Raw genomic sequence first — 57,671 nt, 5'->3', positions numbered from 1 at the left:
GCCTGCGGGGGAAATTAAAAAACTAACGCTAACCCCTGAAATCAAACGCTTAGTTTGGTGCTATGGACTCGCAGGGTTTGGGTATATTTTACCCGCCACTTTTTTATCACAAATGGCGGCGCAGCGTTTCCCTGACAGCCTGTTCGCTCAGTTTGTCTGGCCTGTTTTTGGGGCATCTGCGGTGGTCGGCATTTTATTAGCGATGCTACTGCGGAATTTATCGACAACACGTAATCGACTAGCGATTAGCTTATGGCTACAAGGTATGGGGATATTGTTAGCGGAGGTTATTCCCTCAATTTCAGGGCTGGTTATCTCGGCGGTATTAGTTGGAACTGGGTTTATGTGTACAGTGCAATTAGCGTTGCAGCTTGGGCGTGAATTGGCACCTGATCATAACCGTTTTATGGCAGGATTATTGACCACCTTTTATGCTATCGGTCAGTTAGTCGGGCCAACGCTGTCATTTATTTCTACGTCTTTAACGGGAAAATTAGAGCCCGCATTGTACATCGCACTTATCGCGTTGGTGATAGGCGGGTTATTGGTTTATCGTCGTTCTAATAAATAGCTTTGTTAATAAATATTTAATTAATTATATTTTATAAATAATGGCGATTTGCAGCAATGGGTTTACCATAGTGAATAAAGTTGTTTATGGGAATGCAAATATTTCACACCCGTTGTTGCGGTTGTACTGGATTATCTGCACCTGCTGTTTTAGAGTACGGCGCACACCTGCATTTTTATAAAAATAGTCACACCATTTGTGGAGGATCACATGTCATCTCTCAGTAAAGAGGCCGAATTAGTTCACGCTGCGTTGGAAGCCAGAGGGTTAGAAACCCCTTTGCGTATTCAGCCAAAATCAGGCGATGAGCGCAAGCAACTGATTGAAGGGCACATGACAGAGATCATGAAGCTGCTCAACCTTGATTTAACCGATGACAGCCTCGCGGATACACCTCGTCGTATTGCAAAAATGTACGTTGATGAGATCTTTTCAGGGCTGGATTATGCCAATTTCCCTAAGATCACATTAATTGAAAATAAAATGAAAGTGGATGAAATGGTGACGGTGCGTGATATCACGCTAACCAGCACTTGCGAACACCACTTTGTCACTATTGATGGTAAAGCGATAGTGGCTTATATCCCAAAAGACAAAGTCATTGGGCTATCGAAAATCAACCGCATTGTGCAATTTTTCTCTCAGCGCCCGCAAGTTCAGGAACGTTTGACACAGCAAATTTTAGTTGCACTGCAAACCTTACTTGGAACTACGAATGTCGCTGTTTCCATTGATGCGGTGCATTATTGCGTTAAAGCACGTGGTATTCGTGATGCAACCAGTGCGACCACCACAACATCATTAGGTGGGTTATTTAAGTCGAGTCAAAATACACGACAAGAGTTTTTACGTGCGGTTCGTCACTTGTAATTTATGACAACCATCACTCCATCAAGCCGCATCGAGCAGCTTGATACCGTTCGTGGCATGGCAATTCTTGGTATTTTTTTGTTGAATATCTTTGGTTTTGCTTTGCCACTTGCGGCCTATTTAAATCCTTATTACACCGCTAGCACGCCCCCTTCCGAAGCCTTTATTTGGGTTATTTTCAATCTGTTTTTTCAAGGGAAAGTCCTCGCTATTTTTTCGATTTTATTCGGTGCAACACTAGCGCTATTGCAGTCGCGAACCTTGAAATGGAACCATCGACGTTTATTTATTTTAGCTTTATTTGGGGTGATCCATGGAATTGGTCTCTGGGATGGTGACATTCTACTGGCTTATGCATTAACGGGGTTGGTGACTACGTATTTATTGAACCAATATGATGACGGCGCGTTATTGAAAATAGCGGCATCCATTTATTTAATTGGCTTATTTATTCTGCTTATTTTAGGTTGGGGGGTTGATCCTCAAGGCTTTTGGCAGACATCAGATGAACAAATTTATTTTGAATACAGCGCAAAAACGGTGGGTGGCATCGAGGGTGTTATTTATCGCATAAAAGAAATTCAAGCGATGCTGCAAATGTTATTTATTCAGTATGGTTGGCAGTTAATTGCACTGATGATTATTGGTGCGTTATTAATACGAAATGGTTGGTTACGCGGGCAATTTAGTGCCCTGCATTATCGTCGTATGGCACTGGTTTTTATTGTGCCTTCGCTGCTTGTTCAAGTGGTTGCGTTATATGGACAGAGCCAGTTTGGTTGGAGTTATTTTTCAACTTCAATTGTTGGTTATATCATTAATGAGCTAGTCATTCCTTTCCAATCACTGGGTTATATTGCTTTGGTATATGGTTTTTGGGGCTATATTCAGCATGCTGTGGTTGTTTCATGGTTACAAAATATTGGTCGGATGGCGCTGAGCAACTACATTTTACAAACATTGATTTGTACCACTATTTTTTACCATATGGGGTATTTTGCACAATTTACCCGTTTTGAGTTATTGGCTTTTATTCCACCTGTTTGGCTAGCGAATATGCTATTTTCGTATTATTGGTTACGGTTTTTCAACCAAGGCCCACTGGAATGGGCGTGGCGAAAGCTAACAGAAAAGTTAAATCAAACGAATGAGTATCATTAATTTAATTTACTGACTTCATCAGGGGATACCGCAGGGTAGCCTTTGATGCCATCGGGCATTTTTATTGGGGCAGGAATGGATTCTTGCTCACCTAAAAACTTTGGCTCACGTTTTAAAATATACACATCAGCAAGTGCACCTAAGCGTGCAAAAACTTCACGAACACGAACTTTGAACATCCCAGCTGGCGCTGGAACCGCATAACACTGCGCATCAATGCCTTTATGCTTAGCGATAAAAACGGCACGCTCACAATGGAAACGTTGTGTGATAATCGTGAAGTTATCGGTATCAAACACTTTTTTGGTGCGTACCACTGAGTCTAAAGTGCGAAACCCTGCAAAATCCATCACAATTTTGGAGGCTGGGACTCCTGCTTTAATTAAATCCTTACGCATATTAATGGGCTCATTGTAATTGTGCGCGCCATTATCACCACTGAGTAGCAAATATTTTACTTTTCCACTGTGGTAGGCCTCCGCGGCACCTTTGATACGGTTGGTATAATAAAGGTTGGTGGCACCAGAGGTGTAGTATTTGGATGTGCCAAGTACCATGCCAACATCACGGGCAGGCAACTGCGCTACATCTTCATAGATATAGGGCGCGGTATCCCAGCTAATCCAGCGATCAAGTAGAATAATGGTCGTAACTGCTATCCCTGCAAGAATAAGAAGACCAATAAGCAGACGTTTCCTCATGTCCTAGCCTTGAAAATAAAAATCATAATAGAAAAGTGTTAGCCTCAGTAGAGCAGCTTCTAGGCTACTTGACTTAAATTAGTGACGCAAGTCGCCTAACGTAAAGTCATGTCAATGTTGATAGCGGATCCAAAGTTGACTGCTATTAAGTCTGAAAATCGATTTAAAATTAATCAGATATTGGATGAAAAGTGGGTGAATGAAGATTATTCAAAAAGTGAGTTGCTTCACAGAGCGAAATTTTTTGCCGCGATTGACTGTTTGTTTTGAAATTTTAATTCTATATTTAATTCAATTGATGAAATTTCATTTCTTTTGTGTGAAGTCATCAGTCCGTAAAACAAATATGAAAATCTGCTACGTGAGGGAAATATGAAACTGACCACATTACTTGCCGCTAGCGCGATGATAGTGACAGCCAGTGTTGCGGCGAAAGAGTACCAAATTAATCATACTGACCAATTAAAATCATTAAATGATGCACAAAACGAAGCGGTATGGCAGCAAGCTGAAGTATTAACCGACTTTATTTATCCATGGGAAAAAGAAACACCACCAAAAACCGATTTTCGTGCACTTTGGAGTGATGATACCCTTTATTTTCGCTTTATCGCCGATGATAAAGACATTCAGCTAGGTGATAACGCCGATAAAGACCAAGCGGTGTTAGATTCCGACCGTGTTGAGCTGTTTTTTGCTACCAGCCCTGAGCTCAAACCTTATTATACCGCCGAAATGGACCCAAAAGGCCGCACGTTCGATGCAAAAGCCAACTACTACCGTGAAGTTGACCCAAGTTGGAACTGGGAAACGTTACAAACAGTGGGAGAAATGACACCAAATGGCTATGTATTAACGGGGAAAATCGATTTGGATGAATTCACACGTTTAAATCTATGGCAAGACAAAGACAAGCAAACGTTAATGTGTGCCATTTTGCGTGGCGAATTCAGTAAGGGTGAAGAAAAACAAGTGCGTAAATGGATCAGCTGGATTAAACCTGATTCCGTGAAACCGGATTTCCATATTCCATCCGCCTTTGGCACCTGCAAATTTGTGAAGTAATCAAAGTGCCGGTCTTTTATGGCCGGCAAGTACCTGTTTTTTCGTTGAATGGACTGTGAGAGCGATCATATTCGCTGACGAAATTATTCATTTGTTGTGATTTGATTTGAAATTAAAATTCACATATAGTAGCTTTTAATGAAATATAATTTCAATGTGAGGGCGTTTTAATGTCTCTAGCGGAAAATACACTGAGTGACTGCCTAAAAAATGAATTCAACCAAGAGACGCTACAGTTTTCACGGTTGGATACGTTAGCGATGGCCACTGCGATTAACCAAGCGGATGCAACGGTTGCAGGGGCGATTCAACACGTTTTGCCGAATATTGCGGTGGCGGTTGATGCAATCGCAGCGTGCATGAAACAAGGTGGACGGTTATTTTATATTGGTGCAGGGACCTCTGGTCGTCTGGCGGTATTAGACAGTGCAGAGTGCCCCCCGACATTTGGTACCTCCCCTGAATTAGTTCAATCCATTATTGCGGGTGGTCATGATGCCATGCTAAAAGCGGTTGAAAATATTGAAGACTCAACGGATGCAGCAATTGATGAACTCAAAAAACGCCAACTCACTGCAAAGGATGTTGTTGTCGGCATCGCAGCAAGCGGGCGAACACCTTTCACCCTTGCAGGCATTGAATATGCCAATGAAATTGGGGCATTGACCGTTGCGATCACCACGCGGGGTCATGGGCTAATTAGTGATGTAGCGAAATTAGCCATCGCTCCTGATGTTGGGCCGGAAGTGTTATCGGGCTCGACACGCATGAAAAGCGGCACCGCACAAAAAATGATTTTGGGCATGTTAAGCACGTGTGTGATGGGGCGTTTAGGGCGTATTCATACCAATTTAATGGTTGATGTTGTCGCAAGTAATTATAAGTTATTACGCCGAGCAGAGCGCATCGTCAGTGAAGTTTGCGGTATTGATACCGAAACCGCAGCACGGTTATTAGAGCAAGTGGATTACCATCCACGACGCGCAATTTTGATGTTTGAGTTACAAATTAATGCACAGCAAGCAACGGAACTCGTTCAACAGCATCCAAATACTACATTGGATAGCCTGTTAGAAACACGCCGTTAATAAATGGGAAAGAAATGCGGGTAAGTTATGAAAATAGCTGCGCCAACATTAGGGGAACGATATGGCTAATAAAATAGAACATCTGGAAGTACTCGCCAGAGAAATAGAAAAATATGCGGGCGGCTTTGAGAACGTGGCAACATTGACCCACTGTATGACTCGTATCCGTTTAGTCTTAAAAGATAATGAAAAATTTGATGCCGACGCCTTAAAGCAAATCGAAGGGGTGAAGGGCGTGATTTTTAATGGTGAACAACAACAAGTGATTGTTGGCATGGGAACCGCGGCAAAAGTGTTTTCGGTGATGAATAAGCGCATGCAGGGCAGCGGCGCAGCGAGCACAGAAAATACAGAACCTGAAAAGAAAAAAGGTTTCTCAATTCGCCGTACGCTGAATACACTCGCCGCGATTTTCGTACCAACCATTCCCGCGCTAATTGGTTGTGGTCTGATTATGGGGCTGATTAATATTGTTCGATTAGTCGCACCTGAAGTGGTCGATCAGTTCCCTGAATTGTTCAAATTATTAAAATTAATCGGTAGTGCGGTGTTTGCTTACTTGTCGATTATGATTGGGGTTAATACCGCAAAAGAGTTAGGGGCATCAACGTCGATTGGTGCTGTGATGGCGGGCTTATTATCAATGCCAGGGTTAGCGGATATCACCTTATTTGGTTCAAAATTAGTACCAAATAGCGGCGGTATTTTTGCGGTCTTAATGGTGGTGGTGTTCTCCTCTAAATTTGAAGTATGGTTTAGAAGCATCATCAAAGAGAGCTTAGACCTGATTGTGACGCCATTTGTGACTATTTTAGTTTCGGCGATGGTGGCAATCGCAGTCTTCCAACCTGCGGGCCATTATTTAAATCAAATTCTGGCGCAAGGTGTCTCCGTTGCGTTATTAAATAGTGGTGGCGGTGCGGTCGCAACGGGCGGGATCTTAGGCGGCAGCTTCCTGTTCTTATTGTTAACAGGGTTACACCAAGGCTTAATTCCAATTCACGCAGAAATCTTACAAACCTTTGGTTTAAATTACTTATTCCCTATCTTAGCCATGGGCGGTATGGGACAAGTGGGTTCTTGTTTCTGGGTATTCTTAAAAACCAAAAACCAACGACTGAAAAAAACCTTAGTCGGTGCATTACCGGTGGGGATCTTTGGTGTGGGCGAGCCACTGTTATTCGGTGTGTCATTGCCACTGGGTAAACCTTTCATTGCGGGTTGTATTGGCGGCGCAGCGGGCGGGGCATTAATGGCGTTCTTCCATGTGGGGATCATCATCCCATTTGGTACTGCAGGGTTATCTTTAATTCCATTAGTGGGTGATGGCCAAATCCTTGATTTCCTCATTGCCGTTGCAGGTGCATGGATTGTCGGATTCATTGCCAGTATGATAATAGGCTTCACCGATCCTGAAAAATAATTAAATAAGGAATAGCCATGTCGACACTGACGGTAAAACTGGAAAGCTTGCAGACAAGAGGTAAAGGCACTGAACAGCGGATCGCGAAATTTTTACTTGATAATCGCGAAAGCTTAATTGCCATGAATGCCGCTGAATTAGCCCAAGCGGCAGGGGTTAGTAGCGCATCTGTCATTCGCTTTTCACGCCAAATGGGTTACCGTGGCTATCCTGAATTTAAGGTGGATTACCTCTCTGATGAGAAACAACATAAAGCGGAAAGCCTGTATGGTAATTTGAGTCGCAGCGATGATACTTCTCAAATTATTGCAAAAACGGGGCAAATGTTTATTTCAGCGATTGAAAAATCCCTTGAGCTATTAGAGCCATCAATGGTTGATGAGGTCGCTAAGCGTATGGTCAATGCCAAACGTATTGTGTTGTTTGGGATTGGCTCCTCAGCGATTGTGGCGAGTGATATTTTCCATAAACTGATCCGGGTAAATAAGCACACATTATTTAGCTATGACCTGCATGTTCAACTGAGCTACTCTGCAAACTTGAGCGCCGATGATTTTGCTATCGCGGTGACTGCACGTGGAAACACGCAAGAAATCAATAATATGTTGCGCTCCGCTAAAGACGCTGGTTGTTCTACTGTGGCTTTATGCCGTTTTGGTCAAGATGATGCGACAAAACTGGCCGATTTCACTTTACCGTACTTTTATGATGAACAGCACACGCAGCTTGGTGTCATTACCCCACAAGTTTTGCAGATGGTGACGTTCGATACACTGTTTTTTAAATACCTCACACTCGCAGACAGTGATGCAGATGCAGCACTGCAAAAAGGGCGACGAGCCCTGATACAAGGCAATAATTAATGATTTTAACGGAGTTAGCCATCGGTGCGGTGATCGGGCTGATCATTAGCACCACGGGTGTTGGCGGCGGGGTGATTGTCTTGCCAATACTCACCTACTTTTTCGGCTTAAATGCATTGGCGGCGGTGGCAACGGCGAACTTTTTATCGATGTTGATGAAAATTTCCTCCTCATATATGCATTTTCGCCTCGGCAATATCCCATTCAAAGGGGCCATGATTGTTTTAGCAATTATGTTGCCAAGTACGTTTTTAGCCAGTTTGTTGGTGACATGGCTGGGTAGCCTTGAGGGGTATGAAAAACAAGTTGAATGGGGGATTAACCTTCTCGTTGCAGCTGCAATTATTTTTTCCCTTTATTTATTTGTACAGAGAATGTTTTTCGCCGCGCCAGCAAAAATTACCGTGGTGCAAACTTCCCAATTGAAGTCGATGGCTTTCCCAGCAGTGTTAGCGGGAATTGTTCTCGGGGCAACGGGGGTTGGTGGTGGTGTGGTGGTCTTGCCTATGTTGTTGCGTTATATGCAATTGAATATTAAGCAGGCTATAGGGACATCGATTTTTGTCACAACGGTCTTGTCGGGGTCATCTGCCTTAGCTTATGCGCAGGAAGGGTATACTGACTTAAAACTGGCACTTATTTTGTGTGCAGGGGCATTGATTGTGATGCCAGTGGCAAAATACTTACTGATCCACCTTTCTGAACGCACATTCCAATACATTACCCTGTTACTGATCACCTGTAGTGCAGTTATGATGACACTGAATTTATTCTCTTTTTAAATAGGTAGCCCTATTATTGATATGACAAATAATAGGGCAAGTTAGCTAATCTAAATCCCATTTTTTTAAATGATTCAGTTCTTTTTCCATCTCTTGGTAAATAAAAACACGCTCATCATTTAAGTCTTCATCTTGTGAGGAGGAATAGTGCTGCAAAGTGAAAATAAGTAGTCCCGCTGCAATCACAGAAATTAATAAACTGGAAAGGTGTTTCGCGAGCGGTGTGGATTGTGGTGCAAGAACAAAAGCACTACTAATAACGGCACCTAAAATAGCGCCGCCGATATGTGCCGCATTATCAATGCCAGACTGTAAACCATTCACTAAAGTTAAAGCAATCATCCCAATGATATTATACAGCGGGCGTTTTAATTGGCTTTTTTCTTCACCAGATAAATTGGGGTTATTCAGTGCTTTTAACAGGTAAATAACCGAGGCGGCAGCCAGCCCCATAATGGCACCTGATGCACCAATACTGACAGTAATATAAACTGTATTATCAGGTAAATATAAGCTATTCCATGAGTTCATTGATGCGCGACTGGTGGCTTCTCGAATACTTTCGCTATATTGCCAATAAGCACTAAAAAATGCTGCGCCAATACCTGAAAAGAGGTAAATAGCGAGGTATCTGAATTTACCGTACGTTCGTTCACATTCTATCCCTATCACAAACAGTGCCAAGGTATTTAAGGCAAGGTGAAAGCCCCCTGAATGCAACACCATACTCATTGGATAGCGCCACCAATCACCCGTTAAGGAGAGCTGGTAAACATTCGCACCAAATATTAATAAGTTATTTTCTTGGGAATCAAGGGGGGCTGCATAGGTAAGCTGATAAAAATAAACGGTGATATTTACGGCGACTATCAATAAAGTGAGTGCCATGGCCCAAATGGAAAACTTCGGTTTATGGGGAGAGTGAGTCTCTAAAGGGTCAGCCATTTCAATATCCTATCTCTGCGTTGTATTGATATATTAAATAAGCTAAGTCATTAGCGCAATTTACCATTATCTGAACTCGTGTAATTTTTATGTTTTTTCAGACAAATAACAAAAATAAAAAAGGCGCATAAATATGCGCCTTTCAATTTGATAAACAATAAATTAGAACGAAGTACGTTTATAAGTGCGGTATTCTGGTTTCCAGAAATTGCGCTCAATAGCTTCATCCAATGCGCTATCAGAGGTGACAGTTGCCACACCTTGAACCTGCGCTTCTTTAGCGACTTGTTTCGCAATAATCCGTGAAACATCTTGGATATCAGATAACAAAGGTAATAAAGCCCCTTCGCCATTTTTTGCCAGTGGTGAACAGCTTGCTAATGCGCGGCTAGCGGCCATCAACATGCCATCTGTGACACGTTTTGCGCCTGACGCGATAACCCCCAAACCAATTCCTGGGAAAATATAGGAGTTATTGCACTGGGCAATTGGGAAAACTTGGTCTTTATAAGAGACTGGGCTGAACGGGCTGCCTGTCGCAACTAACGCTTTTCCATCGGTCCAATTAATGATGTCTTCAGGGCGAGCTTCAACGCGTGAGGTTGGGTTCGACAATGGCATCACAATCGGGCGTTCACAGTGCTTGTGCATCTCTTTGATGATTTCTTCGGTGAATAAGCCTGCTTGACCAGAAACCCCAATCAAAACGGTTGGTTTAGCATTGCGAACAACATCCAGCAGTGAAATTGAATCGCTGTCTACATCCCAACTGGCTAAGTTAGCACTGTTTTGCGTTAATTTGGCTTGGAAATCGAGTAGGTTAGGGAGCTTATCCGTTAATAAACCAAAACGGTCAACCATGTAAATGCGTGAGCGAGCTTCTTCATCGCTTAACCCTTCGGATTTCATTTGGGCAATGATTTGCTCGGCGATACCACAACCCGCAGAGCCTGCACCCAAGAACGTCACACGTTGGTCACTTAATTTACTGCCTGCGGCATTGCTAGCGGCGATGAGGCTACCTAATGCGACGGACGCAGTCCCTTGAATATCATCGTTAAAACAGCACAACTCATCACGGTAACGGGTTAACAATGGCATCGCATTTTTCTGTGCGAAGTCTTCAAATTGCAGTAAAACATTTGGCCAACGGCGCTTAACTGCTTGCACAAACTCATCGAGGAATTCGTTATATTCGTCACCGGTAATACGTGGATGACGCCACCCCATATACAGCGGGTCATTCAAGCGTTGCGGGTTATTCGTTCCCACATCAATAACAATTGGTAAGGTATAAGCAGGGCTAATACCGCCACATGCGGTATACAGTGACAGTTTACCAATTGGAATGCCCATACCGCCGATACCTTGGTCACCAAGGCCTAAGATGCGCTCACCATCCGTCACAACGATAACTTTTACGTTTTGTTTTGTGGCGTTTTGCAGCATATCATCAATATGTGCGCGGTTTGGATAAGAAATAAATAACCCACGGGCACGACGGTAGATATCAGAGAAATGTTCGCACGCTTCACCCACGGTTGGAGTGTAAATGATTGGCATCACTTCTGTTAAGTGGGCATCAATCAAGCGATAGAATAAGGTTTCGTTGGTATCTTGAATGTTTCTTAAGTAGATGTGTTTATCGATATCGGTTTTAAAATCAATTAATTGACGATAAGCACGCTCAACTTGCTCTTCGATAGTTTCAACTTGCTCAGGCAGTAAGCCATGCAGGTTGAAGTTCGCGCGTTCTTCTTCAGTGAACGCACTGCCTTTATTCAATAAAGGGAATTCCAGTAAAATTGGACCAGCATAGGGAATATAGAGAGGGCGTTTTGTTTCGTATTCATGTTCCATGAAATATCACTCTTCGGACGATTAATCAACAAAGTCAGGGTAGATCCTAAGCTAAACAGGAAATATGTACAGTAAATAATGATGCAAAATCGTTAAAAATTTTATAGACATAATAAAGAATTTAGTTAAGGAAGGAAACTAAAGCATACTTTTACGTTGCAATTACGGTAGGTAGATCACGGTTAGTAAAATAATGGTTTTAATCAACTTTTTTAAATTTAAAGGTGAAAATCTAGTTTGATTTTGTTTTTTTGGGAGTTGTTAATTTATTTTTATCTTTAGCCTAGAAAATGTTTTTTTTTAACTAAATAGCAACAAAATTATATTTTAAAATATCATATATTGCTGCATGTTTTTTATTGATTTATTTTTATGTTGGTTTTTTTATCAACATAAAAGGCGGTAAATATGAGGTTTCTATTTTTTACTCTTATTTTATTATTAACAGCATGTAATGGCGGTGAGACGCTAAAGGTAAATAATGAAAGTGAAAATGAAAAGAAAATAACATATGGTGAGTATGAATATAAAAAGGTAAAATTACTCGCTGGGTTGAACTTTAATTATGTTTATATCGCAATGAAAATACCTGAAAATATAACTAAAGATGAGTATAGAAAGTTAGCCCATATTAGAGTTATAGCGGATTTTATAAGACTAGATAAAAAATGTTTTAATGAAAGAATTGATTATAAAAAAGCAATTGATTTATATCATGAATCATTAGATAAAAGGAATTTACCTCATGCTGTTTGGTTTTTTGAACATGTTTTAAAGGTAATAGATGAAAATGAAAGGGATATAGTATGGAAAGCCTATCTTTATGCAATAAATAAAGGTGGTAGAGAGGATGAACTAGCATTAATTATGAAAATATGGTACGCAATGTTAATAGAAGCGGCGAAGCCATCATCTGAAAAACAAAAAAGAAGTATTGAATGGCTTTCTATTGCAAGAAAAATTTCGACAATAAATCAGATGGAAAAATATATTAATAGTATGTGGACTAATAATCTCAAAACTAAATCTATAGGATTTAAAAATGAATAGATCAGAAAATAATTATAATATTGTTATTTTATTTTTTATTTTACTGTTTATTTCATTTCAAACATTAGGTTTGGAGCCAAAAAATAAAAATCAAAGTGTTTTTATAAAAATTATCCATGACTATATGTATATCACTATGGATGAATATAAAAGACCTTTATCAAAGGAAAAAATGAAGAAATTTCATTATGAATCAGCTTTGGCACATATAGAGTTCTTAAAAAATTGGTTTGACGTAAATAAGGGAAAAGAAACTAGGACAGGAGATATTAATTTTAATGAAGCTGTAATGATAAATAAAAAAGGATTTAAGGCATCAGATTTACCTTATGATGCATGGTTCTTTTCTGATATTTACGATGTTCTTGACGATGCTGAACGAGATAAATTTTGGCAAGACATTCTTCAAGCTATTTCCCATCCAGAAACAAATGCTGAGGTAAAAGTGTTTATTAAGCTCTGGTCAAAAATGAGGTTCGAGGCAGATAGCCAATCTGTTGATAAAAAAAAACAAAGTCAACGGTGGTTAAATAGAATGAAAAAAATCCCCTTAGTTATTGAAATGGTAAAAACCATGGAAACGGTTGAAGATTTATTCATTTATTCTCATCCGGAGCTTATTCAATAATTTTTAAAGTAATATTAAGGTGTAAATAAAATATGAGGGTTAATATTTTTTTAATATTTATATTATTATTTTCGTGTGCTATTAATGCAAACAATCGGCCCGGATTTGTGTGTGGAAAGTTTAACGGTAATGTTGTTGAAGTTCCTCGGGAATATGTTGACTTTATTGCTGAGTATGAGGGGTATAGCTATTTTGATCCAAGGTTTATTGAAAATAAAACAGGGTGTGATGCTAATTTCACTGTATTGCCTTTAAGAATGACATGGCCAGAAATGAAACCCGTCGATAGAATTAAAACAGGCCCAAATGAAGAGGAAATAAAAATAGCAGTAAAACCATTGACGAATAGCAATGCAACAATGAATAAGTTTAAGGATAATTCGATAAATAATGACTTTTTTGGTAAAAGAAGCGGAATTTATTATGATGATGAGCTTGATTTGTATTTTGTTGAGTATTTAAAAAAAGATGCAATAACTTATAACGGAATAGGTTATTCGGATAGGCGGCGTGTTTATTGGTCTGAAGACAAAGATGAAGTTACGAGTATTATAGATTGTAATTGGTTAACTTTAAAAGGAGGGTATTATCGATGTGATATAAATGGGCGTATTCCTGAAATTGATGCATATTTTCAAACGGATATAAAATGGAGCCAAATTCGTCAATGGGAACGTATTTTAGTCAAATCAAAGGATTTTGTAATAAATCATCTTAAATAGAAAAGGAATTTAAATGTTAAATAATAAGAAATACAGTGCTAGCCGAGAGTTTACAGAGCATGACCTTAATACAATAAAAAAATATTTAAGAGAGGACAAAAGCCCGAAAGAAATGTATCAGTATTTAGCTAATAAAGGCGACAGGTATGCATTATTTGCGGGAGTTAGTGGTAGCGAAGAGGGGGTTTGGGGACGTTCGACATTATATTTTTCATCAAATAGAGGTTTATGGTTAAATAGGGAGTTTCTTGATGATATATATGAACAAATAGATTTTAATTTAGCTAATGAGTATATTATTTTACTAGAGAATAAACTTAATAAATCGGGAGGAAAATCTGTTGAGCTGACTGACCTTAGCTACGAAGAGTTAGTTGAAATTAATCGAAAAGCTTGCTATGTCAGTTGGTTTAGTATTGATGATTGGTATTTAAATGGTATATTTGAATCACTTTCTTTGAGCGAAAGGCAGGGGTTCTGGTCTCACAGGTTAAATTCTAGTACTGAATTTAAAGAACAAGTTAATCATCATTATAAAACATTTGAGATGATGCTTAAAAAGCATATTTCAAGTACAGAAAATAAAAATGAGATAACAAAAAAATGGTTAAGTAATAATTTCTATGCCACAGAGTACAGAGGGTTAACTGGGAATAAACTTAAAGGCTATTTCGATATAATAGCTGCTGATCCTGAGTTGAAAGATCTTATTAATAAGATAGATAAAAGTATAAAAACAGAGGAAGAGGATCTGGGTGAAGTGATCTCATGGACGTTTCACTATGTAGATCCTGAAAATTTATTAACCCAAGATGCTGCATTATTAATGAAAAATGAAAATATATTATTTTGGGAAAGTAAAGAAGAAAAATTAAAATTTTTAATGAATGATGTTAGGGAGAATATTCATAATCGCAGAAAAAAACGTTCTGCACTATTTGATATTAATGAACATAGTCAATTTGAGTTACATATAAAAGATGTACAGTCAGTATGCAAAAAAGTAGAGGAAGATAGAGCTCCCCATATTTTATACGACTATCTTGAAGCCAATGGCGAGATGTATGGTGTAATTCCAAATGGGCTGGTGAGAGGAGACTCATATGCAGGAAAAATGGCAACAAATTATTTAGTTGAAAGAGCAAAACAGTATAATATAAAATTAGATCATAAGGATTTAAAAAGAATACAAGTTAAAGTGGCATTAGAAACAGGACAAAAGTTGCTTGATAAGTTTGGTGATGAGAAAACGACAGTTTTGCGTAAAAAATTTACTATCCGCGACATTGAAGATATACATGATAATGCATTTACAAGTTTAAACCTACCTAAAGATGCATGGACATTATCAATCCCATTAGAAATTATATCTCCAGAGAAACATAATCAAATATACTCTGAGATGTTATTAAATTCAGGGAGTAATCAGAATGAGGTGGAGTTTGGACTTTATCTAATGGATGAAATGATGACGGAAATAATAAAAAACCCATCTAAAGAAAAATTTAATTTGTTTGTTGAATGGGCTAATACGGTATCTACAGCTGATAATATAAAAGAAACAGGATCTGTTTTTGGCGAATACCTTGCAGAGAGAGGAACGACAGTAGCAGAATATGTGACTACTAAAGTGAGAGAATTAAATGAACTTATCCCGATAAGCGATTTGGATATCTACGGGGGTGCGAATTTAAGTTCAGATAAAAAAGCACCAGTGACAAGTGGTGGAATAATGCCAGCAAGTCACCCACTTGAAAATATGCCTTCCATGAAAAACCTACACAATCCTTCTAATACTTCTCAATCTACAGAGCTAAATTTTAGCGGACACGATGTTTCATCGAGCTTTCTAGAAGGCAGAATACAAAGTAATCATCACCTTGAAAATATGCCTTCTATGAGGAATTTATCTAATTCTTCTAATATGTCTCACTCAACGGAATTTAATTTTAGTGGGTATGATGTTTCATCGAGTTTTCTAGAAGGTAGAATACAAAGCAATCATCACCTTGAAAATATGCTTGGAAACCTTAGTGAAAATATGTCATCAATGGATCCATTCGATAGTACTTCTAATAACTATTTTTCAGACAGAACAGCATCAAATATTCCATCTCGATTTTCTGGCTATTCATCAAATTCATTTTTTAGTTAGTTACTGAATTAAAGTTTTATCAAATTATTAAAAATACATGAAACATAAAAATGGTTATTGCCAACAACTAGTCTATTGACAATAACCATACATGGAAAATGGGGGAGAGAGAATTAATCCAAATAAACCAATTCCACTTGTCGGCAACCTAGCGCACTTAAGGTATTTTCAGTGGTACACCATTGTTTCACTATCGCATCTTGCTTTTCAACCAACTTAGCTTGCTCAATGGCATGGATATCTTTACCGGCAAGGTTAATCATAATTAACGCGGCTTGCAGTGGTGGTAAGCTTGGGTTGAATGCGGCATTTTCAGCGTAGCGCCCTGTAAACAGTGAACCATCTTTAAGCTGCACTGCAATACCTGAATGGGATTCACTATAAGGTGCATGGGATTGATTAGCAGCCTCAATAGCGGCACTTAACAGCCTGTCGCGGCTTTGGTTGTTATAACCATGCTGGACAGAATCAAGCAATAGTGTCGTAATGTTTAAATCGGCTGGGCCAAATGAATCAGGTAAATAGTGATGAAGTACCGCAGGCTCACGGCCCGGTAAATGCACCATAATTTTACCACCTTCGCGCAATTCATTCATAAATTGTCGGCAATGGCCACATGGGGTGTAATTCACGGTGATCGACGTAATTTGCTTTTCGCCTTTCATCCACGAATGGGTGATCGCACATTGCTCCGCGTGGATCACTTGCCCCATCGAAACATGACTAAACTCCATATTGGCGCCGAAATATAAATTACCGCTAGCGCCGCAAGCGATTGCACCAACGTGAAAATGGGAGATAGGAGTGACGGCATAGGCCGCTGCAAAAGGGAGTAGTGAGAATGCTAATTCTGAGTCGCTAACACCGCTTTGCGCTTTAATGTGTTGTACTTGCTCAGCCGTTAGCATTCCGGCGAAATCGGATTTATCAATGATAGGTCTAAGTACAGACTGTAGCTTCTCTGGAAGCTCGGCCCAAGCGGCCTTAAATCTTGAATGCATGAGTTACCCTCCCTATTTAATTGCTTTCATTCTATTCAATAAAGCACATAATGAAATGTGATTTAAATCACTAATTTAAATGAAACATATGAAACAAATTCTTTAATTGAGAGATATATCTCATGTTTTTAGTGTTCAATGATAAGTAAGAGAATATCGTTTTCCCTTACTCATCATATTTAACTGGGCGTGTAACTAATAAGATTAGCTAAAAAGATGCAAAATGACAGGAAATATAAATGGCGCACTTAACGAGGTGATCACCCCACAGGTCATCAATGCGAGTGAACTATAAGCCCCCTCAATGTAATTGACTTCAGCGCAACGTGCGGTACCTAATGCGTGGGAAGCCGTTCCCATCGCAAGCCCGCGAGACGCATGGGTGCGAACACGTAGGGCATCAAATAAACTGTGCCCGAACATTGCGCCTAAAATACCCACAAACAGCACGCAAGCAGCGCTAATTGCGGGGATCCCTCCAATTGAATCAGCAACCGCCATCGCGATGGGGGTTGTGACTGATTTCGGCAATACAGAGGCAGCGATATCCGGCGTTGCTCCAAGCCAAAATGCAATTGCTGCACCACTGAACATCGCGACGATGCTACCTGCAAAGCAGATGCTAAATAGGGATTTCCATTGGGCACGAATTTGGTGCATTTGCTCATAAAGAGGGAAAGCCAGTGCCACAACGGCAGGTTGCAGTAAATCATTCAGGATTTTACTGCCCGCAAAATAATGTTCATAAGAGGTATTGGTGATAACCAATATGGCAATAAGCACCGCAATGGTGATTAATAATGGGTTTAATATTGGTAGCTTAAATTTTACTGACAGTTTGCGAGCAAGATAAAACACCACAATTGTCAGCGGTAATGACCACCAAATGTGCGTTAACATTATTCGTTCCCCTTAGTTTTATCATTATTAATCACCGAAGAAATTGGCTCTTCAGGGGGAAGGGGAACTTCATCAGGTTTAGCGCCGATGACAGGGCGTTCTTTGTGAATATAGTTGGAACTGATAGCGACTACTATCATGACTATTAAGGTGCTGACCATGCAAGAAACCACAATCGGGATCAGTTGCTGACTCAGTAAGTCATAGTAATTCATGATCCCCACACCGATAGGCACAAACAGAATGGTCATATTTTTCAGTAAAATACTGCATCCGGGTTGTGCCCAGTGAGCAGGGATAATTTGCAGTGCCAGTAGTGCAAACAGAATGAGCATACCAACAATACTGCCGGGAATGGCAAAAGGAAGTAGGGTAGAGATAAGGTTTCCGACAATCAGGCAGAGGTAAAGTATTGCGAAAGCGCGCAAATACTGCCATCCCGTTATCAGCACCTGTTTAAATGACATGAGATTTGTCCTGTAGCTTGATATCTATTCATCATACAATTAACTTGATAATTGTGCTACTGATCACAATAAAAAAGGCAATAAAAAAGTGGAGAGTTTTTGCTCTCCACTTTCACTGGCTTAAAGAACCGCTATAACAAGTTAGTGTTACTTAACTTGCATACCCGGCTGTGCGCCGCTATCAGGGCTAAGCAAATAGATATCTTTCCCACCAGGGCCTGCTGCCATGACCATACCTTCGGAAATGCCAAAGCGCATTTTACGTGGTGCAAGGTTAGCGACCATCACCGTTAAACGGCCTTCCAACGCTTTTGGATCTGGATAGGCAGAACGGATGCCTGAGAACACTTGGCGTGTTTCACCACCGATATCTAACTGTAATTTCAGTAGTTTGTCTGACCCTTCAACAAAATCCGCGTGTTTGATTAGTGCAATTCGCAGATCGATTTTTGCAAAATCATCAAAGGTGATTGTATCTTGGATTGGGTCATCCGCCAGTGGACCAGTCACTTGCTGGATTGGCTTGATACTTTCTTTTGATGCTTCAACCATCGAATCCACTTTTGTCATTTCAATACGGTTAAACAGGGCTTTGAAAGGTGCAACATTGTGGTTAAGTAATGGTGTGCTAATCGCATCCCAAGACAGTTCAGTATTCAAGAACGCTTCTGCACGTTTGGTCAGACCCGGTAAAACGGGTTTCAGGTAAGTCATCAGAATGCGGAACAGGTTGATACCCATTGAGCAGATATCTTGCAATTCTTGGTCTTTACCTTCTTGTTTAGCAACCACCCAAGGGGCCTTTTCATCCACATAACGGTTCGCGATATCAGCTAATGCCATGATTTCGCGGATCGCTTTATTGTATTCACGATTGCTAAAATCTTCACCGATGACTTTTGCCGCGTCAACAAACTGTTGATATAGCTCAGGCTCTGCTAAGTTTGCAGATAACTTGCCATCGAAGCGTTTAGCAATAAAGCCTGCGTTACGCGAAGCTAAGTTAACCACTTTATTCACGATATCGCTATTGACGCGCTGGACGAAGTCTTCAAGGTTTAAATCGATATCATCGATACGTGAAGACAGTTTTGCTGCGTAGTAATAACGTAAGCAGTCTGCATCCAAATGGTCTAAATATGAGCGCGCTGTGATAAATGTACCACGGGATTTGGACATTTTCGCTCCGTTAACCGTGACATAACCATGGACAAACAGATTAGTTGGTTTACGGAATTGACTGCCTTCTAACATCGCAGGCCAGAACAGGCTGTGGAAATAGACGATATCTTTACCGATAAAGTGGTAAAGGTCTGTTTTCGAATCTTTATTCCAGAACTCATCGAAATTCAGATCACCACGTTTGTCACACAGGTTTTTAAATGAACCCATGTAACCAATTGGTGCATCCAACCAGACGTAGAAATATTTGCCCGGTGCATCTGGGATTTCAAAGCCGAAATACGGTGCATCACGGGTAATATCCCACTGTTGCAGGCCAGACTCGAACCATTCTTGCATTTTATTCGCCACTTGCTCTTGCAGTGCGCCTGAGCGAGTCCATGCTTGTAGCATGTCGCTAAATGCAGGTAAATCAAAGAAAAAGTGCTCTGAATCACGCATTACAGGCGTTGCACCAGAGATAACCGAACGTGGGTTGATTAATTCTGTTGGGCTGTAGGTTGCGCTACACACTTCACAGTTATCACCGTATTGGTCTTCTGCTTTACATTTCGGGCAAGTGCCTTTAACGAAGCGGTCTGGTAAGAACATGCCTTTTTCTGGGTCGAAAAGCTGAGAAATAGTGCGATTTTTAATAAAACCGTTATTTTTCAGTTTCCCATAAATCAGTTCTGATAATTGTTTATTTTCTTCACTGTGTGTGGAGTGATAATTATCATAGCTAATGGAAAAACCCGCAAAATCGTTCTGATGTTCTTGGCTCACTTCTGCAATCATAGCTTCAGGTGTGACACCTAGCTGTTGTGCTTTAAGCATGATTGGGGTTCCGTGCGCGTCGTCGGCACAGATAAAATGAACCTCTTTGCCGCGCATTCGCTGATAACGGACCCAAATATCAGCCTGAATGTGTTCCAGGATATGACCAAGATGGATTGAACCGTTAGCATAGGGTAACGCACAGGTTACCAGTAATTTATTCGCGACTTGAGACATAGTAACTTTCTTACTTCCATTATTTGAAAAGGGTCTTTGATGTTAACCGATCAAAACCATCGCTGCTAGGGGTATAAAAGATTAATTGGAAATTTGTTGGAAAAAGAAATTTTTGCCTCTTCGTGGCTTTTCCTGCGCTTGGTAATCACTATTTTTCGTGTTCTCTGTTATGATTAACCTCAGTCAAAGTATATCCGTCTAATCTCAGGTACCTTATCGAGTTATATAGGATATCTATAGTTCAAAAATATAAATAAAGGAGCCGGGATGAACGATAAATCCCCCGAGCAGAACAAACCAGAACTGCTGACTGAACAAGTCTCCAAAGTTTTGGCTTCATTTACACACCCAACGCTGCAACGTAATCTGATTTCTATCAAAGCGTTACATCATTGTGCGATGTTAGACAATGTGCTGCACGTCGAATTAGTCATGCCATTTGTTTGGAAAGGCCCTTTCCAAACGCTGATTAGCGAAAAAACGGCAGAGCTAAAACAACTCACAGGTGCTCATGCGGTTGAGTGGAAATTACGCCACGATGTGACAACGCTAAAACGCGCGAACGATTTGCCTGGCATTAAGGGCGTGCGCAATATTCTGGCGGTGAGTTCAGGTAAAGGCGGCGTGGGGAAATCCAGCACTTCCGTCAACCTCGCGTTAGCACTGGCGCAAGAAGGGGCGAAAGTCGGTATCCTTGATGCGGACATTTATGGCCCGTCTATTCCCAATATGTTAGGCACTACATTAGAACGCCCAACGTCTCCAGATGGCCAGCACATGGCGCCAATTATGGCGTATGGTTTAGCGACTAACTCAATCGGTTATTTAGTCACTGATGATAATGCGATGGTCTGGCGTGGCCCGATGGCAAGTAAGGCGTTAATGCAAATGCTGCAAGATACCTTATGGCCAGATTTAGACTATTTAGTTATCGATATGCCACCGGGAACCGGTGATATCCAATTAACACTATCTCAAAACATCCCTGTAACAGGCGCGGTTGTGGTGACAACGCCACAAGATATCGCGCTGGTCGACGCCATGAAAGGCATCGTGATGTTTAAGAAAGTGAATGTGCCAGTGCTAGGTGTTATCGAAAATATGAGCGCACATATTTGCAGTAATTGCGGCCATGTTGAGCCAATTTTCGGTACCGGTGGTGCAGAAAAACTGGCTGAGAAATACAACACGAAGCTGTTAGGCCAAGTTCCGCTGCATATTTCTCTGCGTGAAGACCTTGACCGCGGTCAGCCGACCGTTATGCGCGACCCTGAAGGTGAATTTGCGGATATTTACCGTGAAATCGCATCAGGTATTTCGGCATTAATGTATTGGGAAGGGGATAAAATCCCAACGGAAATTTCATTCCGCGCAGTGTAATTTAGCGTAATTTAATAAGGGCTATTTAGTGTTTAACATTAAATAGCCTTTTTTATTTGTATTGAGCACCAACCCAGCAATTTCCCTTTTTCTGATTTATCAGCGGATTGTTTCTCTATTGAGAAAGGATAGCGTAGAATAAAGCGATATGGTTGTTGATGAATTCTTTCCTATGGGCAAGCCCTAAAAGGTGATTATGAAATTTTTAATTTTTATTGTCGTAGTGGTGCTGATCGTTATTTATTTTTATAACCGCATTGTAGCATTACGCGAAGCCGTAGTTTCCAGCGAAACTGAAATTTCAGTTCAATTAGACAGACGCGGAAAAGTGTTTGATAGCTTACTTGCGACGGTGAAAAAATATTTAAGCCATGAAACGGAAGTGTTCAGTAAAATTACCGAACTGCGTACTCAGGCTCAAAATGCAACGGGTGATAAAGCACGTGAAGCGGAAGATGCATTATCCAAAATGGTGAGCAGTGGGGCGATTAACGTTGCAGTTGAAGCTTATCCAGAGCTGAAATCTGACGCAATCATGGCAAATCTGCAAGAAGAAATTGTGTCTTCAGAAAATAAGCTTTCTTTTGCGAAACGTGGTTATAACCGTACTTTAGAAACCTATAATGCTTATATTGCCTCGATGCCTGCCGCGCTTATTGTTGGCATTATTCCTAGCTTAAAAATATCGAAAGAATATTGGCGTCTTGACGAAGAGACGATTAAGTCTGAAGAGTCACGTCGTATTAATTTCGACTAATTATCGGTTAATTGTTATTTAGAAAAATTATCGGAACAACTTAGGACGTTCCGATAATTATCTGTGATAGAAAGCAGGGTATTTTATGGATTTTCGTAACGTCATACGTAAAAATAATATTCGGACTCGTTTTGTGGTGATGAGCTATATTTTTATTATGCTTATCATTGGGTTATTAGCGGATATTGCCACGCATCCAAATGAACAGTTAGATTTGTTTGATAATGCAATGGAATTTGTGACGTTAAAAGAAATGCCAATTGCGACATTTATCGTTTTAGGTTTGACATTCCTAGGTTTGATTTATATTCATTTTCGGGGCCATAAAATGATGTTGGCAGGGATGAATGCGAAAGAAATCAACCCAGAAAATGCCACCAGTTCAGAAGAAAAACAGCTGTTTAATATTATTGAAGAGCTTAGCTTAAGTGCAAGTTTAGGCTATATTCCTCGTTTATATATTTTAGAAAGTGATGAACCAAATGCATTTGCCGCAGGTTGGAATGGCCGTAATGCATTGGTTGGTGTGACTCGCGGTCTACTTCAAGCATTGAACCGGCAAGAAGTGCAAGCCGTTCTGGCGCACGAGGTCGGCCATATTATACATGGTGACTCGAAGCTGACCCTGTATGTGGGTATTTTAGCGAACGTGATTTTGACGGTAACTAACGTATTTAGTCAGATTTTTATTCGTACCGCAGGACGAAGCCGCAATAATGCGGCGAATAAAGCCCAAATGATTTTAATGGTCTTGAATTTTGTGTTGCCATGGATCACGCAAATTCTGTATTTTTATTTATCCCGTACTCGTGAATATATGGCGGATGCGGCGGCGGTTGATCTCACTTCTGATAACCAAGCGATGATCAGTGCATTGAAAAAAATATCAGGCAAGCACGAAACGCATGAGTATGATGAGAGCAGTACAGGGCAGGCTTACCGTAAAGCGGCTTATATTTTTAATAAAGGGGATTCTGTGTTTTCCACTCATCCCTCTATTGAAAATCGCATTGCTGCATTAGAAGGTAAGAAGCCATTTTAGCCCTATAAATTAAAGGGCTAATCATCAATTCCCCATTTTCTATCAAATATTGGCGTTTTTTTTAGCGAACTTTGTCGAGGGACGCTGGAACAACACGCCATTACCCCCTATAATTCCGCCAACGTAACATTTTGATGTTATGTATTTTCATTTCTAAAATATTTAACCAGGTTATCATTTTATGACTGACATAGCGCATCACTGTACCATTGTAGGTATATCGGGAGCCTCTGCATCTGGCAAAAGCTTAATTGCAAGCACTCTATATCGTGAATTACGAGAAAAGGTCGGTGATCATAATATCGGTGTTATTCCAGAGGACTGTTATTATAAAGACCAAGCAGACGTGCCAATGGAAGAACGGCTTAAAGTGAACTATGACCATCCGAATTCAATGGATCACAGTTTGCTTTTTGAACACCTCCGATCACTAAAAAGTGGTCAAGCAGTAGAAATCCCGCAATACGACTATGTCGCTCACACTCGCAAAGAAAAAACCATCACATTTAAACCTAAAAAAGTCATTATTATTGAAGGCATTTTATTGTTAACCGATAAACGCCTACGTGGTGAGATGGATTTTTCTATTTTTGTTGATACACCACTCGATATTTGCTTGATGCGCCGCATTAAACGTGATGTAAATGAACGGGGCAGAACATTAGATTCCGTGATTGACCAATACAATAAAACGGTTCGCCCAATGTTCTTACAGTTTATTGAGCCATCGAAACAGTATGCCGATATTATTGTGCCTCGCGGTGGAAAAAACCGTGTGGCAATTGATATCTTAAAAGCGAAGATCGGGGAATTCTGCCAAGATTAATCAAGGCAGAAACTAACATTATGAAGGGGGAAACAGCCATGCGTCTTTGTGACCGCGATATAATTCAATGGATGGATGATGGTAAATTAGTGATTAGCCCGCGCCCACCTGTTGAACGGATCAATGGTGCGACCGCAGATGTCCGTTTAGGAAATCAGTTTCGTGTTTTTCGTGGACATACCGCGGCATTTATCGATCTTAGTGGCCCAAAAGATGAAGTAAATGCTGCTCTGGATCGTGTAATGAGTGATGAGATCGTGCTTAGCGAAGACGAGCCATTTTTCTTACATCCAGGGGAATTAGCACTTGCAGTGACGCTTGAGTCTGTTACGCTCCCAGATAACCTTGTGGGTTGGCTTGATGGTCGCTCATCACTGGCTCGATTAGGCTTGATGGTACATGTTACTGCGCATCGTATTGACCCCGGTTGGAAAGGGCAAATCGTGTTAGAATTTTATAATTCAGGTAAGTTACCATTAGCATTACGTCCTGGCATGGTCATCGGGGCGTTAAGTTTTGAGCCATTATCGGGCAGCGCAGACCGCCCTTATAATAGCCGCCAAGATGCAAAATATAAAAACCAACAAGGGGCTGTTGGTAGCCGTATCAGCGAAGACTGATACTCGCTAAACTTCGCGAAAATTGTGTCATTAATGGATTTTAATGGCGTAATTTTCGCCCATTTTCAGGGAAAGTAATGGTGTGAGTTCACGTTGGTGATGGTCGCAGGCAGAGTTTAAGAGAGGGAAGCATGAAACGTTTTTTAACGACACTGATTATTTTACTTGTTGTCATTGTTGCGGGTTTAACCACATTAGTGATGTTGGTAAATCCGAATGATTTTCGTCATTATATTGTCGAGCAAGTAGAGAAAAAAAGTGGCTATCAACTTGAGTTCAATGGGGATATGCGTTGGCACGTTTGGCCGACACTGAGCATTATTACAGGCCCCGTCTCTCTGACTGCACCAAATGCATCCAAACCTGTCTTAAGCGCTGAAAATATGCGCTTAGATGTTGAATTGTGGCCTTTGATTTCCCACCGCTTGTCAGTTGAACAAATTGTGATTGATGGTGCTGTTATCCGTAAAACACCGGAAAGTGAATCTCAAACGCACAGTAGCGACCCTATTGCTCCTGGGGGCTCTACCTCTCAAACGACCTCTGTTGATAAGAGCAACTGGTTGTTAGATATTGAAAAAGTTGATATCTCTAACAGTTTAGTGATTTGGCAAACGTCAAAAGATGAATTTAACCTGCGCAATATTAACCTGTCATTGAAAAAAAATAACAATAAGCAAGTGGCGGTCAAATTCAGTGGTAACTTAAATAAAAACCAGCAAGAGTTTGTGTTCGATACACGTGCGGATATTGATTTATCGGCAATCAATCAAAAAATTAGTGGCCAATTAACGCAGTTTGATTATTCGCTTAGTGGTGTGGATTTGCCTGAAAATGGCATATCAGGGCAAATCACCACAGATTTTTTATATAACAAAGGGCAGGAACCTAGTGCGAATTTAACTAATCTATCGATTAAAGCCAATGAAAGTCTGTTAACAGGGAATGTTAGCGTAAAATTAAGTGAGATCCCGCAGCTGGCAGTTGAATTAGCGTCTGAAAAATTAGATTTAGATAGCTTGTTAGGCACTGCACCAACTGCGACAACGCCTGAGGCGGAAACCAATAATAACCGTGTTGGGGTCAAGCCTGTTATTTCAGGAACGAGTACACAACGGTATGATTTATCAGGTTTAAAATCATTTACGGCCAATGTTGATTTATCGGTAGGGAATTTAATTTATCGGGGAATGTCGGTAAATGAAGTGGTGATTAGTGCCCAAAATCAAACTCCCCGTTTAACGGTTTCTAAATTACAAGGTAAAGCGTTTGGTGGTGAGTTCTCATTACCTGTTACGTTAAATTATAGCGCAGTGCCAGCGACGGTTTCGGCAAAACCCGACTTTAAAAATATCGATTTAACACCGTTATTAAAAGCATTTAATATGCCACAAAAACTCAGCGGCATTATCTCCCTCAATGCGGCGTTATCGGGTGTCGGCTATGATGATTATGCAGTGAAAAACCAATGGCAAGGGCCTGTTAATTTCGAGCTGAGAAATGCAAAATTGCATGGGCTGAATATTCCGCAATTAATTCAGCAGTCTATTTCTCGTGTGACGAATAAAATTAATGCCCCCGTGAATACAGGGAATTATACAGAAGTTGAATTATTCACAGTTAAAGGCTATTTAAATAAAGGCAGTATGAATATTTCATCAATGAATGCGAAATCTGCTTTGGTGAATATTAATGGCCAAGGCCGCGTGAATATTCCAAATGAAAGCATTGATGTAAATTTAGGCGTTAATATTTTTGGTGGTTGGGCAGGGGATTCACGCCTAGTTCAGCAATTACAAGGCATGAATATTCCACTGCGTATTTATGGCAATTGGCATAGCTTGCAATATGAGCTGGATGTGGAAAAATTGCTGCGCAATGAATTGCGGACGCAAGCCAAAGAGGCTATTGGTAATTTCTTGAAGAAAGAAGAAAATAAAGGGCTGAATGAGTTATTGAATGCCTTGTAAAGAAAAAACGCCCTTATGGGCGTTTTTTTCAAAGTAACTTATTTATGGCCTTCATTTTTGTAATCTTGTTGTCTTTGTACTTTCATCTTTGTATCTAATTCCATCTTTAAGTGAGAACTTTTATTGCCTTTTTTTACATCCTCATTGTGTTTAGTTAACTCATACTGAAAGTTAAAGAGCGTTTCATTTCCATTATCAATTTTTTTATCTAGATTATCTAATATTTTAGATTTTGATTGGTGATGCTTATAAGATGAACGAGAAATTTCATTTTTATAATAAAATATATCATTAGTTAGCTCTTTAAGTTCATTTGATACATTTTCAAAGAAAGGTGATTTATTTGAAAGAGAGTTTTTAGTTTTAATATTATTTACAGAGAAAGAGATAGCATTAATTATATTTGTTACTTTTTTATTTAATTTCTCTAATTGTTTTAAATGCACCGTTTTTTTTGCGGTTTTTTGTAATTCTTTGGCTTCAACTGAATAGAGTGATGTTTTAATCCACCGGGTTTTTTGAAGCTTTGTATCCTCACTAACAAACTCTTTTTTTTGACTGAACTCTGAAAAACAAACTTTATTTTTAGTAACTATAGGACACGGCTCAGCATTATTTCTCAATTTACTTGCTGTATTAGTGATGTTTTTTGATGATTCATTTGTTCTCTTATTAGTATTAGGTGGTAGTAATGTATTATTAAAGAGGGGCTGAATTTTTGCTGTCATAGCATGACCTTACATTAAAGTTATGAGTATTTAATGCGTCAAATTATTCATTGTTTCAATGTTTTTTTCTTTTAAAAATCGATGCTAATTTTATTTTTGTAGACGTTATATATACGTCTTAAGACGAATTTCAGGCAAAAAAATACCGACCTATTGGCCGGTATTTCGAAATTTAGTTAAGGTTAATCATCTTCATATTCATAACCATCCCCTTCACGAGCGGGTGGTATGATTAACACTTTATTGACACGATGGCTATTGACTTCCAATGGTTGGAATATGCAGCCATTAATGGTGACTTGCTCGCCGACTTCTGGAACACGTTGTAAATGCTCCATTAACAGACCTGCGATGGTTTCGTATTCACGTTTATCATCTAATTCCATCGGCACAAACATGATCAAGTCTTCCAGTGGCATAAAGCCATTGGCAATCCACGTACCGTCATCAAGTTTTTGAATATCATGACGTGAATCATTTTCTTCATCACCAACGGGTAAGTTACCGGCGATGGTTTCCATCACGTCGGTCAATGTCACGATACCTTCGATAGAGCCAAACTCATCGACGACAAATGCAAAGTGAGTATGTGCTTTACGGAACTGTTCCAATGCTTTGAGTAGTGAGAGACCTTCAGGGAAGATCAGCGGTTGAGTGATTAACGCACGTAAATCCAGTGGTTTACCATTTAGTTGCTGCTTCACTAAATCCATCACATGCACAACACCAACAGGCTCATCGCTAATCGTTTCATCAATCACCACAAGGCGTGAGTGCGGGTTTTTCTCCATCAATTGCAATAAATCGCTAGAGGATTTATTGATATCAAGATAGTCCACATCGTGGCGTGAGGTCATGATACTTTCAACATTGCGCTGCGCCATCCCTAACACACGAGCAATCATCAGGCGCTCTTGCGGGTCGAAGACAGATTTGTTGTCAGCGATAAGGTCAGACGTCCGTGGGTCTAATTCACCTCTTTCGTTATTACCGCTTAAAATGCGCAATACCGCTTCAGCTGTACGTTCACGCAGTGGGCGCGAACCAGTCAGGAATTTACGACGGTTAAATTGTGCAAATTGGTTTAGCACCTCAATCATGATTGAGAAGCCGATAGCCGCGTATAGGTAGCCTTTCGGAATAGCGTAGCCAAAACCTTCAGCCACAAGGCTGAAACCAATCATCAACAAGAAGCTTAAACACAGTATGACAATGGTTGGGTGCTGGTTAACAAAGCTAGTTAACGGTTTACTTGCCCAAATCATTAATGCCATTGCAATGGTCACTGCCGCAATCATAACGCCGATATGGTCAACCATACCTACCGCAGTGATCACAGAGTCCAGAGAGAATACGGCATCAAGAACAATAATTTGTGCAACAACAGCCCAGAAATTCGATGTCTTTCTTTGGGTATTAGTGTGTTCGTCTTTACCTTCTAGCCGCTCGTTTAGTTCCATCGTTGCTTTAAACAAGAGGAACAGCCCCCCGATTAGCATAATCAAGTCTCGGGCACTAAATGGGTGCTCGAATAGCGTGATTATCGGTTTGGTGAGGGTAATGAGCCACGACAAGCTGAATAGAAGCACAACACGCATAACTAAGGCTAATAAAAGTCCAGTTACACGGGCTCTATCACGCAGCTTTGGCGGGAGCTTATCTGCCAGAATGGCAATGAAGACGAGGTTATCAATACCAAGAACGATTTCTAGAACGATTAGGGTAGCGAGGCCAGCCCAAATCGAAGGATCTGCGATCCATTCCATACAGTTTGTTTTACCTTCTGATATGACGGCTTATACCGACTGGAGAATAATGCGGTTTGTTGAACGAAATATCAATAAAAATTCACTTTAGTCGGACAATTCTTGACAAAAATGGCGTTGTGTACGTCATCGATTGCATCAATAACTACCATGCTGCACAATCCTAGGTTAATATGTGATCCCGTTAACAGAATGTCAGCACATTGAGGCTGACTTGGTCCTAATCAGACAGGAGTTGTTCATGTCAAAGCAGCAGATTGGTGTTGTCGGAATGGCGGTTATGGGGCGTAACCTTGCGCTCAACATTGAAAGCCGCGGTTACTCAGTGTCTATCTTTAACCGTTCTAAAGATAAAACAGACGAAGTAATTGCCGAAAATCCAGGGAAAAACCTCGTTCCCAACTATACAATTGAAGAGTTTGTTGACTCTCTGGAAAAACCACGCCGCATCTTACTGATGGTTAAAGCGGGTGAAGCAACGGACAAAACAATTGCCTCGCTGACTCCTCATCTGGACAAGGGTGATATCCTTATCGACGGCGGTAACACGTTATTTACGGATACAATCCGTCGTAACCGTGAATTATCCGCACAAGGTTTTAACTTCATCGGTACCGGTGTTTCTGGTGGTGAAGAAGGCGCATTAAAAGGCCCTTCAATTATGCCAGGTGGTCAAAAAGAAGCTTACGAATTGGTTGCGCCAATCCTAAAAGAAATCGCAGCGAAAGCAGAAGGCGAACCTTGCGTGGCTTATATGGGACCAGATGGGGCAGGCCACTACGTTAAAATGGTACATAACGGTATCGAATACGGTGACATGCAATTAATCGCTGAAGCCTATTCATTGTTAAAAGGTTCATTAAACCTGAGCAATGAAGAGCTGGCAGGCACCTTTGCAGAGTGGAACAAAGGTGAATTGAGCAGCTACCTGATTGAAATTACCGCGGATATCTTCAAGAAAAAAGATGAAGATGGTAAATACCTTGTTGACGTGATTTTAGATGAAGCGGCAAACAAAGGCACTGGTAAATGGACGAGCCAAAGTGCGCTGGATTTAGGCATTCCTCTGACATTAATCACTGAGTCTGTTTTCGCACGTTATATTTCTTTCTTAAAAGACCAACGTGTTGCAGCGTCTAAAGTTTTAACAGGCCCAGTCTTAAAACCCGTTGAAGGGGATAAGAGCGCGTTTGTTGAGAAAGTACGTCGCGCGCTGTACTTAGGCAAAATCGTTTCTTATGCACAAGGCTTCCAACAGCTGAAAGCAGCATCAGACGAGTACAATTGGGACCTGAACTACGGTGAGATTGCAAAAATCTTCCGTGCGGGCTGTATCATTCGTGCACAATTCCTGCAAAAAATCACGGATGCTTACAACCAAGATGCAAAAATTGCCAACTTACTGTTAGCGCCATATTTCAAACAAATCGCGGACGAATACCAACAAGCTCTGCGTGATGTTGTGTGCTACGGCGTACAAAATGGTATCCCAACACCAACGTTCTCTGCGGCGATTTCCTATTACGATAGCTACCGCTCAGCGGTATTGCCTGCAAACTTAATCCAAGCGCAGCGTGACTACTTCGGTGCTCACACTTATAAACGTACGGATAAAGACGGTGTTTTCCACACAGAGTGGATGGAATAACGTTAACATCATCCTTTATCGATGATGCAAGAGGCGCTAAATTTAGCGCCTTTTTTGCCTTTCATAGGCAGCATGAATAAATGATGAATTTATTTACTTTATCATTTCTTTTTTGATAGTTTGATTAATCGTTTCTGCTACATTATTCATCAATCATTGAATAACATAACTTTTTACTACGGTATCTGAGCATAGCTTCATGCGTAACTTTCTTATTTTATTGCTTTTATTAGTCTTACTTGGCCCATTGGGTATTGATTTATACCTGCCGACGATTCCTGATATTGCAAAGGATTTAGGCAGCAGTGAATCCGTTATTCAATCGACCATTGCGCTATTTATTTTAGTCCTAGGTTTAGGGCAATTGATTTCTGGGCCGCTGGTGGACAGATACGGGCGCAAACCTATCGCGATGGTTGGTATGGTGCTCTACATTATTGGTGCGGGTGTTGCCATTGCAGCAACGACCCCGACGCTATTTATTGCCTCACGTTTATTGCAAGGGGTTGCCGTTTGTTGCACCTCTGTGGTGGCATTTAGCTGTGTTCGTGACCGCATGAACGGCACTGAAGCGGCTCGCGCATTTGGTTTTCTCAATGGTACATTGAATATTGTGCCAGCTCTCGCTCCGTTATTAGGTGGGTTACTAGCAGAAGCATGGGGTTGGCGCGCACCATTTTGGTTCCTTGCGTTGTATGCCGTCATCATACTGGTATTGATCGCGGTATTTTTGCCTGAGACACGCCCTGCAAACTTGCCTAAAGTAAAAGTGATCCCTGTGGAAACCTATTGCCGTGTCTTAGGGAATCGCCAATTTATCATTTTTGCTCTCGTTAATGCGGGCACCATGGGAATGGCATTAACTTATGTTTCCCTCGCACCCACGGTATTGATGGGGGATGCTCAATTAAGCCCGTTAGTGTTTTCCATTGTGTTTGGTATCAACGGCTTTTGGATCATGTTTGCCAGTTATATTGCGAACCACTTTATTCATAAAATTGGGCGACCAGCCTGCTTGCTAGTGGGTAGTTCAATGATGGCAATTGGCTGTTTAGGGTTGATATTGGGCTTTGTTATGTTGCCAGAAGCTATTCAAAGCCATTGGGTTGTCTACATGTTACCTGTGGCCTGTGCCTGTACTGGGCTTGCCTTTATGATGGGAACGGCAACCAGTTATGCTTTGGAACCTTTTGGTAATGAAGCGGGTACGGCATCTGCGTTAGTGGGGTTTGTCCAAATGGCTGGCGGTGCTGGGCTTGGTCTATTAGCTATCGCATTACCTATCGCACCAAAATTATCGTTAGCAATCGTGATGCTTATCGGGTGTATTTTTGGTTTAGTAGCTCGAAAGGCCAGCTTGAGGTTAGCTGAGCCCCATTAATAATGTAAGAGCAGGACGGTAAGCCTGCTCTTATTCATATTGGTTTAAATGGTTAGCCCATTAATGGTCGTGGGTAATTTAAGTTCTCTAATTTCAATATCTTTAGATTCTTTTAGCTCACCTTTAATAAAAATTTTAACTTTAACGGGCTTTAAGTCTCTCTCAATATTCACATGAAAACGGTTCATATGAGATTTTCTGAAATTGGTACCATGGAGTTTGTATTGTCGCGCTGTTCCATCTTCAAGATCGAACTCCAAATAAGAAGAACAAGAATCTAGCTTCTTATTGTCTTCATAAACCATACCTGAAGAACCATATAAAATATCTTGTACATGGTTTGATTTTTGTTTTTCAGGATCGGTGACTAAAATTTGCCCTTCAGGATCATAAAAACCAAGTACGGTAATAACGGGAACATCTTGTTTTATTGGTTTTCTGTGTAACCCGTGGAGATGAGATTTAACCCATGACTTACCATCGGAAATATAGGTTATTTTTTCATTTTTTTTAATTTTTTCAGTTTTACCATTAAGGTGAATAGTCGTATCCCAGTCAGCACAAGTTTCTATTATGATGGTATCTTCCGCATTTCTCGATGATGCGTCAGGTAAATGTATATTTTTACTATGATAACCATTACCTAATTTTATTTTTAGCACATCATATTTTTCGAGCGCTTTACATAATTTGTATAGAGAGATATCTTCACCATTTTTAACTGGAACATTAAATTGGAGAAAGCCTGGTAACTCTAAATAGGCATCTTCCATTTTGCTTGTTTCAGAATTCCATTTTTGGTAACCCGTTGAGGAATCAGTATTAAAAGCATGAAGTTTTTCTAGTCGCTTTTGGATGGCGGCTAATGTATTTGGCGTATAGAGTGAGTAAGCATTATTTCTCTCATCTTTCGGACTTCCACCATTCATTGCATCGTAGTCTGCTCTCCCTGACTGTTCAAAATTTGGGATAAACATATTGTTATCCGCATCCCAGCCCCACGTTGAGTTCTTCTGATGAGAAGGACGATGGATACCAAGTTCTGTATCTCCACCGTAAAAGTCAATAATATCAAAATTATGGCCTAATTCATGGCTAAACTCATTGCCTATTGAATCCTCAACAGAAGCAAGCCCACCTTTATAACTACCCAGCCCCCCATGGACAACCCTACCATTTTGATATTGGCCAACAGAGTTATAGACGACTATTTGAGGGGTTGGTACAAATGTGGGGCCATCATCTGGTGAACTATTAATGCCAGACGTGGCCATATGAATGCCTTCTCCATATGCCCAGCGAGTTATTTTTGAAATTGACTTTTCATGCCAACCACCATTTTCAGGAATAATCTCTTTTAAAATCGTTCCATCACCGAAGACAAATTGATCGACTCGTGTTGATTCATAGCGGTTTACGAGGAGTGTTGAGGTTGGAATTTGTTGATAATATTGCCGATTTAGCTCGGGAGTATCCCTAAAATCGAATTTATCTCTCGGCTCAGTGAAAATACCAATATCCAAAAGATGTAATCTTAACGTCGTTGGTGCGCCTATCGTGGTCTTTGGTAAGATGCCCATTTTATTTTTATGTATAAAATCAATTTTTATATTAGGCTGAATATATTCACCAGGAATCGTTGTTGACCAAGTATTCTCCATATACTCAAGGTTATTCATATGTTCAGGAAGGACTATTAAAGGGTTGTTTCTCCATTTCTGAGTATCAGTGACAAAATCGAGATTGAGGTGTTCCCCTTTTTTTAGTTCTAAATAGGTCCCATCAAAATGAATTTTTGTGCTCTTGCTTGCCGTCGTATTAAAGGTGATATAGCAATAACGATTTCCATTTGGTAATTTGATGGAATCAACCCAGTTTTCATCATTAATATCTATTCTGATTTGTCTTTGATTTCGTAATAGTAGATTTTCCATAAACTGAGTACTTTCTTGCATTTGTTCTAGTTTTTCTTTTTCATTGATGACTTCATCATATTCGAAACGTCTCCCTAAGCTCAGCTTTGATGCATCGGTATTGATTGATAGTTTTCTCCAAATACCTTTTTTATCGCAGACAAAATAAAGGAAATCCCCTTTTTTTAAAGTTACCTCCTTATTATTATAATCAATTTTTTTCTTTTCCATAGACTCCGAAGAAAATTGTATTATTTTTGATGAGTATTTTTTATTATTTAATAATTTGAATTTTTTGACGTCATAGTTATCGTGAATATTTATTTTTATACTTGAGTGTCTATTTAGCAATAGGGGGAGTTCAGTATTATAGTTTTCTATTTTATCTTTATCATTTAACTCATAATCAAAATTTTTAGGGATTTTTTTACTCACAGACAGTTCTTTTAGTTTTTTGGTTTCAGATTTTGTTAGCCATCTCCCCTTATTATCACAAATAAACTGGATAGAATGATTTTGTTCTATTTTATGATGTTTATTACTATATCTAATAAAAATATTTGAATTGGTATTATTATGGAAAACTATATTTTTACCTTGGTATTGTGGGTTTGAGTTAAGATGAATAGACTTGGTCAAATTATCGAATTTTATCCCATTGAAATTAAACTTGATATTATCTGACTTAGAAATAAGTTGATTAAAATAGCTGGGGCTTTCTAGCACCTTATTGAGCTGATTTACATTTCTGACTTCTAAATCAAAAAAACTAGGCTTTTTAAAGTCTCGAGGCCTTAGATTTGTTTCATAAATGCTTAAATAGGATAACTGGGGGAGTTTTGATGGAGGCGAAAGCTTTTTAATATATGATCCAGTTCCTTTACTATCTGTTATTTCTATATAAACATCTTCGTTATCGGGAATTTTATGTTGGGGTTTAAACATAATTAAGGTTTTTCGATTAGGTACTAATGTCGGTTGTATATCTCCTTCAATTCGATTAACAGCAGGAATGATTGAGTTCTGTGCAAAATAAATGCTTCCTTTTAGATCTCCATATGTGTCACTGCTCTCTTTTTGTGTTGAAGTGCCAATAAATTTGTTTTGATTATAATAAAATTTTCTGTCTTTTTTATTATAAATAGCTGGGTTAAGAGGATGATAACTTTCATTTGGATCTAGATTGGCGTATGGATGTTCGGAAAAAAAATTTGTTGTTATGCTGTTTAGAATATCCACACAACCATAGAAATGGTCTATATTATCGATTGAATAATTGTTATTTGGAGTCCCAGATATTAAGTTTCTTATGAATGTACTGAGTAAATTTGTATTTTCAGTCATGGTATACCTTATGGTTTTATTTTTCATCATGAGTTTTTAAAGTTCAATATTAATTTATTAAATATTTAATTAAACGTTAAGTGTTTATTTTTGAATTAAGTCTGAAATAAAGTTTAATAATTATTAATTAATCAATTATTAATTAATCAATTATTAATTAAATTATAATAATAATAGTATTTATTATTATTAATATGATATTGTGTGATAAGTTTATAGGTAGCCTATGAGAGGGCGTTAGATGTTAAATCCCTTATTAAAACAGCCTCGAGTGGCTAAAGGTGATGTGTTTTGGACGCGAATACATCACCATAGAAAGCGTTCTATGGTAATCATAAACAACTAAAATAGGTTTATTACCATGAATAAGAAACATTGGTCAAAATATCAGTTATTACATGAAGTTGTGAAAAATCCAAACATTCATATTAAAGGCTGCCATAGCTATTATAGTGATTGTTGGGATGACGGTTTTGAAAATTCCGTTGTGCGCTATTTGCAAGGGGATGAGCAAAGTCGCGATTGGCAGCTTGCGTGGGATGTTGACCAACTGTATATCGGCGATTATGTCTGCATTGGCAGTGAAGCGGTGATTTTGATGGGGGGGAACCATACCCATCGGATGGACTGGTTCTGTTTGTATCCTTTCCTTGAATTTATTGAGGAAGCTTATATTGGCAAAGGGGATACGGTCATTGGGGACGGTGCATGGATAGGCATGCGGGCGTTTATTATGCCCGGTGTCAAAATCGGTGAGGGTGCCGTCATTGCGACGAACAGTGTTGTTGTGAAGGACGTCGAACCTTATTGCATTGTGGGGGGGAACCCTGCGAAGCCAGTTAAACATCGGTTTGCGCCTGAAGTCATTGCAGAGCTATTGGCGTTGAAAATCTATGATTGGCCAGAAGCAAAATTCACTGCATTAAAGCGTGTGATTTGTGGTTCTGATTTTAAGGCATTAAAACAAGCGAGTCTCGAATACGACCAACAACGTCATTCGTAATTGTTATAAGGGGATTCTGCGGGATCCCCTTTTTTGCTATTAGTCAGTTAGCTTTCTTCTGTGCGAATAAATTCAACCAACGTAGGTTGTGCAATCCGTTGGTAATCTTGCGTATTTAAAATAATTGACCGCTCTAATGTTCCTGCATTGAATGCCAGTTCATCAAAACGCGCAAACAATAACGGATCGGCAATAAGCAATAAATTTGGGTGAAAGCTAAACGGCGGGATCGCACCAAATACGCACTGAGTCAGTTCATCCACTTCTTTTGGGCTTGCCAGTGATGCGCGAGTTCCGCCAATGGCGATGGCGATTTTGCTTAAATCTGCTTGCTTGTCCGCAGGTAAAATGGCTAAAACATGTTGCTTCACCCCATTTCCTTTTACATGGCAAACTAAACCTTTCGCCCCTTGCCCTAATTGCGTGCCACGAATTTTCGCGACTTCTTCTGATTTCCCTGCGGTGGAGTGTTCCATCACACGGTATTTGGCTTGGTTATCATCTAATAACTGCGTTAATTGCCTAAAAATAACGTTCTCTGACACCGTTTTTTTCCCTTTAAAACCCCATCAATAACAAGGAATGATAACAAGTTCATGGGGAGATACAATTAAACATTAAATAATCTGGCTTAAGATAAATATAAATAATTACTATTCTCTTATGCAACTAGTAATTATATGATTATATAGCGTATTTTAGTTTTTATCTTTCATTGAAAATTAGGTTTCTAAATACATGAAATATTTTGATGAAATTATTTTTAAAATAAGGATAATTTAGGGAATGGTCAACTTATTTTGATGGTTTTTATGAAAAAAATTAATGTAGCATGGTGGAATGTTGGGATTTCACCTCCAATATTAAAAAGTGTAAAAGAGAAAATTAATGAATTGGAATACGTGGAAAAATTTTTATTAGAACTATCAATTGAAAAATCAATAGATTTTTTTGTTTTTTGTGAGGTGTCTTATAAAGAATCTCCTGTATTGCAATCAATTGCAGAAAAATTAGACTTAGTATTTTGTGATTTATCAGGGAAAGATGGTCGTTTAGTTATGGATATGTCATTGATGTATGAGTCTAGTAAGATGGAGTATTTATCGCATAAATATATAAATACTGAAGACGAATCTGGAAGTATGCTGAGAATTGGTGTTAAAGTTATATTTAAAGAGCTAATTAATAATGAGTATATAACATTTTTTCTTTCACATTGGAACTCTAAATTAAATATGGATGAGGAGGATAGGCTTTTTTTATCTGTAGCCCTTAGGCGTGAAATTAATAAAGTATTTGAGAGGTATGGTGATGGTTCAAATATAATATTATTAGGTGACTATAATACAAATCCATACTCAAGGGCTATACATGAGGGATTAAAAACGACAAAAGACTACTTACTAATAAAGAATAATCCTAAGAAGTCTAAACTGCTGTTTAATCCTTTTTGGTCGAGTATTTTGGATGATAAATATCATTGTAATGGGAGTTTTTTTTACAATAATGGTAAATATGACAGATGGTCGGTTTTTGATCAAATGATGTTTTCATCCTCTTTTGTTAAAAATCAAGGAGTAACTGGAGCATTAAGATTAGATTTAGATAGTTTTAAATGTCACCCTATGTTTAACTACGATATAATGAGTATACATGATATGTTTATGACTCAATTTGACCATGCACCAATATTTGGAAGCTTATACTATGACGAATGACATAAAAGAACGATTAGAAATCGCATTTAAACAAGCTAAGATATTGGAAGAGGTTAAAAAAGATGCTTTAAGTACATTTGACATGATTTCTGAGCAACTTTATGAAATTACAGGTGGTCATGTTAAGTTTGCTACTCGGAGATATCGCTTAGCAGGATTTGATACACAAAATTTTATACATATAAGGCATATTCATGATAGCGAAGGAGTTAAGGATATTCATTTGCTAGGGTATGAAATAGATCCCATTAAAGGATTTCCGGTGGTCATTGAAACTAATGAAACAAAAGATAGTTATATGAATAAAACTTCATTGTCAAATGCAGTACTAGATACAGTTACAAATGAAGTAGTTATGGATAAAATATTAAAAATGATCTCCGCATTTGAGTTGTCAGAAAAAAACATTCCATTTTAAGTTGGCTTAAAATTTATTGTTTATATCTCTCTCTTATTTAAGAGAGAGATAATTATTCTATTCAATTACTGATGACGCTCTTTTAAGCGCTTGATAATCGTGCTTAAATCGAGCTCTTGGTCTTGCAGTAACACCATTAAGTGGTACATCAAATCTGCGGCTTCGTTCGTTAATTCCGCGCGGTCATTAACGGTTGCGGCCAGTGCGGTTTCAACGCCTTCCTCACCCACTTTTTGTGCGATACGTTTAGTGCCGCTGGCATAGAGGCGAGCGGTATAAGAGCTTTCAGGCGATGCGGTTTTGCGCTCTTTTAACAGCGTTTCCAGCTCAAACAAAAAGCCCCAATCGCTTTGTGCGGGAGCAAAACAACTTTGCGTGCCGTTATGGCAGGTTGGGCCATCTGGCAGGGCGAGTGCTAATAAAGTGTCGCTATCGCAATCAGGGTAAATGTCCACTAAATTTAGAAAATTATTGGACGTTTCCCCTTTTGTCCACAAACGCTGTTTGGTTCTTGAATAAAAGGTCACTTTGCGGCTGTCTAAGGTGACTTTTAGTGCTTCAGGGTTCATGTACCCCAGCATCAGCACATCCCCTGAAACTGCGTGTTGTACGATAACCGGCATTAGGTTATCGACTTTTTGCCATGCCAGTTGGCTACATTGTTCTGTGGTTAACATACTCTAATTTGAACTCCATTTTCGGCTAGGTATTGTTTTAATTCACCGATATTAATGATCTGTTTGTGGAAGACGGAAGCGGCTAAAGCACCATCAACACCTGCATCTGCAAAGGCATCAAGGAAGTGAACTTTTTCACCTGCGCCACCTGAAGCAATTAATGGTACTTGGCAAACTTCACGCACTTTTTTCAGTTGTACCAGATCATATCCTTGGCGTACACCATCTTGATTCATCATATTTAGGACGATTTCGCCCGCGCCGCGTTGCTGGGCTTCTTTGACCCAATCCAAGGTTTTCCAACGGGTTTGTGTGGTGCGTTTTTCATCCCCTGTAAACTGGTACACTTGATATTCATTGGTGCTGTCATCGAACCACGTATCAATGCCCACGACGATGCACTGAACGCCAAAGCGGTCGGCTAAACGGGTGATTAACGTTGGGTCAGACAGTGCAGGGGAGTTGATGGAAATTTTATCTGCGCCAAAAGACAAAATCTGCGCCGCATCTTCCACACTTTTAATACCGCCCGCTACACAGAACGGGATATCAATTACTTCGGCGACTTTAGCGACCCAGCTTTTATCGACAACACGGCCATCTGATGATGCAGTAATATCATAAAAAACCAGTTCATCAGCACCTTCTTGGGCATAGCGCTGTGCCAATGGCACGATATCACCGATAATTTCGTGGTTACGAAATTGCACACCTTTAACGACTTGCCCGTCGCGAACATCCAAACACGGAATTATGCGTTTTGCCAACATTTGATTGCCTCCGCAACGGTGAATTTACCTTCAAGTAATGCTCTGCCCACGATAACCCCAGCAGCGCCTGACGCTGGAATCGCTGCGATATCCGCTAAATTGCCAATGCCACCTGAGGCTTGAAAGGCAATATCAGGGAATTTCTGGCTAATTTCTTGGTACAAATTGACGTTGGAGCCTGCCAGCGTGCCATCTTTTGAAATATCGGTACAAAGGACGTGTTTTAAGCCATAAGGACGATAGATTTCTATGGCTTGCTCCAAGGTTAAATTGGAGTTTTCTTGCCAGCCACTAATGGCGATTTCTTTCACGCCTTCGGCATTGATCCGTACATCTAACGCCAACACAATCGCTTCACCGCCGTAGGTTTCAAACCAGATTTTCACCAGCTCAGGTTTGGTGACAGCCGTTGAGCCAATCACTACGCGAGTTGCGCCCGCATCTAATAATGCTTTGACGTCGTCTTCAGTACGAATACCGCCGCCTACTTGCACGGGGACACTCACGCCTGCTAACAGTTTTTTCAGCAGTGGAATTTGGCGTTTTTGCGGGTCTTTTGCACCAGTTAAATCCACAAGGTGTAGAAGCGTCGCGCCTTCTTTTTCATATTGTTGTAAACGTGGTAGTGGGTCAGTGCCGTAATCGGTTTGCTTGGCGTAATCCCCCTGATGTAACCGTACCACGGTGCCATCAATTAAATCTAATGCAGGAATGATCATGGTGCTTACATCTCCAAAAAGTTTTGAATCAAGCGAGCGCCAGCGGCACCTGAACGTTCAGGGTGAAATTGCACGCCGAAAAAGTTGTCGCGATTCACTGCACTGCTAAATGGGTTGCCATATTGGGTTTGCGCGATGGTATTTTCTGAAATTGGCATTGAATAGCTGTGCACAAAATAGAAATAAGCATCATCACTAATTCCTTTAAATAACGGGTTCCCCGCGAGCGCTTTTACTTGGTTCCAGCCGCTGTGAGGAACGGGTAAGCCATTGGCATCCATTTTACGCACAGGGCTATCAATCAGGCCAAGTAATGGAATTTCCGTTTGGCCTTCTTCGCTGATGCTGCCGAGTAATTGCATGCCCAAACAAATCCCTAAAACAGGTTGAGTTAATGCTCTGATTAAGGGCACTAATTCACGTTCTACGAGTTTTTCCATTGCCGCGCTTGCTGTGCCTACACCGGGTAAAAATACCTTATCGGCTTGTAAGATGGTGTTGGTATCACGGCTCACCACAGGGTTGTAACCTAGGCGTTGCACCGCATAAGTGACCGACGCTAAATTGGCACAGCCTGTATCAAGGATGACAACGTTCATCAAAGAACCCCTTTTGAGCTTGGTAACGTATCCCCTTCAACACGGATGGCTTGGCGCAATGTGCGACCAAACACTTTAAATAAGCTTTCCGCTTTGTGGTGATCGTTTTTTCCTTTGGTTTTCAAGTGCAACGTGCAACCCATCGCGTAAGACAGCGAACTAAAGAAGTGCTCAATCATTTCGGTGCTTAAATCGCCCACGCGTTGGTATTTAAATTCAGCTTTATATTCAAGGTGAGGGCGCCCTGAAATATCCAGCGCACAGCGTGCTTGGCATTCATCCATCGGCAGTACAAAACCAAAGCGCGCGATGCCGCGTTTATCGCCCAGTGCGACTCTCAGTGCTTCGCCTAAAGCAAGGCCAGTGTCTTCGACGGTGTGGTGGTCATCGATAAATAAATCCCCTTTGACTTCAACATTTAAGCGGAAACCACCGTGGGTTGCGATTTGGTCTAGCATGTGGTCAAAGAAGCCAACGCCCGTGTTAATTTTGCTGCCACCTTCTTGGTCTAACCAAACTTCCACCAGAATATTAGTCTCTTTGGTGACGCGCTCAACACGTGCATGGCGGTCGCGTTTGGTTAATTGGGCAGTGATGGTTTCCCAATCGAGGTCGGTCGCGCTATAGCGTAACCCTTTGATTCCCATGTTTTTAGCCAGTTGGATATCCGTTTCACGGTCACCGATCACATAGCTATTGTCGCTGTCGAGCACATTGCTGTCTAAGTAACGCTCAACTAACTGAAGTTTAGGTTTGCGACAAGCACAATTATCTTCAGGCTTGTGCGGGCAAATCAGCACTTCATCAAATTTTACGCCTTGTGATTCAAAAACTTGCATCATCAAGTTGTGTGGCGGCTCAAAGTCTGCGGTCGGGAAACTATCGGTGCCTAAGCCGTCTTGGTTGGTTATCATGACTAAACGGTAATTGGCTTTTTGCAGTGCAAGTAAGCTTGGAATGACGGCCTTTTCGAAGGCGAGTTTACTTAAGCTATCCACTTGGAAATCAGTCGGTGGCTCGGTAATTAATGTTCCATCACGGTCGATAAATAAAATTTTCTGGCTCATGAATCATTCCTAATTAGCAAAGTGCTTCAATAGCTTCAATAACACGGACATTTTCAATTTCTGTCCCGATGGTAATACGCAGGCAATTTTCTAGGCCCGGCTGCTTGCTTTGGTCACGTAAGATAATGCCTTGATCCCACAGGGCTTTAAAGACTTTATTGCCGTCAGTAAAGCGCACCAAAATGTAGTTGGTTTCGCTTGGGTAAACTTTTTCGACAACCGATAAATCACGCAGTGCTTCAGACAGGGCAATGCGGTTTTCCGTTACCGTCGCGACACGGCTTTTCATGGTGGCGATGCCTTGTGCATCAAGTGCTTGCGCTGCAATCATCGCAACTGGGGTCGATAATGGGTAAGGGGCGATAACTTTTAATAAAACCTCAATGACATCAGGTGACGCGAGTGTGAAGCCACAGCGCAGGCCTGCTAGCGCAAAAGCTTTTGATAAGGTTCTTAAAATCACCAGATTTGGGTATTTTGCTAACCAGCTAGCGACACTGTATTGTGGGCAAAACTCAATATAGGCTTCATCGACCACTACCAGTGCGCGGCCTGCGGCCATCTCTAACACTTCCAGTAACTCTTTGTTATCGATAATGTTGCCCGTTGGGTTATTTGGGCTGCAAATATAAATCAGTTTGGTATTCGTTAGGTTTTCGCGAATAGAGGCCACATTTAATGACCAATCTGGCAGTGCCATGATTTTTTTCTGTTCGACGCCAAAAGTTTCAGCACTGACGCTGTACATGCCGTATGTCGGCGGGCAGAACATCACGGCATCTTTGCCCGGTTCGCAAAATGCGCGGATCAGCAATTCAATGGATTCATCCGCACCACGGCATACTAAAACTTGTTCAGGCCTAATGCCTGCGTAGATCGCATAGTTATTGATCACTGCCACAGGTTGACATTCTGGGTAACGGTTTAGGTTGCGCTCACTAAATTGGTAATCAGGGGCGATAGGGTATTCGTTCGCATTGAGCCAGACGTCCCCATTTCCCCCTAAACGGCGTGCAGACATATACGGAGTCATGGTTTTGACATTTTCACGCGCAAGGCTGGCGGCATTAAATTTTTGGCTCATGACTTACTCCTGATTTTGTTTGTTAAGTTCTGCGACGCGTAAAGTCACCGCATTTTTATGGGCAGTCAATTGTTCCGCCTGCGCTAACGTTTCAATGGTGTTGGCTAAGCCGAGTAAACCTTGTTTAGACAGCTTTTGTACCGTCATGCGTTTCATAAAGTCCGCAAGACCTAGGCTTGAATAGGTTGCTGTATAACCATAGGTCGGTAAAACGTGGTTGGTGCCTGAAGCGTAATCCCCAGCAGACTCTGGTGACCAATCACCTACAAACACAGACCCTGCACTGGTGATGTCCGCGACTAAATCATCAGCATCACGAGTTTGTAAAATTAAGTGCTCAGGCCCGTAACGGTTGCTGATTTTCACACATTGTTTGATGGAGTCAGCAATAATAACGCGGCTGGCGCTCAGGGCTTCTCTGGCAATTGCAGCGCGAGAAAGCTGGGCGAGTTGTTTTTCTGTTTCTGCTATCACGCGCTGGGCGAAGTTTTCGTCATCGGTTAATAAAATGACTTGAGAATCTGGGCCGTGCTCCGCTTGAGATAGCAAGTCAGATGCTGTAAATGCAGGGTTAGCTCGGCTATCGGCAATCACTAATACTTCAGACGGCCCCGCTGGCATATCAATTGCTGCGCCTTCATGGCTTTGACTGACTTGGCGTTTTGCTTCGGTCACATAAGCGTTACCGGGGCCAAAAATTTTATCGACCGCAGGAATGCTTTGTGTACCAAAGGCCATGGCTGCAATCGCTTGCGCACCACCGACTTGGAAAATCTCTGTAATGCCACACAGTTTAGCCGCATACAGGATTTCATCGGCAATTGGTGGTGGTGAACATAAAATAATTTTGCGGCAACCCGCGATATTTGCAGGCGTACCTAACATCATGACGGTTGATAATAGCGGCGCCGAGCCACCCGGAATATACAAACCAACCGCATCAATTGGGCGCGTGACTTGCTGGCAAACAACACCCGCTTGGGTTTCTACGGTAATGGGCGCGGGAATCTGCGCTTCGTGAAAACGGCGAATATTGTTAATTGCGGTTTTCATGGCCGTTTTAATTTCATCGCCTAAGCGGCTTTCGGCATCATTGACGGCATTTGGCGCAACACGCACTGTGTCAATTTCAGTTTTATCGAAACGACGACTTAAGGCTTGGAGGGCGATATCGCCCTCACGACGGACTTGGTCGATAATGTCACTGACCGCGGAACTAATGCTGCCAGAGGCAGCAATAGCAGGGCGCATCAGTAATGCGTTTTGTTGTTGTTCGTTGCAATCTGCCCAGCGAATTGGCTGGTTGAATCCCATTTCCATGACGACTTACTCCATCATTTTTTCGATTGGCAGAACAAGAATTGAACTTGCACCTAATGCTTTCAGTTTTTCCATGGTTTCCCAGAACAAGGTTTCTGAGCTGACCATGTGCATAGCAACACGGCTGTGGTCACCCGCTAATGGCAGGATAGTTGGGCGTTCAGCACCCGGCAGCAGCGCAATAATTTCATCCAGCGTTTCACTTGGTGCGTGTAGCATGATGTATTTGGATTCACGGGCTTGGATAACGCCTTGAATACGGGTCATCATGCGGTCGATAAGCTGTTGTTTATCAGTAGACATTTCCCCATCGCGCTGAATTAAACAGGCTTTAGAGCGATAAATCACTTCCACTTCTTTCAGGCCATTGGCTTCTAAGGTTGCCCCCGTAGAAACGAGGTCACAGATGGCATCAGCTAAGCCTGCGCGAGGGGCGACTTCGACTGAACCATTCAGTAAGCAAGATTTAAACTGAATGCCTTTTTGGTCGAAATAGCGTTTTAGTAAGTGTGGGTAAGAGGTAGCAACGCGTGAGCCATTTAAGCACTCTGCACCGGTGTAATTAAAATCTAATGGCGCAGCTAAAGAGAGGCGGCATCCACCAAAATCTAATCGACGCAATGTTTTGTACTGCGGGTCTTCCCCTTGAGCACGGCGGTTTAATAACTCTTCTTCAAGGACGTTTTCGCCGATAATCCCTAAGTCCACAACGCCGTCCATAACCAGCCCTGGAATATCGTCATCGCGAACACGAAGTAAATCAATAGGCATATTTTCTGCATAAGCAATCAAACGTTGTTGTTGTAAATTGATTTTGATCCCGCAGCGAGCCAGTAACTCTCTTGATTCTTCGCTTAAACGACCTGACTTTTGAATTGCAATACGTAAACGTGATTTATCCAACATAACCTTACCCCATATTCCTTTAGTAACTTTTTGTTTTAATATAAAAAAACCCTCGGAAGATTATCTTCCGAGGGTTCTCTCATTTGCATTTCAGCCACCGGAAGATTCGTTGATCGTCTTCCAGCACACATCGCCCGAAAGACTAATCAGGATGATGGTGATGATGATGGTTGCGTGAAATACGATTCATAATGTCTTCCGTTCTCTTATTTAACTGAATGACTAAACATTCACTGTGTTAACTAAATACTCATTGGTATCCAACCTATCCGATTTCCCCCTATGAATGCAACCTTTTTTTTAAAAATAACCAATAATAATTCGTTGAGCAGGTTTTACAGTGATTAATCTCCCCGAAAATCTATTCGGAAGTTTTATGGTTTTCAGCTAACCTAAGTAAAAAACTCAGCGCCTTAGCAGATTTGGAGTCGAAACATGAAAAAAGTCACGATTATTGGATTGGGATGGGTGGGGTTACCACTCGCACAGGCTTTATTAGCGAAGGGTGTTCAAGTGGTGGGCACTAAAACGACACCCGATGGTATTGAGGCAGCTCGAAGTGTGGGTATTGAGTGCTACTCATTGAAACTGACGCCTGAGTTAGAATGTGACGCTGATGATTTAACACTATTGATGGACGGCAGTGATGCGCTGGTCATTTTGTTGCCGCCCTCTAAGGTGAATGTGGAGCATTATGTGTCAGCGATTGAAACGCTAGTAAACAGTGCCATTACCTTTAAGGTGCCCAACGTGATTTTTACCTCTTCGACGGCGGTGTATGGGGAGCAAAATGGTGAAATGACGGAAGATTCTCCGTTAGAAGGTGTAACCGCTTCCGCACAGGCGTTGATTGATGCCGAAAATTGGTTACATCAATTGCCAAATATTTCAGTGGATATACTGCGTTTAGCTGGGTTAGTGGGGGAAAAACGTCATGCAGGGCGTTTTTTAGCGGGAAAAACAGGGGTTAAAGGTGCCATGCAGCCTGTAAATATGGTGCATCAAGATGATGTTATTGAGGCGATTTTAGTATTACTTAACCAATCAGAAGGGGGGCATATTTATAATTTGTGCGCGCCTATTCACCCAACACGACAAGCGTTTTATACCCAAGCGGCGAAATCATTGGGGCTCGTTCCCCCTGAATTTATTGACCCAGCGAATGAGCCTGAAGGAAAGGTAATTAACGGCAATCGTATCTGCCAAGAAATCGGGTTTGAATACCAATACCCAAACCCGAATAGCATGTTGATGACTATTTAATAGGGATCATCACAATTTTTTGGAACACTGGGCGTGTGGTGAGCTGCTGATACCAGCGCTCTAAGTTTTTAAACTCAGGGCGTTCGGTAACAATTTCGTGCCATGGGTAAAATAATGGCGCAATGGCGATATCAGCAATACCGAATTTTTCACCACTGAAATACGCCTGATGGGCTAAGGCGTCATCGGCAATTTGCAGTAATTTGTTGATATTGGCATAAATGATTTTTGCTTGTTCTGGGTCTCTATCTGCTTCTGGGACACGGACGATTTTGTTCATCATCTGTTTGATGTGATCGAATAAATTCGCATTGCTCCAATCCATCCATTTATCCGCTGCGGCTCTTTCTTGTACGTCCTTTGCGAGTAATAAGTGAGAGTGATCAAACTTTTCCGTAAGGTAACGTAAAATCGCATTTGATTCCCACAGCGCAAAGTCATCATCCTGTAGAGTTGGGATTGTGCTGTTTGGATTCATTTTTTTATATTCAGGTGTATCAAGTCCACCAAATGGGCCACCCACATCTTTTTGATTATAAGCCACATTTAATTCTTCTAAGCACCAAAGTACTTTTTTGACATTGGAAGAATTGGCACGTCCCCAGACAGTTAACATTGCAGTCTCCTAATTGATTTTTTGTCATTAGCCACAGCTAAGATAGATTAAATTCGCTTTCAGGCAAATCTTTATTTCCTATCGGTGGTCATAAGGTAAATAAAGCCTTATATTATGATGAGTTAGCAATTTTTATCACGGCGAAGGGTTCATCGTTTAGTGATGGTGAGTACAACGATAGTTATTTTAAATGTGCAGTATTAAGTTAAGTGAAGGAATAACCGATGAGTAAAAAATTATTGCCCCTAAAAAACCACCGTGCTGGTATTGGGTTGAGTCTTTTAATTGCCGTTAGCACCAGTGTTTACGCGGCCGAGACACCGGTTGCTCCTCAAATCGATGCCAAAGCGTATGTCCTAATGGACTACAACAGTGGGAAAATTTTAGCATCAGGTAACCCTGATGAACGTTTAGACCCAGCCAGTTTAACCAAGATCATGACAAGTTATGTAGTGGGACAGGCTGTGAAGGCGGGGAAAATAACCACGCAGGACATGGTGACGGTTGGTGAAGATGCATGGGCGACAGGAAACCCTGTCCTGAAAGGCTCTTCATTGATGTTTTTGAAGCCAAAAGACCGTGTTTCGGTATTGGATTTAAATAAAGGGATTGTTATTCAATCGGGTAACGATGCCAGTATTGCCCTTGCGGACTATGTTGCAGGGAGCCAAGATTCATTTGTAAGCTTAATGAATCAATATGTGCAACAGATTGGTTTGAAAAATACACATTTTAAAACAGTGCATGGCCTTGATTCTGAAGGGCAATACAGCACTGCACGTGACATGGCGTTATTAACACAAGCGATGATCCGCGATGTTCCTGATGAATATGTTCTGCATAAAGAGAAAGAATTTACCTTCAACAAAATTCGCCAACCTAACCGTAACCGTTTGTTATGGAATCAAAACTTAAAGGTGGATGGTGTGAAAACGGGGCACACGAGTGGCGCAGGCCATAACTTAGTGGCATCGGCAACTGAAGGGGATATGCGTTTGATCTCCGTTGTGCTTGGTGCGCCGAGTGATCGTGTACGTTTTACTGAAAGTGAAAAACTGCTCACGTGGGGCTTCCGTTTCTTCGAAACGGTTACCCCAATCAAAGCAGATGCAACGTTGAAAAAGCAGCGTGTATGGTTTGGTGATACCTCTGAAGTTGCCTTGGGCGTAGCCGATGATGTTTCTGTGACGATTCCTAAAGGCCAACTGAAAAACCTGAAAGTGGATATTCAGATGACTAATGATTCGTTAGAAGCGCCATTAGCGAAAAACCAAGCGGTCGGGACGATCAATTTTATTCTAAATGATGAAGTGATTGAACAGCACCCACTGGTAGCAAAATCCGCGGTTGAAGAAGCGGGCTTCTTCGGGCGTATTTGGGATTACATCATGAAAACCATCAGTGGCTGGTGGAGTGCGATTTTTGGTTAATTCAGTATTTATATCCAATTAACGAAAACGCCTGCAATTGCAGGCGTTTTTTAGTCAGTTTGTGAATAAATTATTCACAGTGCGCGAGTTTTATCGCCAAACCGCCTTGGGAGGTTTCACGATATTTAGCATTAATGTCTTTACCCGTTTCATACATTGTCTCAATCACTTTATCGAGACAAACACGTGGGTCACTGACACGGCGTAACGCCATGCGCGCGGCGTTAACCGCTTTAACAGAAGCTATCGCATTACGTTCAATACACGGTACTTGAACTTGACCACCAACAGGGTCACAAGTAAGGCCGAGGTTATGCTCCATCGCAATCTCAGCGGCGATGCACACTTGCTCAGGGCTACCGCCCATTAGCTCCGCAAGCCCCGCAGCCGCCATTGAACAGGCAACACCCACTTCACCTTGGCAACCTACTTCAGCCCCTGAAATGGAGGCATTCATTTTATACAATGCGCCAATTACACCGGAAACAAGGAAGTAGCGAGTATAGGAGTTTTCATTCACAGGGCGAATGAATTTATCGTAATAGGCGAGTACCGCAGGAACGATACCACAGGCACCGTTAGTTGGCGCTGTCACTACACGCCCACCTGCGGCGTTCTCTTCATTGACAGCAAGGGCGTACATATTGATCCAATCAATAACCGCCATTGGGTCCATGTTGGTGCTATCTGTGGTGACAAGTTGACGGCGTAACGCTGCTGCACGACGCGGAACACGCAGTGGCCCAGGTAATAAACCTTCTGTCGTCACGCCGCGTTCAATACCTGCTTTCATCACATCCCAAACAGAAGACAGGTATTGATGGATTTCTTCTTTACTGCGTAGCGCTAATTCATTTTGCATAACGAGCGCAGAAAGTGATAAACCCGTTTCTTTGCAATGCTTTTGCAAATCGGCCGCATATTTAAAAGGGTAAGGGACTTGGATTGCGTTTTCATCACTTTGACCAAAATGGTCTTCATCGACGATAAAACCGCCGCCAATCGAGTAATAATTTTTGGTATACAGAACATCATCACCCGCAAATGCGGTGATTGTCATGCCATTTTCATGGAGCGGTAAATTTGTGCTGTGAAAGTTCATGCCGCCATCGATAGGGAAATCGACTTCATGTTGCCCATGAGCAAGTAAAAGTTTACCTGTTTGTTCGACGTTGCGCATAAATGCAGGAATAGCGTCAATATCAATAGTATCGGGCAAGTTACCCGCAAGACCCATGATGATAGCCATATCGGTGGCGTGGCCTTTGCCTGTTAGAGACAGCGAGCCATAAACATCAACGGCAATACGCGTTGTGTTAGCCAGTAGATTTTGTGCGATAAGGTCATCAACGAATTGTTTGCCCGCTTTCATTGGGCCGACGGTGTGGGAACTTGAAGGGCCGATACCGATTTTGAAGATATCAAATACACTAATCATATTCAGTGCTTCCTTTTGTAGAAAGTCATTGAAATCAGGTAGCTATCATTATTAATAGCTACCTGGGGCTTCAATTAGAAGAATAACTTATATGTTGCCGCAGAGATAGCGACCAGACCCATAATTACGATAAATACATTGCTGATTTTGCCTGAGTATTTACGCATCGCAGGGACTTTGCTGATAGCATACATTGGCATTAAGAACAGTAAGATAGCAATAACAGGGCCACCAAGGCTTTCGATGATATCCAGAACACCTGGGTTTAATGTCGCAACAATCCAAGTGGTCACTAACATAAAGATAGCGGTGCCGCGGTTTAATTTGCGAATATCAACCGTTTTGCCTTTTGCACGGTATGCACGTTCAACTAAGCCATTGAAACCTTCACGAGCACCTAAGTAGTGACCTAAGAATGATTTGATAATAGCGATGAATGCAATGATTGCCGCAGCGTATTTGATGAATGGTTGATCAAAGTAGCCTGACAGATAGTCAAGAATACTGATGTTTTGTGCTTTTGCTTGTGCGAGGTCAGCTGAAGATAATGTAAACACACAGCTAATCACGAAGAACATGACTGTCAGAACCATCAGGATGTGTGCTGATGCTAAAATGCGTGAACATTTTTGTTCTGCTTCATCACCGTATTCTTCACGTTTTGCGACAGAGAATGCAGAGATAATTGGTGAGTGGTTAAATGCGAATACCATGACTGGGATAGTCAACCAAATGGTGATCCAAATACTTTGACCGCCCGTATTTTTGGTCGCTTCTGCGATACCGTCGAAAGTTAAGGTATTCAGAACATCACCAGACCAGTGAGGGATCATATATAAAGAGAATGCAACCAGTACCGCAATGAATGGGAATACCAGCATACTCATTACTTTAACGATGTATTTTTCACCGAAAGAAACGATAGCCATAACGCCACCGACTAGAATTAAGGCCAGTAACCAACGTGGTGGCGCACCAACACCTAATAATTCAGTTAAGAATTTATTGACGTTATTGGTAATAGAAACGCCATAAACGAGCAGAATAGGATAAATGGCAAAGAAATACAGCAGGGTGATCCAGTTACCTGCGGTACGCCCAAAGTGTTCTTCAACAACTTCAGTAATATCGCCATCTTTTTTAGAACCTGAAAGAACGAAACGTGTTAAGCCACGGTGTGCAAAAAAGGTCATTGGGAAGGCTAGAACAAGCATCAATAGAACAGGAAGTAATCCGCTCATACCCGCATTGATAGGTAAAAACAGAACACCAGCACCGATAGCTGTACCATATAAGCCCAGCATCCATACGGTGTCAGTTTTACGCCAAGCTTTACTGCTCCCTGTTTGCGAGGCTGTTTTGTCGATGGAACCAACTTTTGTTGTATCCATAATAGTCTCCAAAAATAAAAGTCAAAAAATTCATTTAAAGTAACGGCCAATGGCGTTACTGGGTTTTAATCTTTTGGTACGAATAATCACTTAATAACAAGAGTTTTCTTTTACGTAACAATCCGATTGGAAATAAAACTAAAATCGATACTAAATTCATTTTCAATCAGTTTTGTAATTTTATCAGTAATTTTTAAATCTGGATTTTGAGGGTGTGAATTTATATTTTACCAGAATAAAATGCCGTGATCATTATCTCAAAAGAGAAATATCCCCTAAGATTACATATAAACATTAGATTTTATAAAATTGTTAATGAAATTTAACTTAAGTTTGTTGGTTGTCATATGTTTTGCGTTTAAAAAATTCAATTCATTAAAACAAACAGCGGCAGAATAATATCCTGCTGGAAAAATATTATTATATTAATGAATATTTTTACGTTGTTTGATTTGTAATCTATATCAATCTATTTATTGAGCTGTACTGTGATACTGCTACATTGTATACATAAAAATATAGTGCTAATGCATTGATATTTATCCATTAATTAAATATTTAAATAATAGTTTAGTGAGTGATTAGTTAGGCGATTTTGCATTAAACTTAGGGGCACATATTAATTAAATTTTGGTTTTTAAGATAGTATTTAGCGCACTTTTTTTGCGTCGAAAAAAATAATTAAAAAAGGTAACAAAATATTTGTTACACAGTTGTTTATTAATTAATTTGATAATTTAAAATTAATTTTATATGACGATAAAAAAATAAAGAGAAAGTTTGATTTGGCGCAACTTTTTAAAAGTGGAAAAGTACTGGTGTTTATTGCCACCAGTACTTAAAAAGTAATGATTAAGGTTGGAACCAACCTTTGCGAATGAATGAACCAAAGATTAAATGATAGAGTTGGGTGATTGGCGCTTGGATTTTATTAATGCCGAGTGACCACAAAATTTGGGCTAAACCACAGGCAACGATAGCAAGGATAAACGCGCCTGCCATGTCTAAAGGCCAGTGAACACCAAGGTAAATTCGTGACCATGCGATTACAATAGCAGGGATCATCATCACAAGGCCAACCCAAGTCCGTAGCCAGAATAAGAAAGCGAATGCAAAGGTGAACACGATAGTGCCGTGATTACTTGGAAATGATGGTGTTGCGTCGTGATCAGAGAAATTAGTACCGACCCCCATCACAAATGGGCGATCATGAGGGGCAAAATAACCAATTAGCCATGAGATAGCGAGCCCTAACACAATGGCTATCGCTGCTTTACAGGCAAAAGCACGTTGGCGAGCCATGTTTGGCTGGGCACCCCAAAACCAACAAGCAAGTGTAAATAATGGAAAAATAAGAACTAAGCGTTTAGCAATCACATTTGCTATCGCAATCGTTCCGCTTGCAGTTTCTGGTGTGGCATTGATCAGGTTAAAGAGATCAAGATTGAGTTGTTCCAGCACAGTTTCGTACCTCAGACAGAGAGTGGGTCAGTAAGACAAAGAAAAACAGAGCTTAAAGTCTCAAGCTTCACAGGTAAAGTCCCTTTGTCTTATTATTGATAGCATTACGCGACAAATTTACGTGTGGTTTAAGAATTACTCAATAATTATTTAACTTATACGATGTTGTGCTCATTTAAGGAAGGGAAAAGGGATGTGGTGGCAAAAACAGATACAGCTTAATGCGCGGGAAAGAGGGTTCCATTTAGTGACAGAGGAAATTTTAAGGCAAATTCCTGAACTCAGTACAGTGCGCATCGGAATGATGAATATATTTATTCAACATACTTCTGCTTCATTAACGATTAATGAAAACGCGGACTATACAGTGCGAGAAGACTTTGAAAGCTTTTTTAATAAGGCGGTTCCTGAAAATGAACCTTATTTTAAGCATGATTATGAAGGTAGCGATGATATGCCTGCGCACCTAAAAAGCAGTTTATTAGGAGCGAGTTTAACAATTCCTGTGACTAATGGGCGTTTGAATATGGGGACGTGGCAGGGAATTTATTTGTGTGAACACCGGAATTTTGGTGGAAAGCGTAAGTTAATCATTACATTACAAGGTGAGATGGCTAGCTAAAAAATGGGCAATAAAAAACCCGATAGCATTAAAACAAAGAGTTGGCTATCGGGCTCCTCAATATGGGGACATCAAAGAAAAGCAGTGGCATAAATTAAGACTCCATCTAAAAAGGAAAGTTCGCGGGTTGATGAAAAAAAGTGCAATTTTTGGTGGAATTTAAGTTAAATAGCACAAAAAGAACAAGCAAAGCATGTTTTCAACCTAAAAGGTGAGATGCTTTGCTTGCGGTAATACAAAATTAGCTGAGCTAATTATTTGTAAAGATTCAAATTTTCTTTTGCGTAAGCTTCAAAATCAGTACAACCACCGATGTGCTTCTCATCAATGAAAATTTGTGGGACAGTTTCCACAGGTTTACCAACCGTTTTAGATAAATCTTCTTTTGAAATACCTTCTGCTTGAATATCGACATAGCGGTAGTCAAAATCTTCAAGTTCGTTTTTCAGTTTTTCTGCCAGTTCTTTTGCACGAACACAGTATGGGCAGCCTGGGCGACCAAAAATAACAGTATACATAGTATCTCCTTTTTATCTTAAACTCAGATTCTAATCACAATGCTCAATACTATGCCTATATAAATTATGAAATAAAAGTCGAATTTTCCTTTTATAGCTATAGGTATGGCATATAATTTGTGAAGTAAAACGTCAGGTAACGGTGAAAAGGGTATCGAATGGATAACAAACCACAATCAAAGAGAACCATGCGTTCATTGGCGGATATGCCAAAACCCATCTTGATCTTAGAAGGCGTTGGGATAATCCTCTTGATTATGATTTTACTTACACTGAATGGCTATATTTCATTACCTGAACCGCTAATGCATCAGGGCGTGATAGTCGCCATCATTATGGTCGCGATCGGGTGCTTGATCCCTGCAATGATTAATATCGTGTGGCGGGCTATTCACGGGCTCACTTTTTTAGGCATTGATAATAAGCAGTCAGAGAACCCAAGAAACAAAAAAAATAATACTCAAGATGATAAGCAGGATGAAAAGCCCGAATAGCCGTGGTTTTACTGGCATTTTCCCTAGCAATGTGTGAAAATTATCCGCTTTTGTGTTAGGGGATGTTGCCATCCTCTGACGAACTGTTTTTGCATTATTATTGTTGAGTTGAAGAAGGTTATTGCCCATGGATTCTATTCGTTACCCTGACATTGCACAATTACGTGAATGGTTAGATCAACTCAAAACATCTTATTTCGAGTGCGACTCTTGTGCCGCGCTGCATTTACCTCATATGCAAAATATTGAGGGGATTTTTGATGCGAAGCTCGATATCGTCAATAATGTGCTGGTATTGTCTGCACTCGCCGAACTAAAACCTACGGCAATTATTACATTAGTAGCAAATATTAGCCAAATTAACGCTAGTTCATTGACAGCAAAAGTTTTTCTCGAAATAAATGATGAAAACTTGCCAAAATTAGTTGTTAGCCAATCATTTTCTTTAGAAGCGGGAATGACTTACCGCCAATTCTGCCATTTTGTTCAGCAGGCAGAAGACCAAATTTCAGCGATTGTCTTTGAGATCTTCAGTAATAATTTATTGTATGCCAATCAAGATGATTTTATTGAAGATGAAGATAACGGCGAAGATGACTCCGAACTCACTCCAGATGATAAACCCGCCATTATTATTCATTAAGTTTTAATTATGCACTGTGAAAAATATATTGCGGGTGAATGCCGCTCTTGCCAATGGTTAGAACTTTCTCCTGAACAGCAAATCGCCCAGAAGCAGCAGCAGCTTTCGGCGTTATTGCCAGCAATCGACCCTGCTATTTTTGCTGTACCTGTAACTGGCCCTCAAACAGGCTTTCGCAACAAAGCCAAAATGGTGGTGAGTGGGAGTGTTGAAAGGCCAATTTTAGGCATCGTTGGGAAAGATGGGGTGGGTGTAGATTTAACAGATTGCCCATTATATCCCGCGTCGTTTGCTGACGTCTTCAGTGTGATCACGCCATTTATTGCAAGGGCAGGGCTCACGCCATATAACATCGAGCGCAAGCGCGGTGAACTTAAGTATGTGTTATTAACACAAAGCTGGCACACAGGCCGGTTTATGTTGCGTTTTGTATTGCGTTCAGCGAAAAAACTCGAACAGCTTAAAAATGCATTACCTTGGCTGCAAGGGCAATTACCACAACTTGAGGTGATCACTGTAAATATACAGCCTGTGCATATGGCAATATTGGAAGGTGAGGAAGAGATTTTCTTAACGGAGCAACGCACGCTACGTGAAGAGTTTAATCAAGTCCCTTTGTTTATTCGTCCGCAAGGTTTTTTCCAAACGAATCCTGTCGTTGCCGCTAAGTTGTACCAAACAGCGAGGGATTGGGTTAAAGCATTAGATATTCATAGCTTGTGGGATCTATTTTGTGGTGTGGGCGGTTTTGGGTTGCACTGCGCTGAAAAAGACACCCGTTTAACTGGCATTGAAATCAGCGCGCCAGCGATTGCCAGTGCACAGCAATCCGCGAATGAACTTGGGTTAAGGCATGTTGAATTCAAAGCCCTTGATTCAACCCACTTTGCTACTGCGAATCAGGATATCCCACAGTTGGTTTTAGTCAATCCGCCACGAAGAGGGATAGGTAAAGCGCTATGTGATTACCTTTCCCATATGCAGCCAGAATATATTCTCTATTCAAGCTGTAATGCACAAACCATGGCGCAAGATTTACAGCAGTTGCCTGGCTATCAAGTGTGTAAAGTGCAGCTGTTTGATTTATTTCCACATACGGCGCACTTTGAAGTGCTGACGTTGTTAAAGCGAAAGAATAATTAAGACGAATTGATGAAAAAAAGCTTGGTATTTAGCCAAGCTTTTTAACGTATTGAATTAAAGATATTAATTTCGGTGCTCGAAGGCCAGTGCCTTGCGTTCGATTAAGCGCATCAGAATGGTTAAGATTGCATTAACCACCAAATAAATAATCCCCGCAGCAACAAACGCCATCACATCCCATGTCTGACCAAATACTTGGCTACTGTACCCCATGATATCTAACATGGTGATCGTACTAGCCAGTGAGGTACTTTTAAACACTAACACCACTTCATTGGAATAAGAAGATAAAGAGCGTTTAAAGGCATAAGGCAGAATAATGCGCATGGTTTGCACTTTACTCATTCCCAACGCTTGGCAAGATTGCCATTGCCCTGATGGGATCGCTTTGACGGCACCGTGGAACAATAACGTCGAATAGGCGGCACTGTTTAACGCTAATGCAATCATCGCACAGAACCAAGGTGTCGATATTAATTCCCAAAATAGAGGGTAGTTTTGTAACGACTTAAATTGGCTTGGGCCATTATAGATTAGGAAAAACTGCACTAATAAAGGCGTACCGGTGA

54 protein-coding genes and 1 other annotated feature (2 of these 55 cut by a window edge) are annotated in these 57,671 nt (G+C 40.7%); of the genes, 29 read left to right on the top strand and 25 right to left on the bottom strand.

The window, feature by feature from the left end; genetic code table 11:
* The 3 genes from AC4IFO_RS07350 to yeiB all read left to right on the top strand — a co-directional run.
* Window positions 1–571: the 3' portion of a YbfB/YjiJ family MFS transporter gene (locus tag AC4IFO_RS07350; protein ID WP_490733119.1), read on the top strand. The gene continues 602 nt to the left of window position 1, outside the view; the window shows 571 of its 1,173 coding nt (coding positions 603–1,173); its start codon lies off the left edge, out of view; the stop codon is at window positions 569–571.
* A gap of 210 nt (window positions 572–781) precedes the next feature.
* On the top strand, window positions 782–1,441 hold the full coding sequence (folE, locus tag AC4IFO_RS07345) for a GTP cyclohydrolase I FolE (RefSeq protein WP_206085371.1): 660 nt from the start codon (window positions 782–784) through the stop codon (window positions 1,439–1,441).
* A 3-nt stretch (window positions 1,442–1,444) separates the two neighbouring features.
* Window positions 1,445–2,602, top strand: coding sequence for a DUF418 domain-containing protein YeiB (gene yeiB / locus AC4IFO_RS07340; RefSeq protein ID WP_490733117.1), 1,158 nt, complete (start codon window positions 1,445–1,447; stop codon window positions 2,600–2,602).
* On the opposite strand, the gene sanA is transcribed toward yeiB, so the two are convergent.
* Window positions 2,599–3,303: an outer membrane permeability protein SanA gene (gene sanA, locus AC4IFO_RS07335; protein WP_490733115.1), complete on the bottom strand. Its 705-nt coding sequence runs from the start codon at window positions 3,301–3,303 to the stop codon at window positions 2,599–2,601. The genes yeiB and sanA overlap by 4 nt on opposite strands.
* A gap of 372 nt (window positions 3,304–3,675) precedes the next feature.
* Between sanA and AC4IFO_RS07330 the strand changes: the two genes are divergently transcribed.
* The 5 genes from AC4IFO_RS07330 (at window position 3,676) to AC4IFO_RS07310 (ending at window position 8,524) form a co-directional block, all read left to right on the top strand.
* Window positions 3,676–4,368 carry a carbohydrate-binding family 9-like protein gene (locus AC4IFO_RS07330; protein WP_490733113.1) on the top strand — a complete coding sequence of 231 codons (693 nt, stop codon included), beginning with the start codon at window positions 3,676–3,678 and terminating at the stop codon, window positions 4,366–4,368.
* Window positions 4,369–4,538: 170 nt separating this feature from the next.
* Window positions 4,539–5,456, top strand: a complete 918-nt coding sequence (gene murQ / locus AC4IFO_RS07325; RefSeq protein ID WP_490733111.1) for an N-acetylmuramic acid 6-phosphate etherase — start codon at window positions 4,539–4,541, stop codon at window positions 5,454–5,456.
* A 61-nt stretch (window positions 5,457–5,517) separates the two neighbouring features.
* Window positions 5,518–6,879, top strand: a complete 1,362-nt coding sequence (locus tag AC4IFO_RS07320; RefSeq protein WP_353243297.1) for a PTS transporter subunit EIIC — start codon at window positions 5,518–5,520, stop codon at window positions 6,877–6,879.
* A gap of 17 nt (window positions 6,880–6,896) precedes the next feature.
* Window positions 6,897–7,742, top strand: a complete 846-nt coding sequence (locus AC4IFO_RS07315) for a MurR/RpiR family transcriptional regulator (RefSeq protein WP_490733108.1) — start codon at window positions 6,897–6,899, stop codon at window positions 7,740–7,742.
* A complete protein-coding gene (locus AC4IFO_RS07310) occupies window positions 7,742–8,524 on the top strand; it encodes a sulfite exporter TauE/SafE family protein (RefSeq protein WP_490733106.1) in 783 nt (260 codons plus the stop codon). The genes AC4IFO_RS07315 and AC4IFO_RS07310 overlap by 1 nt, the downstream gene beginning before the upstream one ends.
* Window positions 8,525–8,569: 45 nt before the next feature.
* Here AC4IFO_RS07310 and AC4IFO_RS07305 read toward each other — a convergent pair whose 3' ends face one another.
* Both AC4IFO_RS07305 and AC4IFO_RS07300 read right to left on the bottom strand, forming a co-directional pair.
* Window positions 8,570–9,469, bottom strand: coding sequence for a rhomboid family intramembrane serine protease (locus tag AC4IFO_RS07305; protein WP_490733104.1), 900 nt, complete (start codon window positions 9,467–9,469; stop codon window positions 8,570–8,572).
* Window positions 9,470–9,631: 162 nt separating this feature from the next.
* Window positions 9,632–11,329, bottom strand: a complete 1,698-nt coding sequence (locus AC4IFO_RS07300) for an NAD-dependent malic enzyme (protein WP_490733102.1) — start codon at window positions 11,327–11,329, stop codon at window positions 9,632–9,634.
* A 408-nt stretch (window positions 11,330–11,737) separates the two neighbouring features.
* On the opposite strand from AC4IFO_RS07300, the gene AC4IFO_RS07295 reads away from it, so the two are divergent.
* The 4 genes from AC4IFO_RS07295 to AC4IFO_RS07280 are packed head-to-tail and all read left to right on the top strand — an operon-like array spanning window position 11,738 to window position 15,884.
* Window positions 11,738–12,379: a hypothetical protein gene (locus AC4IFO_RS07295; protein WP_490733100.1), complete on the top strand. Its 642-nt coding sequence runs from the start codon at window positions 11,738–11,740 to the stop codon at window positions 12,377–12,379.
* Window positions 12,372–13,007 (top strand): hypothetical protein, encoded by a 636-nt coding sequence (locus tag AC4IFO_RS07290; RefSeq protein WP_490733098.1) that lies wholly within the window; start codon window positions 12,372–12,374, stop codon window positions 13,005–13,007. The genes AC4IFO_RS07295 and AC4IFO_RS07290 overlap by 8 nt, the downstream gene beginning before the upstream one ends.
* A 32-nt stretch (window positions 13,008–13,039) precedes the next feature.
* Window positions 13,040–13,729 carry a hypothetical protein gene (locus tag AC4IFO_RS07285; protein WP_490733096.1) on the top strand — a complete coding sequence of 230 codons (690 nt, stop codon included), beginning with the start codon at window positions 13,040–13,042 and terminating at the stop codon, window positions 13,727–13,729.
* A 13-nt stretch (window positions 13,730–13,742) separates the two neighbouring features.
* A complete protein-coding gene (locus AC4IFO_RS07280) occupies window positions 13,743–15,884 on the top strand; it encodes a hypothetical protein (RefSeq protein ID WP_490733094.1) in 2,142 nt (713 codons plus the stop codon).
* A 113-nt stretch (window positions 15,885–15,997) separates the two neighbouring features.
* On the opposite strand, the gene cdd is transcribed toward AC4IFO_RS07280, so the two are convergent.
* The 4 genes from cdd to metG form a co-directional block, all read right to left on the bottom strand.
* On the bottom strand, window positions 15,998–16,885 hold the full coding sequence (gene cdd, locus AC4IFO_RS07275; protein WP_273827235.1) for a cytidine deaminase: 888 nt from the start codon (window positions 16,883–16,885) through the stop codon (window positions 15,998–16,000).
* Between the two features lie 204 nt (window positions 16,886–17,089).
* Window positions 17,090–17,785: a CidB/LrgB family autolysis modulator gene (locus AC4IFO_RS07270; RefSeq protein WP_273804439.1), complete on the bottom strand. Its 696-nt coding sequence runs from the start codon at window positions 17,783–17,785 to the stop codon at window positions 17,090–17,092.
* Window positions 17,785–18,252 (bottom strand): CidA/LrgA family protein, encoded by a 468-nt coding sequence (locus AC4IFO_RS07265; protein ID WP_219244222.1) that lies wholly within the window; start codon window positions 18,250–18,252, stop codon window positions 17,785–17,787. Before AC4IFO_RS07265 ends, AC4IFO_RS07270 begins: the two co-directional genes overlap by 1 nt.
* A gap of 147 nt (window positions 18,253–18,399) precedes the next feature.
* A complete protein-coding gene (gene metG / locus AC4IFO_RS07260; RefSeq protein WP_490733091.1) occupies window positions 18,400–20,427 on the bottom strand; it encodes a methionine--tRNA ligase in 2,028 nt (675 codons plus the stop codon).
* Between the two features lie 267 nt (window positions 20,428–20,694).
* Between metG and apbC the strand changes: the two genes are divergently transcribed.
* The 6 genes from apbC to asmA all read left to right on the top strand — a co-directional run bounded on the left by apbC (window position 20,695) and on the right by asmA (window position 27,022).
* Window positions 20,695–21,807 (top strand): iron-sulfur cluster carrier protein ApbC, encoded by a 1,113-nt coding sequence (gene apbC / locus AC4IFO_RS07255; protein ID WP_219244217.1) that lies wholly within the window; start codon window positions 20,695–20,697, stop codon window positions 21,805–21,807.
* A gap of 196 nt (window positions 21,808–22,003) precedes the next feature.
* On the top strand, window positions 22,004–22,564 hold the full coding sequence (locus tag AC4IFO_RS07250; protein WP_273804443.1) for a LemA family protein: 561 nt from the start codon (window positions 22,004–22,006) through the stop codon (window positions 22,562–22,564).
* An 85-nt stretch (window positions 22,565–22,649) separates the two neighbouring features.
* A complete protein-coding gene (htpX, locus tag AC4IFO_RS07245; protein ID WP_490733088.1) occupies window positions 22,650–23,606 on the top strand; it encodes a zinc metalloprotease HtpX in 957 nt (318 codons plus the stop codon).
* A gap of 181 nt (window positions 23,607–23,787) precedes the next feature.
* Entirely contained in the window at window positions 23,788–24,432 is a 645-nt protein-coding gene (gene udk / locus AC4IFO_RS07240; protein ID WP_219244214.1) for a uridine kinase, read from the top strand.
* 38 nt (window positions 24,433–24,470) lie between these two features.
* A complete protein-coding gene (gene dcd / locus AC4IFO_RS07235; RefSeq protein WP_206085396.1) occupies window positions 24,471–25,052 on the top strand; it encodes a dCTP deaminase in 582 nt (193 codons plus the stop codon).
* A 131-nt stretch (window positions 25,053–25,183) separates the two neighbouring features.
* The gene (asmA, locus tag AC4IFO_RS07230) at window positions 25,184–27,022 is read left to right on the top strand and encodes an outer membrane assembly protein AsmA (RefSeq protein WP_490733086.1); all 1,839 of its coding nucleotides are present in this window, start codon (window positions 25,184–25,186) and stop codon (window positions 27,020–27,022) included.
* Between the two features lie 38 nt (window positions 27,023–27,060).
* Here the strand turns inward: asmA and AC4IFO_RS07225 are convergent, their stop codons facing one another.
* A complete protein-coding gene (locus AC4IFO_RS07225; protein ID WP_490733084.1) occupies window positions 27,061–27,750 on the bottom strand; it encodes a hypothetical protein in 690 nt (229 codons plus the stop codon).
* Between the two features lie 182 nt (window positions 27,751–27,932).
* Complete coding sequence (locus AC4IFO_RS07220; protein ID WP_490733082.1) at window positions 27,933–29,516, bottom strand: TerC family protein; 1,584 nt, start codon at window positions 29,514–29,516, stop codon at window positions 27,933–27,935.
* 241 nt (window positions 29,517–29,757) lie between these two features.
* Here AC4IFO_RS07220 and gnd point away from each other — a divergent pair, with 241 nt between their 5' ends.
* Window positions 29,758–31,164, top strand: a complete 1,407-nt coding sequence (gene gnd / locus AC4IFO_RS07215) for an NADP-dependent phosphogluconate dehydrogenase (RefSeq protein WP_219244209.1) — start codon at window positions 29,758–29,760, stop codon at window positions 31,162–31,164.
* 199 nt (window positions 31,165–31,363) lie between these two features.
* Window positions 31,364–32,545: a multidrug effflux MFS transporter gene (locus AC4IFO_RS07210; RefSeq protein ID WP_490733079.1), complete on the top strand. Its 1,182-nt coding sequence runs from the start codon at window positions 31,364–31,366 to the stop codon at window positions 32,543–32,545.
* A gap of 44 nt (window positions 32,546–32,589) precedes the next feature.
* Here AC4IFO_RS07210 and AC4IFO_RS07205 read toward each other — a convergent pair whose 3' ends face one another.
* Window positions 32,590–35,802 (bottom strand): M66 family metalloprotease, encoded by a 3,213-nt coding sequence (locus AC4IFO_RS07205; protein WP_490733077.1) that lies wholly within the window; start codon window positions 35,800–35,802, stop codon window positions 32,590–32,592.
* 361 nt (window positions 35,803–36,163) lie between these two features.
* Between AC4IFO_RS07205 and AC4IFO_RS07200 the strand changes: the two genes are divergently transcribed.
* Window positions 36,164–36,805 (top strand): CatB-related O-acetyltransferase, encoded by a 642-nt coding sequence (locus AC4IFO_RS07200; protein ID WP_490733075.1) that lies wholly within the window; start codon window positions 36,164–36,166, stop codon window positions 36,803–36,805.
* A gap of 47 nt (window positions 36,806–36,852) precedes the next feature.
* Here the strand turns inward: AC4IFO_RS07200 and AC4IFO_RS07195 are convergent, their stop codons facing one another.
* The gene (locus AC4IFO_RS07195) at window positions 36,853–37,350 is read right to left on the bottom strand and encodes a YbaK/prolyl-tRNA synthetase associated domain-containing protein (protein ID WP_490733073.1); all 498 of its coding nucleotides are present in this window, start codon (window positions 37,348–37,350) and stop codon (window positions 36,853–36,855) included.
* A gap of 267 nt (window positions 37,351–37,617) precedes the next feature.
* On the opposite strand from AC4IFO_RS07195, the gene AC4IFO_RS07190 reads away from it, so the two are divergent.
* Together AC4IFO_RS07190 and AC4IFO_RS07185 are read left to right on the top strand one after the other, a co-directional pair.
* Window positions 37,618–38,523 (top strand): endonuclease/exonuclease/phosphatase family protein, encoded by a 906-nt coding sequence (locus AC4IFO_RS07190; protein WP_490733071.1) that lies wholly within the window; start codon window positions 37,618–37,620, stop codon window positions 38,521–38,523.
* The gene (locus tag AC4IFO_RS07185) at window positions 38,513–38,941 is read left to right on the top strand and encodes a hypothetical protein (protein ID WP_490733069.1); all 429 of its coding nucleotides are present in this window, start codon (window positions 38,513–38,515) and stop codon (window positions 38,939–38,941) included. Before AC4IFO_RS07190 ends, AC4IFO_RS07185 begins: the two co-directional genes overlap by 11 nt.
* A gap of 65 nt (window positions 38,942–39,006) precedes the next feature.
* Here the strand turns inward: AC4IFO_RS07185 and hisIE are convergent, their stop codons facing one another.
* The 8 genes from hisIE to hisG are packed head-to-tail and all read right to left on the bottom strand — an operon-like array spanning window position 39,007 to window position 46,083.
* A complete protein-coding gene (hisIE, locus tag AC4IFO_RS07180) occupies window positions 39,007–39,618 on the bottom strand; it encodes a bifunctional phosphoribosyl-AMP cyclohydrolase/phosphoribosyl-ATP diphosphatase HisIE (RefSeq protein WP_490733067.1) in 612 nt (203 codons plus the stop codon).
* On the bottom strand, window positions 39,612–40,388 hold the full coding sequence (gene hisF / locus AC4IFO_RS07175; protein WP_490733065.1) for an imidazole glycerol phosphate synthase subunit HisF: 777 nt from the start codon (window positions 40,386–40,388) through the stop codon (window positions 39,612–39,614). The genes hisIE and hisF overlap by 7 nt, the downstream gene beginning before the upstream one ends.
* Window positions 40,370–41,107, bottom strand: a complete 738-nt coding sequence (gene hisA, locus AC4IFO_RS07170; protein ID WP_490733063.1) for a 1-(5-phosphoribosyl)-5-[(5-phosphoribosylamino)methylideneamino]imidazole-4-carboxamide isomerase — start codon at window positions 41,105–41,107, stop codon at window positions 40,370–40,372. Before hisA ends, hisF begins: the two co-directional genes overlap by 19 nt.
* 5 nt (window positions 41,108–41,112) lie before the next feature.
* Window positions 41,113–41,706 carry an imidazole glycerol phosphate synthase subunit HisH gene (gene hisH, locus AC4IFO_RS07165; RefSeq protein ID WP_490733061.1) on the bottom strand — a complete coding sequence of 198 codons (594 nt, stop codon included), beginning with the start codon at window positions 41,704–41,706 and terminating at the stop codon, window positions 41,113–41,115.
* The gene (gene hisB / locus AC4IFO_RS07160) at window positions 41,706–42,773 is read right to left on the bottom strand and encodes a bifunctional histidinol-phosphatase/imidazoleglycerol-phosphate dehydratase HisB (RefSeq protein WP_219244197.1); all 1,068 of its coding nucleotides are present in this window, start codon (window positions 42,771–42,773) and stop codon (window positions 41,706–41,708) included. Before hisB ends, hisH begins: the two co-directional genes overlap by 1 nt.
* Before the next feature lie 13 nt (window positions 42,774–42,786).
* The gene (gene hisC / locus AC4IFO_RS07155) at window positions 42,787–43,857 is read right to left on the bottom strand and encodes a histidinol-phosphate transaminase (RefSeq protein ID WP_490733058.1); all 1,071 of its coding nucleotides are present in this window, start codon (window positions 43,855–43,857) and stop codon (window positions 42,787–42,789) included.
* A gap of 3 nt (window positions 43,858–43,860) precedes the next feature.
* Entirely contained in the window at window positions 43,861–45,177 is a 1,317-nt protein-coding gene (hisD, locus tag AC4IFO_RS07150) for a histidinol dehydrogenase (protein WP_490733056.1), read from the bottom strand.
* Window positions 45,178–45,183: 6 nt separating this feature from the next.
* Window positions 45,184–46,083: an ATP phosphoribosyltransferase gene (hisG, locus tag AC4IFO_RS07145; RefSeq protein WP_490733054.1), complete on the bottom strand. Its 900-nt coding sequence runs from the start codon at window positions 46,081–46,083 to the stop codon at window positions 45,184–45,186.
* 40 nt (window positions 46,084–46,123) lie between these two features.
* Window positions 46,124–46,250, bottom strand: a sequence feature (His leader region).
* Window positions 46,251–46,518: 268 nt separating this feature from the next.
* Between hisG and AC4IFO_RS07140 the strand changes: the two genes are divergently transcribed.
* Window positions 46,519–47,346 (top strand): SDR family oxidoreductase, encoded by an 828-nt coding sequence (locus AC4IFO_RS07140; protein WP_490733052.1) that lies wholly within the window; start codon window positions 46,519–46,521, stop codon window positions 47,344–47,346.
* On the opposite strand, the gene AC4IFO_RS07135 is transcribed toward AC4IFO_RS07140, so the two are convergent.
* Window positions 47,339–47,962: a glutathione S-transferase family protein gene (locus AC4IFO_RS07135; RefSeq protein WP_490733050.1), complete on the bottom strand. Its 624-nt coding sequence runs from the start codon at window positions 47,960–47,962 to the stop codon at window positions 47,339–47,341. The two genes, AC4IFO_RS07140 and AC4IFO_RS07135, sit on opposite strands and share 8 nt — an antisense overlap.
* Before the next feature lie 224 nt (window positions 47,963–48,186).
* On the opposite strand from AC4IFO_RS07135, the gene AC4IFO_RS07130 reads away from it, so the two are divergent.
* The gene (locus tag AC4IFO_RS07130; RefSeq protein WP_490733048.1) at window positions 48,187–49,392 is read left to right on the top strand and encodes a serine hydrolase; all 1,206 of its coding nucleotides are present in this window, start codon (window positions 48,187–48,189) and stop codon (window positions 49,390–49,392) included.
* A 70-nt stretch (window positions 49,393–49,462) separates the two neighbouring features.
* Here AC4IFO_RS07130 and AC4IFO_RS07125 read toward each other — a convergent pair whose 3' ends face one another.
* The 3 genes from AC4IFO_RS07125 to ybjG form a co-directional block, all read right to left on the bottom strand.
* Complete coding sequence (locus AC4IFO_RS07125; RefSeq protein WP_490733046.1) at window positions 49,463–50,830, bottom strand: L-serine ammonia-lyase; 1,368 nt, start codon at window positions 50,828–50,830, stop codon at window positions 49,463–49,465.
* Window positions 50,831–50,904: 74 nt separating this feature from the next.
* Window positions 50,905–52,221: a serine/threonine transporter gene (locus tag AC4IFO_RS07120; RefSeq protein WP_490733044.1), complete on the bottom strand. Its 1,317-nt coding sequence runs from the start codon at window positions 52,219–52,221 to the stop codon at window positions 50,905–50,907.
* A gap of 852 nt (window positions 52,222–53,073) precedes the next feature.
* Window positions 53,074–53,682: an undecaprenyl-diphosphate phosphatase gene (gene ybjG / locus AC4IFO_RS07115; protein ID WP_490733042.1), complete on the bottom strand. Its 609-nt coding sequence runs from the start codon at window positions 53,680–53,682 to the stop codon at window positions 53,074–53,076.
* A gap of 193 nt (window positions 53,683–53,875) precedes the next feature.
* Between ybjG and AC4IFO_RS07110 the strand changes: the two genes are divergently transcribed.
* Window positions 53,876–54,304, top strand: coding sequence for a secondary thiamine-phosphate synthase enzyme YjbQ (locus AC4IFO_RS07110; protein ID WP_490733040.1), 429 nt, complete (start codon window positions 53,876–53,878; stop codon window positions 54,302–54,304).
* 254 nt (window positions 54,305–54,558) lie between these two features.
* On the opposite strand, the gene AC4IFO_RS07105 is transcribed toward AC4IFO_RS07110, so the two are convergent.
* Window positions 54,559–54,822 (bottom strand): GrxA family glutaredoxin, encoded by a 264-nt coding sequence (locus tag AC4IFO_RS07105; RefSeq protein ID WP_219244186.1) that lies wholly within the window; start codon window positions 54,820–54,822, stop codon window positions 54,559–54,561.
* A gap of 158 nt (window positions 54,823–54,980) precedes the next feature.
* Here AC4IFO_RS07105 and AC4IFO_RS07100 point away from each other — a divergent pair, with 158 nt between their 5' ends.
* The 3 genes from AC4IFO_RS07100 (at window position 54,981) to rlmC (ending at window position 57,102) form a co-directional block, all read left to right on the top strand.
* On the top strand, window positions 54,981–55,316 hold the full coding sequence (locus tag AC4IFO_RS07100; RefSeq protein WP_490733037.1) for a YbjC family protein: 336 nt from the start codon (window positions 54,981–54,983) through the stop codon (window positions 55,314–55,316).
* A 127-nt stretch (window positions 55,317–55,443) separates the two neighbouring features.
* A complete protein-coding gene (locus tag AC4IFO_RS07095) occupies window positions 55,444–55,959 on the top strand; it encodes a YbjN domain-containing protein (RefSeq protein WP_490733035.1) in 516 nt (171 codons plus the stop codon).
* 9 nt (window positions 55,960–55,968) lie between these two features.
* Window positions 55,969–57,102, top strand: a complete 1,134-nt coding sequence (gene rlmC / locus AC4IFO_RS07090) for a 23S rRNA (uracil(747)-C(5))-methyltransferase RlmC (protein ID WP_490733033.1) — start codon at window positions 55,969–55,971, stop codon at window positions 57,100–57,102.
* Between the two features lie 63 nt (window positions 57,103–57,165).
* Here rlmC and artM read toward each other — a convergent pair whose 3' ends face one another.
* Window positions 57,166–57,671, bottom strand: partial view of an arginine ABC transporter permease ArtM gene (gene artM / locus AC4IFO_RS07085; protein WP_490733031.1) — the 3' portion only. It continues 163 nt past the right edge of the window; 506 of the gene's 669 nt are visible here — the last part of the coding sequence; the start codon falls outside the window, past its right edge; its stop codon occupies window positions 57,166–57,168.

The organism is Providencia sp. UF-224, assembly GCF_058245955.1.
The sequence above is the reverse complement of the archived record's forward strand: the minus strand, read 5'-3'. Positions and strand labels throughout refer to the sequence as shown.

Bases quoted from the DNA above. Each gene is read 5' to 3' on its own strand.
- folE (WP_206085371.1), top strand. From the start codon at position 782: ATGTCATCTCTCAGTAAAGAGGCCGAATTAGTTCACGCTGCGTTGGAA.
- yeiB (WP_490733117.1), top strand. From the start codon at position 1,445: ATGACAACCATCACTCCATCAAGCCGCATCGAGCAGCTTGATACCGTT.
- sanA (WP_490733115.1), bottom strand. From the start codon at position 3,303: ATGAGGAAACGTCTGCTTATTGGTCTTCTTATTCTTGCAGGGATAGCA.
- AC4IFO_RS07330 (WP_490733113.1), top strand. From the start codon at position 3,676: ATGAAACTGACCACATTACTTGCCGCTAGCGCGATGATAGTGACAGCC.
- murQ (WP_490733111.1), top strand. From the start codon at position 4,539: ATGTCTCTAGCGGAAAATACACTGAGTGACTGCCTAAAAAATGAATTC.
- AC4IFO_RS07320 (WP_353243297.1), top strand. From the start codon at position 5,518: ATGGCTAATAAAATAGAACATCTGGAAGTACTCGCCAGAGAAATAGAA.
- AC4IFO_RS07315 (WP_490733108.1), top strand. From the start codon at position 6,897: ATGTCGACACTGACGGTAAAACTGGAAAGCTTGCAGACAAGAGGTAAA.
- AC4IFO_RS07310 (WP_490733106.1), top strand. From the start codon at position 7,742: ATGATTTTAACGGAGTTAGCCATCGGTGCGGTGATCGGGCTGATCATT.
- AC4IFO_RS07305 (WP_490733104.1), bottom strand. From the start codon at position 9,469: ATGGCTGACCCTTTAGAGACTCACTCTCCCCATAAACCGAAGTTTTCC.
- AC4IFO_RS07300 (WP_490733102.1), bottom strand. From the start codon at position 11,329: ATGGAACATGAATACGAAACAAAACGCCCTCTCTATATTCCCTATGCT.
- AC4IFO_RS07295 (WP_490733100.1), top strand. From the start codon at position 11,738: ATGAGGTTTCTATTTTTTACTCTTATTTTATTATTAACAGCATGTAAT.
- AC4IFO_RS07290 (WP_490733098.1), top strand. From the start codon at position 12,372: ATGAATAGATCAGAAAATAATTATAATATTGTTATTTTATTTTTTATT.
- AC4IFO_RS07285 (WP_490733096.1), top strand. From the start codon at position 13,040: ATGAGGGTTAATATTTTTTTAATATTTATATTATTATTTTCGTGTGCT.
- AC4IFO_RS07280 (WP_490733094.1), top strand. From the start codon at position 13,743: ATGTTAAATAATAAGAAATACAGTGCTAGCCGAGAGTTTACAGAGCAT.
- cdd (WP_273827235.1), bottom strand. From the start codon at position 16,885: ATGCATTCAAGATTTAAGGCCGCTTGGGCCGAGCTTCCAGAGAAGCTA.
- AC4IFO_RS07270 (WP_273804439.1), bottom strand. From the start codon at position 17,785: ATGTTAACGCACATTTGGTGGTCATTACCGCTGACAATTGTGGTGTTT.
- AC4IFO_RS07265 (WP_219244222.1), bottom strand. From the start codon at position 18,252: ATGTCATTTAAACAGGTGCTGATAACGGGATGGCAGTATTTGCGCGCT.
- metG (WP_490733091.1), bottom strand. From the start codon at position 20,427: ATGTCTCAAGTCGCGAATAAATTACTGGTAACCTGTGCGTTACCCTAT.
- apbC (WP_219244217.1), top strand. From the start codon at position 20,695: ATGAACGATAAATCCCCCGAGCAGAACAAACCAGAACTGCTGACTGAA.
- AC4IFO_RS07250 (WP_273804443.1), top strand. From the start codon at position 22,004: ATGAAATTTTTAATTTTTATTGTCGTAGTGGTGCTGATCGTTATTTAT.
- htpX (WP_490733088.1), top strand. From the start codon at position 22,650: ATGGATTTTCGTAACGTCATACGTAAAAATAATATTCGGACTCGTTTT.
- udk (WP_219244214.1), top strand. From the start codon at position 23,788: ATGACTGACATAGCGCATCACTGTACCATTGTAGGTATATCGGGAGCC.
- dcd (WP_206085396.1), top strand. From the start codon at position 24,471: ATGCGTCTTTGTGACCGCGATATAATTCAATGGATGGATGATGGTAAA.
- asmA (WP_490733086.1), top strand. From the start codon at position 25,184: ATGAAACGTTTTTTAACGACACTGATTATTTTACTTGTTGTCATTGTT.
- AC4IFO_RS07225 (WP_490733084.1), bottom strand. From the start codon at position 27,750: ATGACAGCAAAAATTCAGCCCCTCTTTAATAATACATTACTACCACCT.
- AC4IFO_RS07220 (WP_490733082.1), bottom strand. From the start codon at position 29,516: ATGGAATGGATCGCAGATCCTTCGATTTGGGCTGGCCTCGCTACCCTA.
- gnd (WP_219244209.1), top strand. From the start codon at position 29,758: ATGTCAAAGCAGCAGATTGGTGTTGTCGGAATGGCGGTTATGGGGCGT.
- AC4IFO_RS07210 (WP_490733079.1), top strand. From the start codon at position 31,364: ATGCGTAACTTTCTTATTTTATTGCTTTTATTAGTCTTACTTGGCCCA.
- AC4IFO_RS07205 (WP_490733077.1), bottom strand. From the start codon at position 35,802: ATGACTGAAAATACAAATTTACTCAGTACATTCATAAGAAACTTAATA.
- AC4IFO_RS07200 (WP_490733075.1), top strand. From the start codon at position 36,164: ATGAATAAGAAACATTGGTCAAAATATCAGTTATTACATGAAGTTGTG.
- AC4IFO_RS07190 (WP_490733071.1), top strand. From the start codon at position 37,618: ATGAAAAAAATTAATGTAGCATGGTGGAATGTTGGGATTTCACCTCCA.
- AC4IFO_RS07185 (WP_490733069.1), top strand. From the start codon at position 38,513: ATGACGAATGACATAAAAGAACGATTAGAAATCGCATTTAAACAAGCT.
- hisIE (WP_490733067.1), bottom strand. From the start codon at position 39,618: ATGTTAACCACAGAACAATGTAGCCAACTGGCATGGCAAAAAGTCGAT.
- hisF (WP_490733065.1), bottom strand. From the start codon at position 40,388: ATGTTGGCAAAACGCATAATTCCGTGTTTGGATGTTCGCGACGGGCAA.
- hisA (WP_490733063.1), bottom strand. From the start codon at position 41,107: ATGATCATTCCTGCATTAGATTTAATTGATGGCACCGTGGTACGGTTA.
- hisH (WP_490733061.1), bottom strand. From the start codon at position 41,706: ATGAACGTTGTCATCCTTGATACAGGCTGTGCCAATTTAGCGTCGGTC.
- hisB (WP_219244197.1), bottom strand. From the start codon at position 42,773: ATGAGCCAGAAAATTTTATTTATCGACCGTGATGGAACATTAATTACC.
- hisC (WP_490733058.1), bottom strand. From the start codon at position 43,857: ATGAGCCAAAAATTTAATGCCGCCAGCCTTGCGCGTGAAAATGTCAAA.
- hisD (WP_490733056.1), bottom strand. From the start codon at position 45,177: ATGGAAATGGGATTCAACCAGCCAATTCGCTGGGCAGATTGCAACGAA.
- hisG (WP_490733054.1), bottom strand. From the start codon at position 46,083: ATGTTGGATAAATCACGTTTACGTATTGCAATTCAAAAGTCAGGTCGT.
- AC4IFO_RS07140 (WP_490733052.1), top strand. From the start codon at position 46,519: ATGAAAAAAGTCACGATTATTGGATTGGGATGGGTGGGGTTACCACTC.
- AC4IFO_RS07135 (WP_490733050.1), bottom strand. From the start codon at position 47,962: ATGTTAACTGTCTGGGGACGTGCCAATTCTTCCAATGTCAAAAAAGTA.
- AC4IFO_RS07130 (WP_490733048.1), top strand. From the start codon at position 48,187: ATGAGTAAAAAATTATTGCCCCTAAAAAACCACCGTGCTGGTATTGGG.
- AC4IFO_RS07125 (WP_490733046.1), bottom strand. From the start codon at position 50,830: ATGATTAGTGTATTTGATATCTTCAAAATCGGTATCGGCCCTTCAAGT.
- AC4IFO_RS07120 (WP_490733044.1), bottom strand. From the start codon at position 52,221: ATGGATACAACAAAAGTTGGTTCCATCGACAAAACAGCCTCGCAAACA.
- AC4IFO_RS07110 (WP_490733040.1), top strand. From the start codon at position 53,876: ATGTGGTGGCAAAAACAGATACAGCTTAATGCGCGGGAAAGAGGGTTC.
- AC4IFO_RS07105 (WP_219244186.1), bottom strand. From the start codon at position 54,822: ATGTATACTGTTATTTTTGGTCGCCCAGGCTGCCCATACTGTGTTCGT.
- AC4IFO_RS07100 (WP_490733037.1), top strand. From the start codon at position 54,981: ATGGATAACAAACCACAATCAAAGAGAACCATGCGTTCATTGGCGGAT.
- AC4IFO_RS07095 (WP_490733035.1), top strand. From the start codon at position 55,444: ATGGATTCTATTCGTTACCCTGACATTGCACAATTACGTGAATGGTTA.
- rlmC (WP_490733033.1), top strand. From the start codon at position 55,969: ATGCACTGTGAAAAATATATTGCGGGTGAATGCCGCTCTTGCCAATGG.